This window comes from Bradyrhizobium sp. WSM1253, assembly GCF_000244935.1.
In the GTDB taxonomy this organism is placed as follows: Bacteria; Pseudomonadota; Alphaproteobacteria; order Rhizobiales; family Xanthobacteraceae; genus Bradyrhizobium; species Bradyrhizobium canariense.
The window spans coordinates 8,080,160-8,134,741 of sequence record NZ_JH600073.1 but is presented as its reverse complement, the minus strand read 5'-3'; the positions used below and the strand labels follow the sequence as shown (position 1 = coordinate 8,134,741).

Genomic DNA, 54,582 nt, shown 5'->3' with positions numbered 1-54,582 from the left:
GCCTATTCCGCGCGCAACCGCTCGGCCTCCTGCCGCATCCCCTACACCGCTTCGCCGAAGGCCAAGCGCGTCGAGGTGCGTTTCCCAGATCCGCTCGCCAATCCCTATCTCGGCTTCGCCGCGATGCTGATGGCCGGCCTCGACGGTATCAAGAACAAGATCGATCCGGGTCCGGCGATGGACAAGGACCTCTACGATCTGCCGAAGGAAGAGCTGAAGCAGATCCCGACGGTGTGCGGCAGCTTGCGCGAGGCACTCGAAAATCTCGACAAGGACCGCGGCTTCCTGAAGAACGGCGGCGTGTTCGACGACGACTTCATCGACGCCTATATCGAGCTGAAGATGACCGAAGTCGCCCGCTTCGAGATGACACCGCATCCGGTCGAGTTCGAAATGTACTATTCGGGCTAAGGGGCCCGAACGACCGCGACACACGAAAGGCGCCCCTCGGGGCGCCTTTTTTGTTTGTGGTCCTCGACTTTCGTTCTGTGTCTGACTCCACTTCGTTCTCAAAGAACGAATCGGAATCGAGAAAACCGGCGCGCACCATTTCTTGATAACTGGTTTATTACGCCCGAGAGATCGAGGCCGCCTTCACGCCGTCACCCGACAGCGACTGGATTTGCTTCGCTGCGCTCACGATGACGATGGTTATAGGCCTCGGCGCGCTCCGCAGCTACGCCGCCGCGCGCTGCTTCGCCACCATCGCCTCACCGAACGCCTCGAACAGTTTTCGGTTGATCGGATTGTGCTGCGGGTCGTATTCGGCGTGCCATTGCACCCCGAGTGCAAAGGCCTTGGCTTCCGCGATGCGGATTGCCTCGATGGTGCCGTCCTCGGCGATGCCCTCGATCAGCACGCGCTTGCCGGGATCGAGGATGCCCTGGCCGTGCAGCGAATTGACCCTGATCTTGTTACAGCCGAGCAATTCTGCGAACGCGCCGCCCGGCGTCAGATCGACGTCGTGACGATCGGCGAACACCACGGTCGGATCGGGATGGATCTCGCCGTTCTCGAGCCTCGGCATGCGGTGGTTCATGCGGCCCGGGATTTCGCGGATCTCGGGATGCAGCGAGCCGCCGAAGGCGACGTTCATCTCCTGGAGGCCCCGGCAGATGCCGAACAGCGGGATGCCGCGGGCAACGCATGCGACCGAGAGCGCCAGCGCCACCTCGTCGCGGTGGATGTCGTAGGGCTCGTGCGCCTCACACGGATCGACGTTGAAACGGGTTGGGTGGACATTGGCGCGAGCACCGGTGAGCACGATGCCGTCGACAGTGTCGAGCAGCGCGCCGATATCGGTGATATCGGGCGAGCCCGCGAACATCACCGGCAGGCCGCCGGACACCTCGGCCACGGCGCGCAGATTACGCTCGCCGACCATCTGGACCTGAAATCGATTTTCAACGCGATGGGCGTTCCCGATCACGCCGACGACCGGCTTTCTCATCTCCCGTTCAGACCTTTCGCCGAAGACGATTCTCCAAACATGCCCCTGGGATGGAACAAATTCAACAGAAGGGTACGCGGGACGGCAATGCTATTTTCGCGCAAATGGCCGGGCGGAGGACGGGCATGGCCCCCTCTCTCGCCGGCGTCCGTGGCCCGCAGGGCCAAGGACGCGTCAATCGCGCCAGAGCCTGGCTTGATCCGAGGCGGGATTTCGCGAAAGAGTACCCGCCTGCCGCCTTCGCATAGGAGCCGATGTGACCATTCCCGCAGATGAACGGCCCCGGACCCGCACCGATCTGGCCTGGGCGATCTCGGTCGGGGGCATCGGAATCGTGCTGTTCGCGGCAATGCTGGTCTTCACCTGGTATTTTGCAGCTACCCTGCTCCTGATCTTCACCGGCATGCTGCTGGGCGTCGGCCTCAACGCGCTGACCAACGCGCTTGGCCGCCGCGTGCACCTGCCCCACGCGGTCCGGCTCGCGATCGTCTGTGCCGCGCTGGCGGTAATGCTCGCAGGCGTTGCTTATCTCGGCGGCGCCACCATTGCCGAGCAGGCCTCGCTGCTGAGCAAGACAATCAAGTCGCAGATCACCAACGTCCGGTCCTTCCTCGAAAACCATGGGATCGACACCAGCTTCTTCGATCTCGGCAACGCCGCGCCCGCCGCCTCCACGGATGCGACGCCGGCGCCCGCGCCGAACTCGGGCTCGCACGGCGGATTGCCGGGCGCAGGCGCGCTGGCCTCGAGCGGCGGCGCGATCGTGAGCCAGACTTTCAAGCTGCTGCTCGGCACCATCAGCGCGGTCGGCAACATCTTCATCGTGCTGTTCCTGGGGCTCGCCTTCGCCGCCCAGCCCGCGGTCTATCATGACGGCCTGTTGTTTCTCGCGCCGGCCAGGCATCGCGCCCGCATCACCCTGATCATCGACGGTATCGGCGAGACGCTGGAGCGCTGGCTGATCGCGCAGATCATCGTGATGCTTGCGGTCGGCGTGGTGACCTGGATCGGGCTCGTCCTCATCGGCATTCCCGGCTCGTTCATCCTGGGGATTCAGGCAGGCCTGCTCGCCTTCATTCCGACGGTGGGCGCCATCATAGCCGGCGTCGTGGTCGTGCTGGCGAGCCTCGCCTCAGGATGGATTCCGGCGCTGTCGGCCTTTCTCCTCTTCATGGGCGTGCACGCCATGGAGAGCTATGTGCTGACGCCGATCCTTCAGCGGCAGGCACTGGACATTCCGCCGGCCACGCTGTTCGCGTTCCAGATCCTGCTCGGCGTCGTGTTCGGAATCTGGGGCCTGGCGCTGGCGCTGCCGCTGGTCGCCATCGCCAAGGTGATGATCGACCATTTCAAGACGTATGAAGCGCCGCCTCTGGCGGAGGCGGCCTGAGCCGCCTCAGGTGGTGAGCACGGTTTCGGTGTGCTCGACCTCGGGGGGTGCCGCAAAATACTGGCCGACGAGGCCGCGCCATTCGGTGAAATTCTCGGAGCCGCGGAAATCGACGGTATGACTCTCGAGCGTCTCCCACTTCACCATCAGACGATAGCGCTGCGGCTTCTCGATCGACTTGTGCAGCTCGAAACCGTGAAAACCCTTGGAGCGGCCGAAAGCGGCCTTGGCCTTGGCGACGGCGGCCTCAAAGTCCTTCTCGCTGCCCGGCTTGACGTCGATTTGCGCGATCTCGGTGATCATCTGTTTCCACCCATTTTGTTTGATGGGCGTGTCTACCGCAGCCCGCGACAAAGAAAAAGGCGCCGAAACGGCGCCTGCCCGGTCCAGAAATGCAGATCACTCAGGCAAGCAGCAGAACGGTGCCCGCCACTGTCAGCGCACAACCGGCGAACAGCGCGAGCGGCCAGTAATTGCGGCCTTGCGTGTAACGCCCCTGGGCGCGGCGCTCGGTGATCAGCGCGCTCTCGTATTCGTCCGCGGTCGAAAACAGGCAGGCGAAGCCGCCGCGTGCCGAAGTCGCCGCGGCTTCGAGCGACATCAGGGCGGTCTGCGGATTCTGTCGACGGATCGATTCCATGACCGCAATGGTAGGGATCGAATGGTAAACAGGGGATTACCGCGAGGCCTCCTTTGCCTAGGCCGTCGCCGGTTGTGTCTTGGATTGCGTGTTGTGCACGCCGATCCGAGCGGCGCTCTGGCGGCGCCAGTTCTCCAGCGACAGGGGCAGCTCCTCCGCCGATTCGACGCGGTTTCGGCCGCCGCGCTTGGCTTGGTAGAGCGCGGTGTCGGCCGAGGCCAGCAGCACTTCGAGCTCGGTGCCGGCCGGACCGCCGGCGACGCCGATGCTGACGGTGGTGTCGACCGGGCCCTCGTCGACGACGACGCCGGAGGTCTCGAAGGCCTCACGCACGCGCTCGGCGACCAGCACGCCCTCCTCCAGCGAGCAGGGCAGCAGAGCGGCGAACTCCTCGCCGCCGATGCGACCCGACATGTCGCTGATGCGCAGATTGCTGACGACGACGGTCGAGAACAGTTTCAGCATCTCGTCGCCGGCGGGATGGCCGAAGCGGTCGTTGATCGACTTGAAATGATCGATGTCGAAGATCATCACGGTCACGGGACGGCCGGCCTTGGCCTCGCGCTCGATCACGCGTCCGCAGGCTTCCGAGAAGCCGCGGCGGTTGAGCATGCCGGTCAGGGGATCAGTGGAGGCGGCGGTCCGGTGCGCGGTGACCGTGCGCTCGGACACCAGCATGAAGATCACGAACACGGTGCCGACGGCATAGAGCACGAGCTCGACCGCGAACACGGTGACCCAGATGCTGGTGGAGAAGCCCGCATCGTTCGGGCGCAGGAAGCTGCCGAGCACGATCGGCAGCATCAAGACGCAGCCGTGCATCACCGGGACCACGAAGGCCGGCCAGCGCCGTTGCAGGCTCTTGCGCCGCTCGACCCAGAGTTCGCTCGCGGTCAGCGCCGCATAGACCGAGACGATGCCGGCGCCGACGATCATGCGCAGCATGGACGCGGTGGGATCGAGCAGCGTGGCGGCAGCGGCCCAGGCGAGCGCGCCGACCAGGAGTCCCGGCCAGTTCGGCTTGCGGCCGTGGAAGACGCGCGCCGCATTCCACACCATTCCGCAGGCGACGAAGCCGACCGCGTTCAGCGCAAGGTAAAGATGCGGCCCCAATCTGTCCCCGGCCGCCGTCCAGAGCGCGACCGATGCGGCGCCGAGCAGATACGCGGTGCCCCACCATTTCAGCGCAGGGCTGTTCTCCTGCCTTCCGAAAAATACCATCATGGCGCCGAGCAGTGCGGCGACCATGGTGGCGACCAAATAGAGCGTGATGCTATCGAGCGACATCATGTCGGCCCCCTCTTAGACATAGCAGTTACGCGATCGGCTCAGCCGATTTGCGCGCCCTTCCAAATGCGACGCTATGTCCAGCGGGTTCCATTCAGGTTTTCATGCGGGCCCAAGTTTTCAGGAAACACGCCATCAATTTGCATACAAACGAACAGCAAAAAGGGCGCTGAAATCAGCGCCCTTTTGCATCTCATTGAAGCCGCTTTCGCGGCGAATGCGACCGAAGCGATTAACGCTTCGAGAACTGGAAGGACCGGCGGGCCTTGGCCTTGCCGTACTTCTTGCGCTCGACCACGCGGGAGTCGCGGGTGAGGAAGCCGCCCTTCTTGAGCACGGTGCGCAGCTCCGGCTCGAAATAGGTCAGCGCCTTCGAGATGCCGTGACGGACGGCACCGGCCTGGCCGGACAGACCGCCGCCGGCGACGGTGCAGATCACGTCATACTGGCCGGACCGCGCGGCCACGGAGAACGGCTGCTCGATCATCATGCGCAGCACGGGACGGGCGAAATAGACCTCGACCTCGCGCGCGTTGACCGTGACCTTGCCGGCGCCCGGCTTGATCCAGACGCGGGCGACCGCGTCCTTGCGCTTGCCGGTGGCGTAGGCGCGGTTGAACTTGTCGACCTTCTTCTCGTGCTTGGGCGCGTCGGGCGCGGCCGCCGTCTTGAGCTGCGAGAGCTGGTCGAGCGACTGAATGGATTCGGCCATGTTATGCGGCCCTCGTGTTCTTGCGGTTCAACTTGGCGATGTCGATCTTCTCGGGCGTCTGGGCCTCGTGCGGATGATCGGCGCCGCCATAGACGCGGAGGTTGCCCATCTGGACCCGACCGAGCGGACCACGCGGGATCATGCGCTCGACGGCCTTCTCGAGCACGCGCTCGGGATGCTTGCCCTCGAGGATCTGGCGCGCGGTGCGCTCCTTGATGTGGCCGACGTAACCGGTGTGCTTGTAATAGGTCTTCTGCTCGCGCTTGCGGCCGGTGAGAACCGCATACTGCGCGTTGATGATGATGATGTTGTCGCCGCAATCAACGTGCGGGGTGTAGGTCGGGAGGTGCTTGCCGCGCAGGCGCATGGCGACGATGGTGGCGAGACGGCCGACGACCAGACCCTTGGCGTCGATCAGTACCCACTTCTTCGTCACCTCAGCCGGCTTTGCCGAAAAGGTTTTCATGTCAGAGTTTCCGTGGACGGGGAGCATCGGCGCGAACACCGCACCGGACTGGCGGTTTTCTAGAGAACAGGGGCGCCGCGGTCAATGCCCAAAGCTGTAATTTACATGTGCAATATCAATTGCTTATAATTAAGGTATCAGGATACCCGCAAAAAGCTCAAACGTTTGGAATGGAATAAGTCGAGGTGACATGCGCAATCGGATCGGGCGAGGTACCGGACAACAGCTTCACCTCGCCGACCGCGAGGCGCTTGCCGAGCTTGAGCAGCCGCGCCTCCGCCAGCACGTCCTGCCCGGGCTGCCCCTTGCGCAGGAAGTTGATGTTGAGATTGGTGGTCACGGCGAGCCCGATCGGCCCGATCGCGGACAACAGCACCACGTACATCGCGAAGTCGGCGAGCGCCATCAATGTCGGGCCGGACACGGTTCCGCCTGGCCGCAGCATCTTTTCGCTATAGCGCTGACGCAAAAGGCAGGCCTGACCGTCCGCGCTCTCGATCGTGATGTCGTCGCCGCTGAAGGCCTGGGGAAACTCGTTGCGGAGGAACTGCTCGAGCTCCGCCACGCTCATTTTCGCTAACGCCATGCTACCCCTCACCCTCGCTTCACGTCCCCTGTTACATTAAGTTATCTGCGTCATCCAACCGGAAACGCTTTGATGTCCGTCCAGGCCGCCCGCGCCCCTTCCCCGCAACCACCTATCCTGCTGCGCGAGACCGTGGGCCCCATCGCGGTCCTGACCCTCAACCGCCCGGCCGCCCGCAACAGCCTGTCGGCGACGATGATCGCAAGCCTGCACGCCGCGCTCAACGAGATCCGCGACGACAAGGCCATCCGCGGCGTCGTAATCGCGGCCAACGGTCCCGCCTTCTCCGCCGGCCACGACATGAAGGAGCTGACCGCGCGCCGCGCCGACCCGGATCGCGGCCGTGCCTTCTTCGCCGAGATGATGACCGCCTGCAGCGCGATGATGCAGGCGATCGTGCACCTGCCCAAGCCCGTGGTCGCATCCGTCCAGGGCATCGCGACCGCCGCGGGCTGTCAGCTCGTGGCAAGCTGCGATCTCGCGATCGCCTCGGAAGCAGCACACTTCGCTACCCCCGGCGTCGACATCGGCCTGTTCTGCTCGACGCCGATGGTGGCGCTGTCGCGCAACGTGCCGCGCAAGCAGGCGATGGAGATGTTGCTGACGGGCGAGCCGATCCCGGCCGTACGCGCCCGCGAGATCGGCCTCGTCAATCGTGTCGTCGCCGCCGGCACCGAGCGCGCCGCCGCCATTGCGCTCGCCGAACAGGTCGCGCTGAAATCCGCCTATACCGTCAAGCTCGGCAAGGAGGCGTTCTACCGCCAGGCCGAGATGAGCCTTGCAGACGCCTATCGCTATGCGGCAGAGGTGATGACCGAGAACATGATGGCGCGAGACGCCGAGGAAGGCATCGGCGCCTTCATCGAGAAGCGTACGCCGACATGGCGGGATGAATAGTCAACTCCTCATCCTGAGGAGCCGCGGAACGCGGCGTCTCGAAGGATAGAGGCCCGACTGCGGCTTCATGGTTCGAGACGCGCGTGCCGCGCTCCTCACCATGAGGTCAGAGAAAGAAGAAGATGAACCACGACGCCTATCCCGACAATTACATCCGGGGCATCCTCAACAACGTGAAATCGATCGCGATGGTCGGTGCCTCACCGGCCAACGTGCGGCCGAGCTATTTCGCGTTCAAATATCTGGCCCAGCGCGGCTACGACATGATTCCGGTTAATCCCGGCCATGTCGGAAAGGAGCTGCTCGGAAAACCCTTCGTCGCCTCGCTGTCCGACATTGGCCGTCCCGTCGATATGATCGACATTTTCCGCAACTCCAGTCACATCATGCCGGTGGTCGAGGAAGCCCTCACGCTTGATCCGCTGCCGATGGTGATCTGGATGCAGTTGGGGGCGCGCGACGATGCGGCGGCGCTGAAGGCGGAATCGGTTGGTATCAAGGTGGTGATGAACCGCTGCCCCAAGATCGAATATGGCCGCCTGTCCTCGGAGATCTCCTGGATGGGCGTCAATTCGCGCACGCTGAGCTCCAAGCGCGCGCCGGCGCCGACGCAGGGCATGCGGCTATCCCTCAATCGGATGAGTGTTGGCGGCGGCGAAACCGCGGCCTCGGACCGCGCCGCCAAAAACAAGACTGAGCAAAGCTGACGCAGTTGCGAAGGTTTCATTTCGCGAACGCGACAATGCGTAGCACGATCGTTCCGATGTGAAGCCCCGCCTTGACGGCAGCCGCGGCGCCAATCAGCATGCCGCGCGATTTCAGACCACGAGAACAGGACGCCCTCAATGAGCGATCGCCTTCCGGGATTTTCGACCCTCGCCGTGCATGCCGGTGCACAGCCCGATCCCACCACCGGTGCGCGCGCGACTCCGATCTATCAAACGACGTCATTCGTCTTCAACGACGCCGACCATGCCGCTTCGCTGTTCGGCCTGCAGGCGTTCGGCAACATCTATACCCGCATCGGCAATCCCACCAATGCGGTGCTGGAAGAGCGCGTCGCGGCCCTCGAAGGCGGCACTGCCGCGCTTGCGGTGGCCTCGGGCCATGCCGCGCAGGTCGTGGTGCTGCAGCAATTGCTCCAGCCCGGCGACGAGTTCATCGCCGCGCGAAAGCTCTATGGCGGCTCGATCAACCAGTTCACGCACGCGTTCAAGAGCTTCGGCTGGAACGTGGTGTGGGCCGATCCCGACGACATCACGAGCTTCGAGCGCGCGGTCACGCCGCGCACGAAAGCAATCTTCATCGAGTCCATCGCCAATCCCGCCGGCAGCATCACCGACATCGAGGCGATCTCGACGGTGGCGCGCAAGGCAGGCGTCCCGCTGATCGTCGACAACACGCTGGCCTCGCCCTATCTGATCCGTCCCATCGATCATGGTGCCGACATCGTCGTGCACTCGCTGACGAAGTTTCTCGGCGGCCACGGCAATTCGATCGGCGGCATCATCGTCGATGCCGGCACCTTCGACTGGTCGACCGGCGGCAAATATCCGATGCTCTCCGAGCCGCGGCCCGAATATCACGGCATCCGGCTGCAGGAGACGTTTGGCAATTTCGCCTTCGCGATCGCCTGCCGCGTACTCGGCCTGCGCGACCTCGGACCCGCGCTGTCGCCGTTCAACGCCTTCATGATCCTCACCGGCATCGAGACATTGCCGCTGCGCATGCAGAAGCACTGCGACAATGCCAAAGCGGTCGCCGAATTCCTCGCCGGCCATCCGGCGGTGGCCGCGGTGAACTATGCGGGGCTTGCAAGCGACAAGTACAACCAGCTCGCGCGCAAATACGCACCGAAGGGCGCCGGCGCCGTGTTCACCTTCAGCCTGAAGGGCGGCTACGATGCCGGCGTCAGCCTGGTGTCGAAGTTGCAGCTGTTCTCGCATCTGGCCAATGTCGGTGACACCCGCTCGCTCGTCATCCATCCGGCCTCGACCACGCACAGCCAGCTCGACGACGCTGCCAAGATCAAGTCCGGCGCCGGCCCCGACGTGGTGCGGCTTTCGATCGGCATCGAGGACAAGGAAGACTTGATCGCCGATCTGGAACAGGCGCTGGGCGCGTAGCATCACCGTCATTCCGGGGCGCGCGCGCGAACCCGGAATCTCGACGTCGCATCATAAGCTCTGGATTCGGGGTTCGGTGCTTCGCACCGCCCCGGAATGACGATCGCCGTTAACAGTCATTAACCATATCTGCCGCATACATCGTCACTGGATCGCCCCTTTTGATTCGGAGCCGACGATGCTGCGCTGGATGGTGCCTGCCCTTGCGGCGATGCTGACGGTCTCAGCTGCGATTGCCGCCGATTTGCCGGCCACGCCGAGGCGACGGGCTGCCGCTCCGCCGCAGGAGCCGCCGCAGGTCTATGTCGAGACCGATCCGGATGCGCTGATCTCGCCGGCCTACGGCATCGGCAGCTACATCCGCAATTTGCCGGGTACACCACTGCTGCCGGGCTCGCACACGCTGCCGGGCTATTACGGACGCCCCTGGGACTACGATTACCAAGGCTCGTATTACGGCGGGAAGCAGGTCGATTATTTCTGGCGCCTGCCCTACTCGTGCGGCATCTACGGCTATTGCTGAAGAGCAGATCCGATCAGCCGGCCTGACCGACGGGAACCGCGCGCGGCTGCGCTTCGGTTGAATGCCGTGGAGCGAGCCGCTCCATCTGCGTCACCGCAAGCGTCAGCACCACGATCGCGACCGCCTGATGTGCGAGCGCGAGATCAATCGGCACCTGGTTGAGCAGCGTGAGGATGCCGAGCAATGCTTGCAGGCTTATCGCGCCCAGCAGCAAGAGCGCGCCGCGCGCCGCGGATCCCGCGCGTGAACGCACCGCATCGAACGCGTGCAACGCCGCCAGCGCCAACAGCGCATAGGCCGTCATGCGGTGCTCGAACTGCACCGTCAGCACATTGTCGAACATGTTGCGCCACCACGGCGTCTCGAACCACAGCCGCTCGCCTGAGGGAATGAACGCGCCGTCGATCTGCGGCCAGGTGTTGTAGGCGCGACCGGCGCGCAGGCCCGCAACCAGCGCACCGAAATAGATCTGGATAAAGGTCACGACGAGGAGCAAGCCGCTCGTGAAGCGCAGCCGCGACGATGCCGCGATCTGCGGCCGTTCTGCGAGCCGCCGCACCGTCCAGACGATGCCGGCGAAGATGATGAGCGCGAGCACAAGATGCGTCGCCAGCCGATATTGCGACACCTCGACGCGTTCAGACAGCCCCGAGGCCACCATCCACCAGCCGACCGCGCCCTGGAGCCCGCCGAGCCCGAACAACAGCCACAGCCGCCGCTTCAAATCACCGGACAGGCCGCCGCGCCAGAGGAAGAACAGGAACGGCAACAGATAGGCGACGCCGATGAAACGGCCGAGCAACCGGTGGCTCCATTCCCACCAGAAGATCTCCTTGAACTCGGACAGGCTCATGCCGGCGTTGAGTTCGCGATATTGCGGGATCGTCTTGTAGGCCTCGAAGGCCGCCGTCCACTGCGTTTCCGAGAGTGGCGGCACGCTGCCCGTGACCGGCTTCCATTCGACGATCGAGAGCCCGGATTCCGTCAGCCGCGTCGCACCGCCGACCAGCACCATCAGCGCAATCAGCGCAGCCACTGAGATCAGCCACCAGCGCACGGCGCGATGCGGCTCGGACGGGGCGGAAATCGTCGTCATTCGAGGCAAAACCAGAGCTTGAACGGGACTGCGTGCCCCTTATAGTCCCCCGCTCCCGCAGCGCAAGTTACGCGAAAGCCGCGACATTCCGTCATGACGATCCGCACCCGCAAGTTCCTCGGCACCATCCTGCTCCTGGTGCTCGCCACCGTCTGGGCGCTGCTCGGCATGGCGCTGGCGCAGATGCCGTGGATCGCCGAGTCCGGCTGGCGGCAGGCAATCTACTACGTGGTGGTCGGCATGGGCTGGGTGCTGCCGGCGATGCCGATCGTGAGCTGGATGCAGCGGCCCGACCGGGCCAAGTCGAGCTCGTAGCGCTTCCAGTTCGTAGCGCTTTTAGGGTGTCGCAGTGCCCGTCGGCTTCACCGGCACAAAGGCCGTGCCCGACACCAGCACCCGCATCATGCGCAGCGAGCGCACCCGGCCATCCCAGCAAATGCGCGGCAACGCGCGCAGATTGGTGCGGCCCTCCGCGTCCACGACGCCCGGGATCGTCGTCACAGCACTGGCAAAGCCGGCCTCCTCCGCCATGATGACATGGCTGCGCCGGAACGAGGCGCGATCGCCGAACGGAAAGGCGAGATGCCGGATGTCGCGAGCGAAGGCCGCCTCCGCCACCGCCTTGCCCATCGTCATCTCGCGCAGCGCGGCCGCATCCTTCATGTTGGCGAGAACGGGATAGTTCACGGTCGCGCTGCCGATCGTCACCAGCGGATCGGCCGCAAGCCTCGCCAGATCCTCCCAATTCATCGATGCCTCGCGTGAGAGCGCGGCAAGGTCGACCCGGTAGCGCGTGCAGAGATCTGCGATCGCAGCCGACACATCCGCCGGCGGCAGCGAGTGCAGCCAGGCCTCGACGAACGAAAACAGCGCCTGCTTCCCGGCGTTATCAGCGACAGTGAAGCGCTGCTCCTTCTCGCCCATCATCAGGCTGACACGGCTCTCGCGCGCGATCACCTGTTCGAGGCCGAGCCACCAGGCCCCGCCGACGCCATCGGGAAACGCCGTGGGCACGTAGATCGTGAAGGGCACGGCGTGGCGCGCCAGCACCGGATAGGCAAAGTCGATCAGATCCTTGCCGGCGCCGTCGAAAGTGAGCGCCACGAAGCGGCGGTGTTCCGACAGCGTCACCGCGCGCCGGCAGACCTCGTCCATGCCGATAAAATCATACTTCCACCGCTTCAGCGCGCGAATGGCGCGATCGAGGAAATGCGGCGTGATCTCGTTCTCGCGCGACGGCTGAAAGCCGCCGCGCCGCCGCGGCCGCACATGCGCAAAGCGCAGGATGGCGCCGGCACCACGACTGCGCAGCGCAGCCTGGCCTGTGAACCAGGTCAGCTCAAGGCGCAGCCGTTCCAGCCATCTGTCGTCGGATGCCAATGTCCCACCTCGCGCCCGTCGGCGACCGTTCCCCCTCTTATAGTCATTACCCTTTGTTGACATTTCTTTGCAAAGGTCGGCCACAGGCCGAATTACGCATATTTTTTCTCGACAGGTTCGCGAATGACCATGGCTGCGGCGATGCAAAGCCGGACGGCGGAATTGCCAGCGCGGTCGAAAGCGGGCCGTATCGCGCATGTCGATATCGTGACCGATCTCGGCGCGGCCGAGGCCGTCTGGCGCGCCTTCGAGCAACCCGGTCACCTCTTCACGCCCTATCAGCGGTTTGATCTGCTCAGTCCCTGGCAGCGTCTGGTCGGGGAGCACGAACGCGCCCGCCCTTTCATCGTCATTGCCCGCGACGCCGAGCATCAGCCGCTGCTGCTGCTGCCGCTCTCGCTGCGCCAGAACCACGGCGTGCGCACGGCCTGCTTCATGGGCGGCAAGCATACGACCTTCAACATGGGCCTGTGGAACGCCGAATTTGCAGCGCAGGTCGGCATCGGCGATCTCGACGCGCTGTTTGCGCCGCTTGGCGAGCATGCCGACGTGCTCGCATTGACGCAGCAGCCTCTGCGCTGGAACGACCAGCAGAACCCGTTCGCGCATTTGCCGCGCCAGAGCGCGATCAACGGCTGCCCACTGCTCACGATGGAACCGGGCGGCCCCCCGGCATCGCGGATCAGCAACTCCTTCCGCCGCCGCCTCAAGAGCAAGGAGAAGAAGCTCCAGGCGCTCGCCGGCTATCGCTATCATTTGGCGACCACCGACGCGGACATCACCCGCCTGCTCGACTGGTTCTTCCGCGTCAAGCCGGCGCGGATGGCCGAGCAGAAGCTTCCCAATGTCTTCGCCGAACCCGGCGTCGAGCAATTCGTCCGCAGCGCCTGCCTTGCGTCACGCGGTGACGGCCGCGTCATCGACATCCATGCGCTCGAATGCGACGACGAGGTGATTGCGATCTTCGCCGGCGTCGCCGACGGCCAGCGCTTCTCGATGATGTTCAACACCTACACGATGTCCGAGCACGCCCGCTACAGCCCCGGGCTGATCCTGATGCGCTACATCATCGACCGCTGCGCCGAGCGCGGCCACCGCTCGCTCGACCTCGGCATCGGCTCGGACGAGTACAAGCGGATGTTCTGCAAGGACGACCAGGACATCTTCGACAGTTTTGTTCCGCTAACGTCACGTGGAAAACTCGCGGCAATGGCGATGTCCTCGCTGAGCCACGGCAAGCGGCTGGTGAAACAGAACCAGATGCTGTTCGACCTGGCGCAGCGGCTGCGGCGAGCGTTCGGGTAAGAAATTCTGCGGTTGGGAAACGCTCCCCTGCGGCCCATCCTTCGAGACGCCCGCCTCTGGCGGGCCCTCAGGACGAGGACAGAGTTCGCGGCAGCAGCTTCAACGGATTCCGATTTAGCCAAGCCTCATCCTGAGGAGACCGCGAAGCGGTCGTCTCGAAGGACGAGGCGCTCGCTCGGTCCCCACGGAGAGGCAAGGACATCACGCCGCCACGACCCGCGGCGCATCCCTCGCATCCGACGGCTGCACCGGCCTGCTCAGCATCGTCACTTCGCTGAAGCCGACGGCGCTGAGCTGCTCGCGCATCAGCGCGCGCGCATCCGGCGCCATCGACGCGTCGGGCACCACGACGGCGCGGGCATTCGCCGTCAGGAGCTCAGCCGGAAGGTCGGAGGCACTGCCGGCATCGAGCAGCACGTGGTCGTAGGCGCGCAGCAGCGCGTCGATCGCGAGCGTCACGCGCGGCGACTGCAACAGGCTGCGATCGAAGCCGGGACGGCCGGCCATGACCAGATGCAGCCGCGAAAGCTTGTCCCGGGTGATGATCTGCGCGAACGACGCCTCGCCCTGCATCAGTTCGGCAAGACCGGGGGCCGAGGCATCGACGGACACGGCGGCCATGGTCGGCGAGGACGCGGCAAGATCGACCACGACGACCCGCGCATCGCGCGCCAGGTGCCGGGCCAAGGTCAGCGTCGACAGCGTGATGGCTTCGCCGCTGGCAGTGCCGAGTACCGTAACCTTCTTCGCCATGGCTCCGGCGGCGCGGAGGCTGTCGGCCAGATGCTCGATCTCCGCGAATGCGGTGACATCGGCATCGGCCGTCATCTCCGGCTGGAGCGGCGCGGGTTCTGCCATGACTGGATCGACGACCGGCTCGACGAAGGGCTCGACGACCGCCGGCTGGACGATTTGTTCCTGGCGAGCCGACGCCCGCGTCAGCGTTGGCGCGAACACCGCGACCGCCCGGGGCGCAGTCTGGCGCAACAACTCTCCGGTGACGACGACGCCGGACGAAAGCAGCAGTGTCGCGATCGTCGCGATCAGCACGATCGGCAGCTTCTTCGGATAGGCCGGCGTGTTCGAGACGATGGCGCGCGAGATGATGCGGCCATCTGTCGGCGCGGTGTCGATGGTCTCGCGGGTGTTGGCTTCACGGTACTTCGCCAGATAGGTTTCGAGCAGGTCGCGCTGGGCCTTCGCCTCACGCTCGAGGGCGCGGAGCTGCACGTCCTGGCCGTTGGTGGCCGTCGCCTGCTTCTTGAGCTGCTCCAGGCTTGCGGATAATTCCTGGACGCGCCCGCTGGCGGCCCGCGCATCGTTTTCGAGCGTGCGGGCGAGCTTGGCGGCCTCGTCGCGGATCTGGGTGTCGAGGTCGGCGAGCTGCGCCTTCAATTCCTTGATGCGCGGATGGTTGCCGAGCAGCGTCGAGGATTGCTCGGCCAGCTGGGCCCGCAACGCCACGCGCTGCTGGGAGGGCGTGCGCATCGATTCCGAGTTCAGCACTTCCGACGATTCGATCGGCTTGCCGCTCTGGATCATCTCGCGGATCAGGCGCGCCTTGGACTCGGCATCGGCCTTGAGCGCGCGCGCATTGTTGAGCTGGGTGTTGACCTCGCCCATCTGCTGGTTCGACAGAGTCGTGTTGTTGGTGCCGACGAACAGGCTCGACTTGGAGCGGAAGTCCTCGGCCTTCGCTTCGGCCTCGGAGACGTTCCTTCGCAGCTCGTCGATCCTGCCGGCATACCACTGGCTGGCGTTTCGGGCCTGATCCTGGCGCGCATCCTGCTGGAGCACGAGATAGCCGTCGGCGATCGAATTGGCGACGCGCACGGCGAGATCGGGATCGGCAGACTGGAATTCGATCACGATCACGCGCGACTTGTCGACGGCGTAGGCCTGGAGGCGCTCGTAATAGGCGTCCAGCACGCGCTCTTCCGGCGTCATCGAGAACGGATCGCGGCCGATGCCGATCAGCGCCGCAAGCGACTTCAGTGGCGAAATGCCTTGCAGCACCGGATCGAACTCGGGCCGCTCCGCAAGCTTGTTCTTCTTGATGATCTCGCGCGCGAGATCGCGCGACAGCACGAGCTGCACCTGGCTGGTGACGGCTTCGGCGTCGAGCGCCTGCCGTTCCTCGGCGCGATCGCTGTTGGGGCGCAGAAACACGTTCTCGCGGCCGTCGATCAGGATACGGGATTCCGACTTGTAGCGCGGCGTGATGAGATTGACGATCGCGACGGACGTGACGAGTGCCAGCACCGTCGGCACGATGATCCAGCCGCGCTTGCGCGCCAATGCCGCGCCGAGCGCGTGCAGGTCGATGTCGCCGGACTCGACTGGCGCCGGCCTCGGTGCGATGGGCGCAGGCTTTGCTTCAATCCGGGGCTCGAGCTCGGCCCGCTTGGCTGCGGCCTTCGCGACAGCCCGCTCGACCACCGCCTTGTCCTTGCCGGCACGCCAGAACGCTAAACGCATCGAACACTCCCGCAGGCGCAACGCCACGAACCTACCTCAACCAGGGCGATTACACTCCATTAAGGTTGCCGCTGGGTTAATCGTGGCGTGCGGCAGCTCGCGCGTGCACGTCCGTCACCGTTTGTTAACCACGAGGGCTCTTAATTCGTCTCGATATTTCGTCAGATTGTTCGAGCATTCGCCGTCGAGCGCTGGTTTTGATCATGCCCCCCTCTCCCGACCAGCCGCTTCGCATCCTGCACGCTGTGCGCGCTCCGGTCGGCGGCATCTTCCGCCACATCCTCGACGTCGCCAACGGCCAGGTCGATCGTGGCCATCATGTCGGCATCCTCGCCGACAGTCTCACCGGCGGTGAACGCGCCGAGAAGGCCCTTGCCGAGCTCGCACCGCGGCTGAAACTCGGTGTGCACCGGATGGCGATCCGCCGCGAACCCTCGCCCGACGATGTCCTGGTCTGGTTCCGCTTGCGGCGCCTGATCGCCACGCTCAAGCCCGACGTGATGCATGGCCACGGCGCCAAGGCCGGCGCTTTCATCCGCATGCGGAGGCGATCCGACGACACCATCCGCATCTACACCCCGCATGGCGGCTCACTGCATTATCCCCTCAACACTTTCAAGGGCGAGTTTTACGCGCGGCTCGAGCGTGCGCTGATGGACGCGACCGACCTGTTCCTGTTCGAAAGCGCGTTTGCCCGCGACACCTATCAGCGCATCGTCGGCAAGCCGAAGGGCGTGGTGCATTGCGTCTTCAATGGCGTGACGCCGGAGGAATTCGAACCTGTCGTCATGGCCGACGACGCCACCGACCTCGCTTATGTCGGTGAGTTCAGGCACATCAAGGGCGCCGATCTGCTGGTCGAAGCGGTGGCGCGCCTGCACGAGGGCGGCAAGAAGGTCACACTGACGCTCGGCGGCGATGGTGAGGAGACCGCGGCGCTGAAAGCGCAAGTCGAGCGGCTCGGCCTCTCCAGCGCCATCCGCTTCATCGGTCACGTCAAGGCACGCTACGGCTTCTCCAAGGGGCGGCTGCTGGTCGTTCCCTCGCGTGGCGATTCCATGCCCTATGTCGTGATCGAGGCCGGTGCCGCCGGCATTCCGATGATCGCGTCCAAGATCGGCGGCATTCCCGAGATTTTCGGCGCGGAGAACCCGGCGCTGTTTGCGCCGAGCAACGCGGAGGCCATGGCGGAAGCGATTGCCGCCGCGCTCGATAATCCGCTGGGAACAGCGCAGCGCGCCTCGTCGCTTCGCGAGCGCATCTCCGCGCATTTCTCCCAGCAGGCGATGGTCGAGGGCGTGCTCGCGGGCTATCGCGACGCATTTACCAATCACTAACCATTCTTAAGACCCGCTTTAGAGAATCTTCCGATTTGTCCGATAATCCAAGGCCCAGGGGATGCTCGCCCGGGGCGCAAGGACGCGGCCCGCGGGTTTTTGGAATGGACGTGGACTCCCGTGGAACCGCTCAACGCACGCTCGATGCTCGATGCCGCGACCAGCGCCGCGGCGAAGCCGGCTGACCAGCCCTTTGTGGAGCGCCGCCAGCGGCTCTCGCTCGCCGCGCTTGACGTCGTCAACCAGAAGGTCGCCCGCGCCTATTCGCCGATCGTGATCACCGGCTTCGTACGCCTCGCCGATTTCGCGCTGCTGAGCCTCGTCGGCATCGTACTCTATCTCGGCTATGTCATGCCGCACGCCGGCTCCTTCAGTTGGATCTATCCCGCGCAGATCATCGCCGTCGCGATCTCCGCCGTGGTCTGCTTCCAGGCCGCCGACATCTATCAGGTGCAGCTGTTCCGTGGTCAGCTCCGGCAGATGACGCGGATGATCTCGTCCTGGTCGTTCGTCTTCCTGCTGTTCATCGGCATCTCCTTCTTCGCCAAGTTCGGCAGCGAAATATCGCGGCTGTGGCTTGCCGCCTTTTACGTCCTCGGGCTTGCCGCGCTCCTCTGCGAGCGTCTGGTGCTGCGCTCGCTGGTGCGCGCCTGGGGGCGCGAGGGCCGGCTCGACCGACGCACTATCATCGTCGGCTCCGACCGCAACGGCGAACAATTGGTCGAGGCCCTGAAAGGGCAGGAGGATTCCGACATCCACGTGCTCGGCGTGTTCGACGACCGCAACGACAGCCGCGCGCTCGACACCTGTGCCGGCGCGCGCAAGCTCGGCAAGGTCGACGACATCGTCGAGTTCGCCCGCCGCACCCGCGTCGATCTCGTGCTGTTCGCGCTGCCGATCTCCGCCGAGACGCGCATCCTGGAGATGCTGAAGAAACTCTGGGTGCTGCCGGTGGATATCCGCCTCTCCGCACACACCAACAAGCTGCGCTTCCGCCCCCGCTCCTATTCCTATATCGGCGAGGTGCCGACGCTGGACGTGTTCGAGGCGCCGATCACCGACTGGGACCTGGTGATGAAATGGCTGTTCGACCGCGTGGTCGGCACCCTCGCGCTGCTCGTGGCCTTGCCGGTGATGGGATTGGTGGCGCTGGCCGTGAAGCTCGACAGCCCCGGCCCCGTGCTGTTCCGACAAAAGCGCTTCGGCTTCAACAACGAGCGCATCGACGTCTACAAGTTTCGCTCGATGTACCATCACCAGGCTGATCCGACGGCCTCGAAGGTCGTGACCAAGAACGACTCGCGCGTCACCCGCGTCGGCCGCTTCATCCGCAAGACCAGCCTCGACGAGTTGCCGCAGCTCTTCAACGTGGTCTTCTCCGGCGATCTCTCTTTGGTCGGCCCGCGTCCACATGCGGTGCAGGGCAAGCTGCAGAGCCGCCTGTTCGACGAAGCCGTCGACGGCTATTTCGCCCGGCACCGGGTCAAGCCCGGCATCACCGGCTGGGCCCAGATCAACGGCTGGCGCGGCGAGATCGACAATGAAGAGAAGATCCAGAAACGCGTCGAGTTCGATCTCTATTACATCGAGAACTGGTCGGTGCTGTTCGATCTTGTCATTCTGCTAAAGACGCCGATCTCGCTGCTGACCAAGAACGAGAACGCGTATTGAGTTTGTCGTGCCCGAGCTACGCTGTCATCGCCCGGCTTGACCGGGCGATCCAGTAATCACCGGCAGCGGAAACTGCCACCAACGGCTCGGAGTACTGGATGCCCCGCCTTCGCGGGGCATGACGGCGGAAGTTGTGTGGTAAGAATAGCGTGAGCATGTGATGGCGTATGCGGCAACAGCCGGGGAGATGAATGCAGCCGTTCGCGCTGCGCCCGGCGTGCTGGCGCTCCAGCGCGCGCTGGTATGGCTGGTCGGCGCCTCCGGCGCGATCGTCTTCATCGAGCCGAGCCCCTACGAGATCGTGACGCTGCTGGCCACCGTCACCTTCTTCGCCACCGGCCTGCGTCTGCGGCTCGCTTTGATGCCGCTGGTGCTGATGCTGATCCTGCTCAATGTCGGCTACACGATCAGCGCGATCCCGCTGTTCGAGCAGTCCGAGGTGGTGAGCTGGATTGCGACCTCCTGGTACATGGCGGTGACAGTCGTGTTCTTCGCCATGGTCACGTCGGAGGACACCGCGGCCCGGCTTGACATGCTCCGCCGCGGGCTCGTGGTCGGCGCGATGGTCGCCTCGCTCTCGGCCGTCGCCGGCTACTTCCACCTGGTTCCCGGCGGCGACGATCTCCTCACGCTGTATGGACGCGCGCGCGGCACCTTCAAGGATCCGAACGTGCTCGGCGCCTTCCTGATCCTGCCGGCACTGTTCTCGCTGCAGAGCGTGGTTTCCGACAAGGCCGGCAAGGCGTTTCGCAACGTCATCGCCTTCGGCATCATGTCGCTGGCGATCCTGCTCGCGTTCTCCCGCGCCGCCTGGGGCGGGCTGGTGCTGACATCCGCCTTCATGCTGGCGCTGATGGTGCTGACCAGCCGCACCAACGCGCAGCGCTCGCGCATCATCGTCATGGCGATCCTCGCCGCGGTGCTGGGCCTCGCGCTGATCGCGGTGTTGATGTCGTTCGATTCCACCGCCGAGATGTTCAAGCAGCGCGCGAGCTTCGACCAGAGCTATGACGAAGGCAGGTTCGGCCGGTTCGGCCGGCACATCCTGGGAGCGGAGATGGCGCTCGACCTGCCGTTCGGGATCGGCCCTCTGCAATTTCACCGCTTCTTCCCCGAGGACACCCACAACTCCTATCTCAACGCCTTCATGTCCGGCGGCTGGCTGTCCGGCATCTGCTATCCCGCGCTGGTCTTCACGACTGTCATCATGGGTGTCAGGCACATCTTCGTGCCTGTGCCGTGGCAGCGCGCTTATCTTGCGGTGTTCTCGGCCTTCGTCGGCACCGTCGGCGAAAGCTTCGTGATCGACACCGACCACTGGCGGCACTTCTGGATGATGCTGGGCGCGATGTGGGGCATGATCGCGGCCGCGCAGATCTACAAGGCTAGGGCTGGCGACGAAGCTTCTTCAGCTTGAGATCGGGGCGTTTCTCCGGCGGCGTATCGAGCAGGCCCTTCAGCGCCGCAGTCGCCGCCAGCACGCCCTTGTAGCCCTCATTGGCGAAGCGCAGCAGCAGGCGCAATTCCTGGTCGGAATAGCCGCCAAAAACCCTCTCCATCGCCTGCTGCATCGGCACGTAGAACTGGCCGAGCCTTTCTATCGCCTCCGGCACGACGGCAATGAAGACCTTGCGACGGTCGGCATCGTCGCGCTCACGACGGACCAGGCCTGCCTTTTCGAGCCGGTCGACCACGCCGGTAATGGCCCCCGTCGTCAGGCCCGTGACTTCGGCGAGCCGGCCGGCGGTGACACGGCCTTCCAGATACAGGATGTCCATGCATTCGAGGTCGGAATTGGCAATTCCGGCAACGTTCGCAACGGTCTGGCCATAGAGCACGCCCTGCGCGGACGATCTGCGCATCGCCTCCTCGAGTTCCTGCAGCAGCGCAGCGCGCGCCTTCGTCCTTGACAAGGCAGACCTCGTATCTTAGTCAATATATATCTTAGTCACTAAGATATTTAGCGACCATAATTCTCCTAGCACCACGGAAACGTCGGGAGCAAGCCATGTCCTATCCTCCCCGCAAGGCCCTGATCATCGGCGCCGGCATCGCCGGGCCAGTGGCAGCCATCCTGCTGCGCCGCGCCGGCATCGAGTCCGCGATCTACGAGGCCTGGCCCTATTCGAAAGGCATCGGCGGCGGCCTTCAGATCGCACCGAACGGCATGCAGATCATGGACGAGATCGGCCTTTCGAACGAGCTGATCAGCCGCGGCTCGATCGCGGAATCGTTCGACTTCTATTCGCAAGCCGGAGAGAGGCTCGGCTCGATCAATCGCGACATGGCGCGGCGTTTCGGCCAGCCCGCGGTCAATGTCTGCCGCGCCACGCTGAACGAGATGCTGATCGACAAGGCCTGGTGCGCCTGCGTTTCACTCTATTTCGAGAAGCGCCTGATCAAGATCGAGGATCGCGGCGACCAGCCGATCATCGCCTACTTCGCCGACGGCACCACGGCCGAAGGCGACTTCCTGATCGGCGCCGACGGCGTGCACTCAGTGACGCGCCGCCAAGTGGTGCCGGACGGGCCGCAACCGTTCGACACCGGGCTGATCGGCTTCGGCGGCTTCGTGCCGCACGCCGTCCTCGGTGGCCGACCGATCGGTCGGCACGTCGAGACCACGTTCGGGCAGAGCGGCTTCTTCGGCTATGGCTATTGCAGTCCCGATCCGAACGACGGCGTGATGTGGTGGAGCACGCAGCCGGCGCACGGCATGGACGCGGCGATGTTTCGCGCGCTCGACGATGCAACGCTGAAGCAGCACCTGCGCGGCTTCCACCACGGCTGGCACGACCCGATCCCTGGCATCATCGATGCAGCCGAGAACATCGTGGTCACCGACACGCTCGACGTCGCCACCCTGCCGACCTGGTCGCGCAAGCGCTCGCTGCTGATCGGCGATGCCGCCCATGCGACCAGCCCGCACGCCGGCCAGGGCGCCTCGCTCGCGCTGGAAGATGCGATGCGCCTCGCCCGGTTGATGCAGCAAGGCCAGGAGCTCGGCGTCACCTTCCAGGCCTTCGAGGCCGAACGACGCCCTCGCACGGAAAAGATCGTCGCCATGGCCCGCCGCAACGGCAACAGCAAGCGCGAGTTCAGCGCCACCGGCGCGTGGATGCGAAATCAAGTGATGAAGTGGCTGCTGCCCCTGGGCGCAAAGAGCATGGAGTTCATGTACGCGTACGACGCGCGGGCGGTGTAAGCGCATCAGGTCGAACCGTACTCGGCCGCGTCATGGACGGCGCAAGAAGAACCAGTCGCAGAGCGTTGAAACATAGTCATTATAACCAATGTCACATCCATAAGCTGCATAACCATATTGGAAAGACCATCCCATGATTGCAGTGACCGGTGCCACTGGCCAACTCGGCCGGCTTGTCATCCCTTCCTTGTTGAAGGCTGTGCCAGCACAGCAGATTACAGCCGTCGTCCGAGATCCAGCCAAAGCAGAGGCCTTCAAGGCTGAAGGTGCTGCCGTCCGCCCAGGCGACTACGACGATCCCACGGGCCTGGAACGTGCTTTCGCCGGCGTAAGGAAGCTGTTGCTGATCTCGGCCGGCGAGCCCGGCAAGCGGGTTCGCCAGCATGAGAACGCGATCACCGCGGCGAAGGAATCTGGGGTTGAGCTAATCGCCTATACCAGCTTGCTGCATGCAGACATTTCGACACTGGAGCTTGCCGCCGATCATCGGGCGACCGAGACGCTGCTGAAGGCGAGCGGCGTGCCATATGTGTTGCTGCGCAACGGCTGGTACACCGAAAACTATCTCGGCGCGTTGCCAATGGCGCTTGCGCATGGTGCGTTTGTCGGCTGCGCCGGCGAAGCGCGCATCGCGTCGGCGAGCCGCCTCGACTACGCGGATGCCGCCGCCGCAGTCCTGACGTCGCGGGAGGATCAATCGGGCAAGGTTTACGAATTGGCGGGCGACGAGCCCTACACGCTTGCCGAACTGGCGGCCGAAGTTGCGCGCCAGACAGGCAAACCAATCGTCTACAGGAACATGTCGGAAGCAGGGTTTGGTGAGGCGCTCATTGGCGCGGACCTTCCCGAGCCGGTGGCGCGCATGCTCGTCGGGTTCGACATCGCAGCGGCAAAGGGCGATCTGTTCGACGATCGGCGCGACTTGAGCGACCTTATTGGTCGTCCGACGACGCCGTTGCGTGCGGCGGTCTCCGATGCACTTGCAGCGGTGGCCCTCCAAGCGCCACCGCCTGTCGCCGTGAAGGGATAGTCAATGCGAGCTGCAATTGTTCATTCGTTTGGTTCTTCACCGACCTTTGGCGAGTTTGCAGAGCCTTGCGCGGAGGCTGGCGAAACGGTCATCGACGTTCTCGCCGCGCCGCTGAGCCCGATCGTGAAAAGTCTCGCCGCGGGCAAGCACTACACGAGCAATACCAGTTCGGGCAGCGCTGGCTTCGTGCCTGGTGTCGATGGGGTTGGGATGAATTCCACCGGTGAACGGGTGTATTTCATATTTCCCAAGTCCCCGTTCGGCTCCATGGCGGAGAAGTCGCTGGTCGCATCGAGCGCGACCGTGCCTGTGCCCGATGGTATTGACGACGCGCGGGCGGCTGCCGTCGTAACCAGCGGGCTCTCTTCGTGGGTTGCTCTCACGCGCCGTGCGAAGTTCGTGCGGAGCGAGGCCGTGCTGATTAACGGTGCGACCGGGTCGGCGGGAAGCCTGGCGGTTCAGATCGCCTCCTATCTGGGCGCCAGCAGGATCATCGTGACCGGGCGAAATGCAACCAAGCTCGCCGCGTTCCCCAAGACGGTCGAGACAATCCGACTGGACGAAAATGTGGACGCTTCGCTGCAACGCGCGTTCTCCGGAAAGATCGATGTAGTTCTCGACTATCTCTGGGGGGAGCCCGCAACCAGAGTCATCGCTGCGGCAACGGACGGACGCGGATCTCGCAGTGGAGAACCTGCCATTCGTTACGTCCAGCTCGGCTCAATCGCTGGAGAAACAATCCCACTTTCGGCGCATGCGCTGCGCAGCTCTGGCCTGGAGATTCTTGGCAGCGGGATCGGCAGTCTCTCGATTTCGGAACTGATCTCGGGGGCCGGAGAACTTTTGGCGGCTCTGCCAGCCGGCGGTTTTGACACCCCGGTGAAGACGTTGCCCCTCACGGCGATAGCCGAGGCCTGGAACGACGCTGCGGATGACCACCGGATTGTCTTCCGACCATAGACCTGCTCAATCTTCGAATCCCCGATCATTCGGCTCCACGTGAGCGGACGTCGGCACGAGGATTCGCTCAGGCGCCTGTAGCACTCTCCTCGTCTTCAAGCTTCTTGCGCAGCGCCTTCATGAGGCGACCGGCGATCCTGAGGTCTTCCATCGGGAGACCTTGCACCAGGGAGTTGACTCTGGGGTCATACAGGCGGATGGCAGCGTCGTAAGTCTTCCGTCCCTTGTCCGTCAGCACCACAAGGTGCGCGCGACGGTGATGTGGATTGGGCTCGAACGTAACGAGCCCTTCCTGGGCCAGGTCATTGACGATGCGCTGAACGTTCTGGCGGTTCGCTCCGAGGTCGCGGGCGAGCCAGGCGACCGGCTGGGCGCGGTCCGCGGCTACGATTGCCCCCAGAATTTGCCAGCGCGCGCTGGTCAGGCCGAGCGGAGCGACCAGCCGGTCGCCCCACGTCACGGTCAGGTTGTTGACCCTGAACAGATCGAGAATGAGCTCAGTCAAAGCATCACCGGCCGGGGATCGCTTGGTAGCGCGCATATTGTTACCATGACCTTAGTTGACATCATAATGTCAATATGGCTCTCTGTAGCATAAATATCGACATCATCATGTCACATTGAACAGGCTGGCCGTCTTCGGTCAAGGGAACCCAATCATGATCAAGGTGATCCATCCCATTGCTGGCGCAATCGCGCTTCTGACCATCTCGACATTTTGGTTGTCGACCGCACTCAGCGAGCTTTTCGCATCCCAAGCCGTCATCACCGCCGTCAAGACCGCCATACCATGGGGCTTTCTTTTGCTGGTCCCGGCGCTGGCGGCGGCGGGGGGCACGGGCCTTACGCTGGCACGGGGTCGGCGAGCCGGCCTGGTCGGCGCCAAGATCAAGCGAATGCCGCTGATCGCCGGCAATGGCGTCCTGGTCCTCGTCCCCGCCGCACTGTTCCTCGCACATAAGGCGAGCGCCGCCGAGTTTGATGCAGTCTTCTATGCGGTGCAGGCTGTCGAGCTTGCCGCAGGGGCTGTGAACATCACCTTGCTCGTGCTCAACACGCGAGACGGCTTGAGGATGAAAGGTCGGTTTCGCCGCCTGGGAGAAGGGAAGGTGACAGCTACTTCTCCACCGTGAACGTCAGCCCTGCATTCTCCTGCAGCCGCTTGATCAGCCTGTGCTGCATCGCTGCTCCCGGAGTCCAGAGGCCGGCCTCTACGTTCGGCGTGTCGCGCAACAGGCAGATTGCGCATTCGGAGATGATCTTCGCCGTCGACGCATAACCCGGATCGAGATCGCCCTTGACTGCCGCGCGAACCTGACGGCCATCGGAAGCAATCGCGACATAGAGCAGGTCGTAATGACCGTTGTCGCGCTCCTCCTTTGAGGGGCCCTCGCCGGGCTTGAGCGCTTCAGGACCGGTCTTTTCGCTGTTAGCGGCCATGACGCGCTTGGCGTTGGCCTGCCCTTCCTCCCCCGCCCCCGTCAGCACCATTTCGTCGTAGACAAAATCCCGGCCATACGGGAATCCCATCAGCAAGTTGGAGCGATGGACATTGCGCGTGTTGAGGATCGCCATCGCGAACGGTGCGGACCAGGATTGCAGGTCCTCCTCGAAGATGGGCCTGTTGCCGCGCGGCTGTTTCGGTCCCTCGAAGCCCGGCGTGAAGGCAAATGGGTCTTTGAGGATCGACACCAGGCTGAGGTCCTGCGCCACCGCCTCAAAGGTGACCCTTGCACTTGCCGAAGTGCCGCCGGAGAATTTCCAGCTGAGGTCGCGGACGCGGCCCTTGACGCGCGGTGCCGGTGCGCCGAACGCGCGCTTGGCCTGCTCTTGCACGAAGAACGCACCGAGCTCGAACGGCACCGAGTCGAATCCGCAGGAGAACAGGATCCGGGCGGCGCTCGCTTTCGCTGCGGCTTCATGCTTGTCGATCATCTGCTTCAGCCAGATCGGCTCGCCGCAGAGATCCATGTAGTCGGTGCCCGACGCGACGCAGGCGGCAAGCAGATCGGAGCCATAGAGCTGGTATGGACCGACCGTGGTGACGACCAGCTTCGCCTGATCGACCATCGCCCGCAATGACGTAGAATCGGCTGCGTCCGCAACGATGAGCGGCGTGTCGGCAGGCGCGCCGATCGCATCGCGGACCAATGCGAGCTTGTCACTGCTGCGACCCGCCATCGCCCATGTCGGCGCGCCGTCACCGACGTAATGCGCGGCCAGGTACTCGGCGACGAGCTGGCCAGTATATCCGGTTGCGCCGTAGACGACGATGTCGAATTTTGCGGACACGGATCGGCTTCCTGGGATCGTGGGCTTTAAGCTTCCACAGCGAAGGTCAGCCCAGCATTCTCCTGCAGCCGCTTGATCAGCTTGTGCTGCATCGCCGCGCCCGGGGTCCAGAAGCCGGCTGCGACGTCGGTCGTGTCACGCAGCATGCAGATCGCGCATTCGGAGATCATCTTCGAGGTCGACCCGTAGCCGGGATCGCGGTCGCCGGTGACGCCGGCGCGAACCATGCGGCCATCGGGCGCGATCGCGATATAGAGCAGATCGAACAGACCGTTGTCGCGCTCTTCTTTCGACGGCCCCTCGCCGGGCTTCGGTGCGTCGGGGCCGGTCTTGCCCGCATTGGCAGCCATCACGAGCTTGGCGTTGGCCTCGCCCTTCTCGCCGGGACCGGTCAGGACCATCTCGTCGTAGACGAAGTCCTGGCCGTAGGGAAATCCCATCAGCATGTTGGAGCGGTGAACGTTGCGCGTGTTGATCAGCGCCATCATGAACGGCGCCGCCCAGGATTGCAGGTCCTCCTCGAAGGCGGCCCTGTTGCCTTTCGGCTGCTTCGGGCCGGTGAAGCCGGGCGTCAGCGCAAAATGATCGTTGAGAATGGCGACAAGGCTGAGATCCTTGGCCACCGCATCGAAGGTCGCCTTCGCGCTCGCGGCGGTGCCGCCCGAGAGCGTGCCGCGCATGTCGCGCACACGCCCTTTCACCCGCGAGGCCGGCGCGCCGAACACACGTTTGGCTTCTTCCTGGACGAAGAACGTGCCGAGCTCGAACGGCACGGAATCGTAGCCGCAGGAAAACACGATCCGCGCGCCGCTCTCTTTTGCAGCCGCCTCGTACTTGTCGATCATCTGGCGCATCCAGATCGGCTCGCCGCAGAGATCGAAATAATCCGTGCCCGTGGCCACGCAGGCCGCGAGCAGTTCCTCACCGTAGAGCTGATACGGCCCGACGGTGGTGATCACCGACATCGTCCGTTCCGCCATCGCCTTCAGCGAGGCCGCATCCGACGCATCCGCGACAATAAGCTCTGTATTCCCGGGCGCGCCGATCGCATCGCGGACCGATTTCAGCTTGCCGAGGCTGCGGCCCGCCATCGCCCATTTGAGCGAATGGTCGCTCTTGTAATGCTGGGTCAGGTATTCGGCGACGAGCTGGCCGGTAAAACCGGTCGCGCCATAGACGACGATGTCGAATTTCGCAGAGCTCATGGTCGGCCTTTACTTTACTTCTTCGCGTAGCTCACGCCCATGCCGGCACGGACGTCGCTTTGGATACCATAGGGCGGGATCGGATAACGCAGTCCGTTCTTGGCCAACGCCTTCATGCCCACAACCGCCTTGGCGAGATGTTCCGGCTTCAAGGCCATCAGCATCTCCTCGTCCGGCACGCCGCCATAGCGCCGTTCGGCATAGCATGGCAAGGACAGGCTGGGCTCACCGCTCTTGAGCGCCCTGCCCCAGGAATCGGCGCAGGCGGTCTCGCCAACCACGCCCCATTCGAACTTCTTGTAGCCGGTATATTGCAGCCCGTTGATCAGGATGATCATCTGCCCCGGCGTCGCATAGACGAGACAGATGTCCGGCGGATCGAGCCGGCCGCTCGCCAGCGGACTGACCGCGAGCGCCTGATATTGCCCGAACGGAACCACGTCCAGCGCCTCCTGGCGCTTGCGCGCGTCCTCGGCCGTGCCGTGCCAGACCCCGACATAGTTTTCGCCGGCGAGCCATTTCTCATCCTGCGGTGCAAGACCGATCACGGCGCGGCATTGCGCGCCGACGAGATCGTCGGCGGTGATGCCGACGGTCCAGCCCAGACGCGCCGCCATGCTGACGATCTGGTCGGTGGTGTGGACCGCGTTCGGCCGCCGGATTTTCGGGATTGCCTCCATGTCCGCTGTCCGCGCGAACAGCTTCATGCCGATCACCGTAGTCTTCAGCCGCAACAGGCTGTTGAGATCGGTGACGAGGCCGGCAAGATCGATGCTGTCTGCACTCTGCTGTTGCATGGCGTCCTCCCGGCCGGCCGTCGCGCGCCGGCGCTGTTATTGCTTGTTGAACGGTTCTAGTCCTTCGCCGGTCCCGGGAGCAACTCGCCAGTCCGGCCCATCAGGCGGTAGGCGACGAGCCCGATCCATTCGCGCACGGCGACCTCGGTTCGGCCGAGCCCGTCCGTGCCGACATTGGTGAAAGAGAAGAGATCGTCACGGCCGCCCATTCGCCAGTCCACGGGATAGGCTTCGACGTCAAATCCCGCCTTGCGAAAGATCCCCATCGAACGCGGCATGTGAAAAGCCGAGGTGACCAGGAGCCAGCGTTCGCCCGGTTTCGGTGATACCAATTGCCTGGTGAAGATCGCATTCTCGTAGGTGTTGCGAGAGTCCCGCTCGAGGATCAGGCGCTGCTTCGCGATGCCCAGATTCTCCAGGATCGGCGCGGAGTAGTCGGCCTCCCGGGAGTCCGTCGAAACCAGGTTCGCGGTGCCCCCGGTGAAAACAACGCGCGTGTTCGGATAGCGGCGCGCGAGCTCGGCCGGCGCAAACAGGCGATCGGCCGCGTGCGCCACGACCGGCGTGCGGTGTGCCGCCGACAGATCGGTGTCGACCGAGCCGCCGAGCACGATGATGCCGTCGGGCGCACCGCGCGACGGATCCCACGGCGGAAAACGCGACTCCAGCGGATAGAGCAAGAGGTTGCCGAGCGGCGAAAACGCGGCGAGCGCCAGCATGATCAGCGTGGCCGCGGCGAGCTTGCGGCCGAAGGCGGCAAAGCGCGTCGCCATCAGGACGACCGAGACGATTCCGAGCTCGATCATCAAGTTGATCGGCAGCACCGCGGCGCCGAGGGTCTTGGACAGGACAAAAAGCAGGGGAGCCTCGCTGGAATGGTCGTGCCTGTTGCGCGCGGGCTTGACCCGCCCGTCGATCTTCAGAAAGCTTCTTGGAAGAGGATCGATTGCCTGGTCAAGCCCGGGCCTGTGAAACGGACGGACGCCACATGACCCATCACCACCTGCATTCCAGCCCCGAGACCTGTCATTGGGGCTTCTTCGAGGCTGCGCTCAAGCCCGTCCTCACCATCGCGAGCGGCGACGAGGTCACGGTCGACACCATCAGCGGCGGTCCGGATATGCTGCCCGACCGCAGCAAGTTTCACATTCCGCCCGAGATGCACGAGGTTCATGCCGAAAACGAGCGCATGCTCCCCGGCCATATCCTCACCGGCCCGATCGCGGTCGAGGGGGCCGAGCCTGGCGACGTGCTCGCGGTCGAGATCCTCGACGTTCAGCTCCGGCAGGATTGGGGCTGGAACACGATCAAGCCGCTGTCCGGCACCCTGCCCGACGATTTCCACGAGACGCGCATCCTGAACATCCCGCTCGACCGGTCGCGGATGGTCGCCCGCATGCCGTGGGGACTCGACCTGCCGCTCAAGCCGTTCTTCGGCGTCATGGGCGTTTCACCGCCTCCCGCCTGGGGCCGCATCTCCTCGCTGGTCCCGCGCGCCATGGGCGGCAATCTCGACAACAAGGAGCTTGGCGCCGGGGCGACGCTGTACCTGCCGGTGTTCGTCCCGGGCGCGCTGTTCTCCTGCGGCGACGGCCATGGCGTGCAGGGCGACGGCGAGGTCTGCGTCACCGCGATCGAGACCGCGCTCCAGGGCCGCTTCCGTCTGACGCTGCGCAAGGACCTCAGGCTCGACTATCCCCGTGGCGAGACGGCGACGCATTACATGACCATGGCCATGGACCCCGACCTCGACCAGTGCGTGGTGCGGGCGCTGCGCGACATGATCGTGCTGCTCGGCGAAAGGCGCAATTTGTCGCGCGAGGACGCCTATACGCTGTGCAGCCTGGCGGCCGATCTGCGGGTGACCCAAACCGTCAACGGCTCCAAAGGCATCCATTGCATGATCGAAAAGACGATCGTGCACGGCTGAGCCGACCCGCCCACGCCTGACCGGTCGAAGCTACGCCGCCGCCTGCCTGCCGCGCGGCGTGCCTTGTCATGCCTAATTTCCCTCGCGATTCCAACAGGCTGAACACGGGCCGCAGCCTGCATTTGACTTCTGCCTCTAAACCTAAATAGAGTCTTAATCGTAACTTTTATGTACCCGCGTATGAGGCTAGCGTTCGTCCATGGCCACCGAAAAAGCCGAGACTGACCGCATTCCCGTAACCTTGGCGCTCTCGACCATCACCTATCTGGAGAAGCTGGTGAGACAGGGCACCCACGGCACCAGCGTTCCCGGCGTCGCACGTACCTTGATCGAGGAAGGCATCCGTCTCGCCATCAAGGACGGGCTTTTGTCGATCCGCGACAATGGCAGGACGTGAGCGCGCGCCGAACGTGAGGCGGACGGATCTCGAGAGGCGGATGGCCGACATCTGCAACCTGGGACCGCACCAATGCCTGTTCTCTCACCAACCTGGACCGACGAACGACTTGAACTTTTGAAGCAGCATTTCGAGGCCGGCCTCTCCTGCCGCGAGATCGCCGCCGACATCGGCGTCAGCCGCAATGCCGTGATCGGCAAGCTGTCTCGCCTCAATCTGACGCGCGGCCGGACCATCGACGACCGCAAGGTTCAGGACAGGGGCTTGGCGCCTTCGCGCACGCCGCGGACCGTGCCGCGGCTGCAATACGAGATGCTCGCCACGATCTATGGCGAGACCAGCGCGCCGATGGTCGCCGCTCCGATCGACGACGCCAATCGCTGCTCGCTACTCGAACTTGCCGAGAACCGCTGCCGTTGGCCGATCTCGACGCCCGGCGCCGACGATTTCTGCTTCTGCGGCAACTCCGCGCCCGACGGCCAGTCCTATTGCGCCGGCCACAGCCGCCTCGCCTACCGGCCGAATTCCCGCGCGCGCGTCATGCGCGCTTAGAACCATATCCTAGAGCCGTGTCCTCAAACGAAAAACCTCCGGCAGGGCATTGCCGGAGGTTTCTGGAGGTTTAGCATCAAGTCAGAGCCGCAACTTTCGTCATCGGCTTCGAGTTATATAGCTTAGTAACTCAGGTAAGTAAATAAATTTGGGGCCGATCGAATCGCATGGCTCGTCTTCGTCGCCCGCACAGGCTGCCGGATTTCCGAAAGCCATCTTCGTAAAGAAGCTCATCTCATAAAAAAAGCCCCGGCGGTGTCCCGCCGGGGCTGCGTCATATCCGAAGATCAAGGCTTACCAGTTGCGCTGGGCGCGAACCAACAGGCTGTAGGTGTCCTGGTCCTTCAGCTCATAGGTCGCTGCAGGCTTGGCAACGCTGGTGAGCGCCGGCGTCGTGATCACGCCCGAGTACTTCTGGTCAAGATGGCTGTAGGTGAAGTCAGCCGAGAAGGTCAGGTTCTTGACCGGAGTCCAGCGGGTGATGACACCGATCTGGCCGATGTTGAAGTCCGGGTTGCAGGTGCCGGTCAGGGTCGCGAACGCGGCGCTGCCGCAGATCATGCCCTTGGCCGTGCCGCTGTAGTTGACGGCAGCCCACGCACCATACAGCGCCGAGTTCCAGTACGGGCTCCAGTTGTGGGTGTAGGCACCACGGAAGCCGTAGGTCTTGGTCAGCTCGAGGCCGCTGCCGGGTGCGAACACCGCGTCAGACACGCCGGCGAAGCCGATGCTCTGATACGCGCCGCCCGAACCGCCGAACATCGAGTAGCTGGTCGCCGCCAGCTCCTGGAAGTTGTAGCGGCTCGCGCCGTCGGTGTAGACGCCCGAGATATTGATCACGTCGCCTGCACCGGTCGGGATGTTCTTGATCGACAGAGCCAGCTGGACGGCCCAGCCCCACTTGTCTTCGGGATGACCGGTGGCTTCGCTCGCGCCGTAATAGGCGACGTGGTTGTCGTGCGCCGCGACCGAGGCCTGGAACAGGCCCCAGGCCTGGTCGACGCGGAGCGTGCCGACGAGATCGGGGGCGCGGGTGCCGCCGAGATCGTTGGAGCCGTACGCACCGCCGAGGACGCCGGCGGTGGACATGCCGGCCGTGTTCCAGAGGGCGGTCTGGAAGACCTGCGTCTGGTCCTGCGCCGAGACGATCGCCGTCACGCCCTGGCCGAGATCGGCGGTGTAGGTGAACTGGGCAACACCGTTGGTGGTGCCGCTGCCGCCCACGAGCTGGTCGAAGTTGTTGCCGGGATAGTTGATCCAGGGCGCGTCGAACTGCGACACGGCCTTACCCATGGTGAAGCCGGCGAACTGGATGAAGGCGTAGTAGACACCGAGCGCGCCGCCCGAAATGCCGCCGTCGGTGCCGTTGATGGCGCCGCCGCTGGACCCGATCAGGCCCGTGCCCGCGGCATTGAGGCCGAGCGTACTGCTGTACTGGGTGGCACCCGTTCCCGAGCCGGCGCCGACATAGTTGCCGGTCGTCCAGGTGAAGACCGCATCGAAATAGGTGCGGACAACGCCGTACTCGGTCGCGGTGCGCGTGTCGATGTTGAGATCTTCACGAGCGCGCATCGAATAATAGTTCGTCAGGCGGTTGTTGGCCGCGAAAACGTTGTTGTACTGGGCGCTGTAATTGCCGCCGGCATTGAGCGCCACTTCGGCACGCAGATAGCCGCCCAGCTTGATGCAGGTGTCGCTGCCCGGGATGTAGTAGAAACCCGCGCCGTAGAGCGAGCAGACCTTCACGTACTCGACCGCCTTGGCCTTGACCGGAAGATCAGCCGCCTGAGCTCCACCGACGGCGATCAGACCCGCCGCAGTGCCGAGCAAAAGGCTCTTCACCACTTTCATATTAAAACCTCCAAGTTGCTCATGTTACGAAGACCGGACCGTGAGGCCCCCCAGATCCCCGTCTTTCAAAATCCGCTCGGCCGCTTTGCGCTTCGGACACACCCTCTTTCGAAGCGAGGGACGTGAGCAAACCACCTGGCAACGGGACGATCGAGTACCCCCCACCGTCACGACGCAATATGCCTGCGCCGTTCACTAATCAAAATACCTTATTTAATAAAGTTTGTTATTTCGCTAAAACTGTGCCCTGTACGCAACACCGCAGTGAGGCGATTCCATGAGCTGATCATCTTTGTAGTTTTAGTGACGAAATTACCCTGCCCTGCACTTGCGTCAGAGCAGGCTTGCGTGGACTATGGCTTGCACGACACCGGCCGCATACAAATCAGATCACGGGAGTGACGCTGTGTCAGCGACGAGGAAAGAAGGGGCGCGCCTCCGCTCCATCGGCAATCTGGATATCATCAGGCGCTTCACCTGGGAGATATCGTCGATCAACATGTATCTGGAGGAGCTGCGTCAGTTCTGGGCGAGAACGCTTGGCATCAGCGGTCCGCAATGGCTGATCCTGATGGCGATCTCCGACCTCGACAAGGACGACGGCATTCCGGTCAACGTCGTCTCGAAACTCCTCCACGTCGATCCGTCGTTCGTCACCACCCAGTCCAAGCTGCTCGAGAAGAAGGGCTTGTTGCGCCGTCGCCCCTCGCCGACCGACGCAAGGGTGGTCCGGCTGTCCCTGACCGAGAAGACGCAGAAGCACCTGGCGAGCCTCAACGAGCAGTACAAGACGATCAAGGAATTCGTCTTCCAGGAGTTCGACGAGAAGGAACTGACGGAATTCACGACCAAGCTCGCGATGCTCAAGACCCGCCTCGAAAAGGCCTGCGTCCGCCTGACCCTCGACTTCTGAGGTAACGTCCCTAGATGCGCCCCGCGGCGCCGAGCCGCGATTCGAGCCAATCGAAGATGTATTCATTGGCAAGGCTCGGATTGTCCGCATGGGCCTGTGCCGCGCCGGTTTCGGCCGCGGTGAACACCTTCAACATGACATCCGAACTGCCGAGCCGGGACGTCTGGACGATCTGACGGGCCCGATCGGCCTTGAGCCAGCCGTCCTCGCCGAGCGTGATCAGCACCGGACAATCGGCGCTGGAGGCCATCAGCGGCGCATGCGGCACCGGAACGATGCTGACGTCGCTCATCGCGAATCGGCTGGCAAAGAAGGCCCGCTCGTGCAGATCCCACAGGCCGCCATCGCAGACGGCGGCCGCAAGCCGCGGCTCCTGCAACACCGCGCGGGCCACGAAGGAAGAGCCCCAGCCATCGGCGACGATCGCGACGCGCTCGAAATCAACCTCGCTGCACGTCTCCAGATAGTCCATGACGCACGGAATCGCACTCTCGAGATCCCGGCGCCGCAACAGCGCGTCGAGATAGTCGTCGCGCTGGTCGCCGAGCAGGTCCAGCGCCAGCAGCGAGAAGCCGCGCTCGCGCGCATGCGGCACGAGCTTGAACAGAAATTCCTCCTTGCGGTGGCCGGGCTCGCCGATGCAGATCACGGTCGGGGCTCGCACGCGTCCCGACGGCGCGGGCAGGAAATAGCCCTGCAACGAATGTCCGTCGAGCCAAGGGATCGTCACGACCTCCCCGGCAGGCTCGCGCGCGACGAGGAAGCGGCGGGCGCAATCCTGCATCGCGAGGACCGCGACCCAGCGGCGCTCGTCCGCCTGATCGAGCGGCATTGCGGCCGCGCTGTAGTAATTCATGGCGCGGAGCCAGTTGCGCTGCGCGGTCGCCCTGTGACCTTCCGCGAATGCGGCCTCGGCACGATGCCGATTGGCCTGCGCCAGTTTCTTCCACTCGCGATGCCAGGACTGGTCGTCGCCCCGCTTCAGCTGCCGCGCGATCATCAGGCATTCCGCGATCGTGGCGCCGCCCTCCTGGGCCGCGGTGAGGAGCCGCGTGAACTCAGCGGAGATGTCCTCTCGCTCCGGGCAAAGAATCCAGTCGTCGGAGAGGCATGCGGGTATCATCGGGAGCTACGCTCTGGTCATCGCCTTACACATGATTGAATAAACTATTTTGGTTCCCTGACCAAGCTGCCGTGCGCCCAATGGGAGCCGTTAGCGATCACCATCGCTTGAACGCAGGGACGTGTCGCATGCGTGACATTCCAATGCGTCATGAGTGGCCGAACGCTTGCAAGAAACGCCGGCAGCACACTGGCAAAAGGTGGCACATGAAATTGCCTGCGCGCCTCTTGCCATGATGCACATCATACCTATATCGGCGCGCGCTCGTCGCCTGCCTCAGCCGAGCCGCCAGCCGACCTCCTGCGTAAAACTTTCGTAGAAGGCGCGGTCGTAGGCCTGCTCCGGCGTAGCACGAACGCGCTCGTCAAGGCGCTTTGCATCCTCGCCCACGAGAATGCGCCATTGCTCCGCCTTGACCCCGTCGAGGATGATCCTGGCGGCCTGTGCCGCCGTCGTCGGCGCATCCTCGAGGAAGCTGCGGGCGCGCTCGGCGAACGCCGCCTGGATGTCCTCGTCCGACATCTTGTCGGCATCCGGCACGCCGGCCGCGACCATGCGCTTGCGGGTCAGCGCGACCTCGTCGCCGTTGAGCCGCTCCGAACCGTCGGCGCTCTGCACCTTGCGCGAATTGGAGACGATCGAGGTGCCGATATGGCCGGGCATCACCACCGAGCATTTGACGTGCGGCGCGTGCAGGCGGAGGTCGGTGATCAGCGCTTCGGTAAATCCCTTCACGGCGAACTTCGCCGAGCTGTAGGCGGTGTGTGACTGGGTCATGCCGATCGAGGCCCAGAAGCCGTTGACGCTCGCGGTGTTGACGATGTGGGCCTCGTCGGCCGCGACCAGCATCGGCAGGAAGGTGCGAACGCCGAGATAGACCCCGCCCCAGCAGATGTTGAAGGTGCGCTCCCACTGCTCGCGCGTGTTGGTGAACAGGCTGCCGCCGCCGCCGATGCCGGCGTTGTTGAACAGAAGGTGGATCCGGTCGGTCTTCTGCTGCTCGGCGAGCTCGTCGCGGAATCGCTTGAGATGATCCTCGATCGAGACGTCGGCGACATGGGTCGTGATGCGCAAGCCCTGCGGCAGCTTCTCGACTTCGCACAGCCGCTTGGTCTCGGCCATCGCGGCTTCCGAGACGTCGCACATCGCGACATTGCAGCCCTCGGCGACGAGCTGCCGCGCGAGCTCGCGTCCCATTCCCGTGCCGCCGCCGGTGATGACGGCGGTCTTTCCTGCAAAATCCTTCATGGGACTTTCGGCCCTCCCTTGTCGGTATGTTTCTTCATCGCTACGCCGCGCATCGGAGCGCGCGCAAAATGTAGCAGCGCCGCATCCGCAGGTAAAAGCGGATCGGCGCTGCCATCGTCACCACTAATTTCGGGGCGTGGACTATTCGGCCGCCTCGACGCGCCGCTCGTTCAACGCGCCGAGCCCGTCGAGCGCCTTGCGGATTGCCGCCTGCTGCGCGCTTGAGGGCTCCGGCATCGGCGCGCGCGGATAAGTCCTGGGCAGGCCCTGCAGCGTCTGCGCATAGCGCGTGCAGGCCGGCAGATTGTCGGCAATGACGGCGTTCCACAGCGTCAGCAGCTTCTTGTGCAGGTCGAGCGCGCGCGGATGGTCACCCGCCTTCACGGCATCCCACAGCGCGACGGAGGCATGCGGCGCCGCGGTGAGGATCGCGGCGATCGAGCCCTGGGCCCCCAATGTGTAGGACGGATACATCAGGGCATCGACCGCGCTGTAGATCAGCTTGTCCGGGGCCATCATCATGAGGTCCGCGAACAGCTTCAGATCCCCCGCGCTCTGCTTGACGCCGACCACCAGCGGCACCTCGGTCATGATCCGCGTCAGCAGCGCCGGCGAAAGATACGACCACGGCACCACGTTGTAGATGATGATGGGCATGCCGGTCTCGTCCGCCATGGCGCGGAAATGCGCCACCATCGCCTCGTCGTCCGGCCTGAACAGATAATGCACCGGCGTGACCTGGAGCGCCGCGACATTCATGTCGCGCACGAGCTTGCCGCGGCGGATCGCATCGCGCGTGGAATCGACGATAATGCCTGCGATCACGGGAATGCGCCCCTTCACCGCCGCAACCGTCGCCTCCATCAGGTCGCGATATTCCTCGTGATCGAGCGTGTGCCCCTCGCCGGTCGAACCGCCGGCCGCGACACCATGCGCGCCAGCGCCGATCATCCAGTCGACCTGGGCTGCCACAAGGGTGTAGTCGATTTCGCCATCCTTCCTGAACGGCGTCGTCATCGGCGGAATCACGCCGGTCGGTCGTGTCTTCATGGTGTGCCCTCGCGTTTCATATCCCTTGTGGCAGCCCCGCTCTTTTGGCGGGTGGCCACGGTCCTGAAAGCCTAGCGGCTGCGCGCGGCCTGTGAAGCGCCGCCGGCGCGGCGCTGCCCCCACAATCGATCATCGCTGCGACTCAGCCCGGCCGGTTCCCCCGTATTTGCCCGGCTTCGGTTTACGAGCAATTTTTTTACAATCCGAATCGCTAAATGGAGTCCGGACGCTGGGTCGAGTCGGCCAGGCCAGCGTGTTGTTTGCGTCACAGGCTCTGGCACTCCGCTTGCATCCTCTTCGTGGTCAGAAACTACCGATGAGGTGACTGGAATGTTCGTGACCGTCGTTGCCGTGCTCTGCCGGCTAAGTGCAGCCAGCTCAGGCAGTTGCATCGAGGAAATCGTGACCGACAGCAACATGACGCCCGAGATGTCGATGATGCAGTGTGCGATCGGCGCACAGGCCCCCTTGGCGAAATGGATGGGCGAGCATCCGATCTACCACGCCAACTGGCGGCTCGATCGCTACAAATGCGTTCCGGGTCGCTACGAGATCAAGGGCCACGCCTGAGGCCCCGCAAAACTACTGATACCAAGACGACGACGAGGAAACGCCCCGGGCGCCGCATGGCCTGTCCGCGCGGGCATCGACAGCGCCAGCCCCATTGCGGCGGCGAGCTTTGTGACAACGATCACACCTTCCTTTCAGGCCACCGCACACAAAATGATCGCACAGGCCTGTCGCCCCTTCGGCGTCGGCATCAGCGCATAGTGGTGCGGCTGTCCACAGAGTAGATGCAGCTCGACCGGCTCGCCCAATGAGCAAGCTCGACACTGTCCAAATATGCTATGTAACCGGCGCCGAAGTGTGCTGTCGTGCCCACCTCACTAGGCTAAAAGACTGGCGATCATCACCGCTGAGATTGGAATGCAGCGGTCACGCGCGAATCTCAGCGCAGCTCCTCTGCGTATCGACTAACTTTCCCTTATAGGGATGTAGCTTTTGACGATTGGAATGACCACGAGCGCCTCAGCGAAGCAAAGGCGCTGCCGGAGAAGCCAGATAGCCATGAGTGCGACAGACCGACTTGTGTATATCTGCGAGCGGGCGATGCCACACTACGGAAAAGATTTTATCAGCGCACGTCTGCGCTGAAGATAATCAAGTTTTGGTTTTCCGATTTTAGGAGCCTGAATTTTTTTTCCATTGTATGGCTCAAGATTGCTTCTTAGCACATCGTCATCGCCCACCCGATCCCCATCGATGCGAACAATAAGATCGTCATCAATTAGGAGGTGACCATTTTCAAACGCGCGATCCACAAGAAGCGAAAGACAAATACCATTGGACGGGTCTATCGCCACGAACCCATCAGACTTGGTCGTCGATTTGTTTGGCGGAAGCGGAACCACTGCGGCCGTTGCCCATAAGATGCGGCGTCGTTGGCTAATAACGGAACGAAATTTTCAAACAGTTCGAGACTTCTTGCTGCCACGACTCCAACATGTAGTTAGTGGCACGGACCCGGGCGGGATTACCGAGATGCTCTCGTGGGCGGGGGGCGGCGGCTTTGAGGTCGCGCAAGTGTCCCCCAGATTCGGCACGGGATACAGCTCGGCCGGCTTTGGGGGTATCCGACGGAGTTTAAAGAAAACGGCAATCCGCGAGGATATATTAGCAGCCTAGCAGCGAGGCAGGAAGTACAAGACCCCATTGCGGGGCGCGTTTTGTGACAATCACACCTTCTCCTTAAGCCACTGCTCGCAAGATGATCGCACGCGTACGCCGTCCATCCGGCGTCAGCGCGCGAAGGCGAATAGCGGTTGCCCGAGGCCGGAGCCGAGGCCATACTTCGCGCCTCGATTGTCGTCGATCGCGAGCCCCGTGTCGAAGCGCCCTGTTCCTCCCCCCAGCCGCGGACCTCATCAAACCGATTTGCGCGAGCGCGCCACGCTCGCGCTGCGAATGCAGAATTTCGCCGAGGCGGAGCGGCTTGCAGCCGAAGCCTTGAGGACGAGCCGGAACGATATCGTCGCGACATGGGTTCTCGGCCGCGCCTTGCTCGCTCAGAACCGCGCAGCGGAGGCCATCCTGCCCTTGGACAAGGCGGCGCGCCGCACGAGCGATCCGGGCATTGAAACTCTGCTTGGCGCGGCCTTGGGCGAATCCGGACGTCGCACGGAAGCCGTCGAACAATTGCGCCGGACCGCGGCGCGTCGCCCACCTTTCCTGCCGGCGTTCCAGGAACTCGCCGGCCAGCTTGCCAAGGATCGGCGCCTCGATGAGGCCATCGCGGTGATCGGCACCGCTCTCGCGCTCGCGCCGGAAAGCATCGACCTACAACTGGATCTTGCGCGCCTGCATCTCGAGCGCAATACGCGCGGTGAGGCGCGCGCGATTCTCGTCAAGGCCAACGAGGCCGCGCCCGGGCGTCCCGATATCTCGACCCTACTTGCACGCGTGCTGCGCCAGGATGGTGATTATGCCACGGCCGCAGAAATGTACCGGCTCGCGCTGGCGCTGCGCCCTGACGATGCCATGGCACGAGCCAACCTCGCAGCCTGCCTGTTCGAGTTGGGTCAGCGCGAAGAGGGCGAGGCGAGCCTTCGTTCGGCGGTACGCGGCCGGCCCCGGATGCTGGCACAAGCCGCCTACACGCTCGTCCATTCATCGCGCGGCCGCTTCTTCTTCCGCCCGAGCGCGCTCAAGAAGTTTCTGCAAAATGACATCCCGTGATGCGGCTCACGCACGGAACTGCCGTCGATAAGTGCCAGGCTCCTGCGCGACCGACTTCGTTACCTCGAACACCCGCCGCATCTCCTCTGCAGTCAGTGGCGCGGTCTGAGCGACCCAGGTTTCCCGCTTCACCGCCATGCATTGCGCGATCGGTGTCCCCTTCTGCAGCACGCCGTTGAAATTCACGTCGTGCCAATGCACCGGGAAATGGATCCAGCTGTCACGATATCGATCGCAATCGACGAGGCCAGTCAGCGTCGTGAAGGGCAAATCAAACCGATTGATCGGATGCATGAACAGAACCGAATAGCCTTCCGGCGCTTCGATCAGCCATGGGTTACGAAACTTGATGAGAAGCCGGTCCGGCTCGAACAACGGCGATCCCGTGACCTGACTGGAGTCGTGAAATCCAACGGGAGAGCGCGGGAAATCAAGCTCACCACCGGCTGGCAGGTCATTGTCCCAGGAAATTTCCCCATTCTCAAACCTGACATCGCACATCAATGGGATCAGGAAGCCGCTCGTCATGGCGTCGACGACCGGAGGGCATCGCTTGACCGTATCCTCCTCGCGCTGATTGATCGCGTTGAAGGCCTGCGTCGGCATCGCCTTCAGCCAGGCAGGCAGGCCTAAACTCGCAGGGACCGGCGGCGGCAATTTGTCTTCAAGACCCGGCGGACAGCGGAACTTGAGGGTCATCGGCTCGTCGGGCACTTCTGATGCTCTCATTGTCGCCGGGCGAGCCCTAGGCCTGATCGCGAACAGACAATGCATCCGTTGCGATGCTTTTCGCGCGTGTGCTCAGCCAAGCCTACGAACAATTGGTCGGAGCGAGAGGATTTGAACCTCCGACCCCTAGTCTCCCAGACTAGTGCGCTAACCGGGCTGCGCCACGCTCCGAACGTCGTTCCATTAGCTAGGATCGCCGGTTTGCGCAAGGCGAGGTCACACCATTTTGCTGCCTCTGCCGAAAGGCACCGGAACTGGCCCAAAGCCGAGGGTGTCCGGCGTCAGGCGTCCTTGAGCGCCTGATCCAGCATTTCGCGGCAGGCGATCAGCTCGGCGAGCACCCGTCCGAGGCGCTCCCGGTCGATGGCGCTGGGGCCTGCGGGCGCGGCGGGGGTGCCGCCTTTGCGGAAGGTGGTGAGGATTTCCTCGTCGTCGGTCTCGGAGAAGCGGAAGTCGATGCCCTCCTCCTCCTCGCCCTGGTAGTCGTCATCGTCGCTGTCGCGGGCGCCGCGGACGCCGGTCTCCTCCTCGGGCTCCATCAGGCTCGCGCCGACGGCGTCTTCGATGGCGCCGAACGAGACCGCGGCCGCACCGTCGGCGAGGCCCTGCACCGATTTGATGCCGTGTTCTTTCAGGATCCGCTGCACGCCGCGGATGGTGTAGCCCTCGCCGTAGAGCAGACGGCGGATGCCCTTGAGCAGGTCGACGTCGTCAGGGCGGTAATAGCGGCGGCCGCCGCTGCGCTTCATCGGCTTGATCTGGGAGAAACGCGTCTCCCAGAACCGCAGCACGTGCTGCGGAATGTCGAGTTCCTGCGCTACTTCGCTGATGGTTCGGAACGCATCCGGCGCCTTGTCCAAATGCCAAATCCTTATCCGGAAGGCGGATTACGCCTCGGGTTGCGCCTTGCTGGCGTCGCCATTGGTGCGGTGCTGGGCGTTGATCCGCTGCTTCAGGATCGCCGACGGCTTGAACACCATGACCCGGCGGGGCGAGATCGGCACCTCGGTGCCGGTCTTGGGGTTGCGACCGATGCGCTGACCCTTCTTGCGGACCATGAAGGAGCCGAACGAGGACAGCTTCACCGTCTCGCCTTTCTCAAGGCAATCGGTGATCTCCTTCAGCACGAGTTCCACGAAGGCGGACGATTCCGTGCGCGACAGCCCTACCTTCTGGTAGACGGCTTCGCACAGATCGACACGCGTTACGGTTTTACTTTGATCGGTCATCGCCCTGCCCCACATCACGGCGAACAATTGTTGTCTGAAATTATGAGCTTACGATACGGCGGTCAACAGCCCTCATCAATGCAGGCGCATCGATAATCCGATCTGATTCGGGCAAAATTTTATCGACTGTGGCTTACCAGCGCACCAGCGCGGAGCCCCAGGTGAAGCCGCCGCCCATGGCTTCCAGCAGAACCAGGTCGCCGCGCTTGATGCGGCCGTCCTTGCGCGCCACCGACAGCGCCAGCGGGATCGAAGCCGCCGAGGTGTTGCCGTGAAGGTCCACCGTCAGCACCACCTTCTCCGGCGCGATATGAAGCTTATGCGCGGACGCGTCGATGATTCGCTTGTTGGCCTGGTGCGGCACGAACCAGTCGATGCTGTCGGCATTGAGCCCGGTCGCCTCGAAGGCGTCGACGATCACGTCGGTGATCATGCCCACCGCGTGCTTGAAGACCTCGCGGCCCTCCATGCGCAGATGGCCGACAGTCTGGGTCGAGGACGGGCCGCCGTCGACGAACAGCTTGGCCTTGTGGCGACCGTCGGAGCGCAGATGCGTCGTCACGATCCCGCGGTCGGTGGCGGCATTGCCCGGCTGCTCCTGCGCCTCCAGCACTACCGCGCCGGCGCCGTCGCCGAACAGCACGCAGGTACCGCGATCGGTCCAGTCGAGGATGCGCGAGAAGGTTTCCGCTCCGATCACCAGCGCGCGCTTGAAGGCGCCCGTGCGCAGGAAATTATCGGCGGTGGCGAGCCCGAACACGAAGCCCGAGCACACCGCCTGAAGGTCGAAGGCGGCGCCATGGTTGATGCCGAGCCCGTGCTGCACGGCGACCGCGCTGGCGGGGAAGGTGTTGTCAGGCGTCGAGGTCGCGAGCACGATCAGGTCGATCGACTGCGCGTCCAGGCCGGCATCGGCGAGCGCGGCCTGTGCCGCCTTCAGCGCCAGATGCGAGGTGAACTCGCCCTCGGCCGCGATATGCCGCTCGCGAATGCCGGTGCGCTGCACGATCCACTCGTCGGACGTGTCGATGCGCGCCGCCAATTGGGCGTTGGTCACCACCTGCTCCGGCAAATAAGAGCCGCAGCCCAGCACGACCGAACGAATTTGAGTCACGAAACAGCCTCCTGCGCGGCCTGCACGGAATTGAGTGCACCACCTTCGCGGTTGAGCATCTGATTGATCTTGTTGAGGAGATCGAATTTGACCATCTCATAGCCAACATCAATCGCATAGGCAAAGCCTTCGGCAGCGATTCCGCCATGGCTCTTGACCACGATCCCGTTCAATCCCAGCAACACGCCGCCGTTGGATTTGTTCGGATCCATCTTGTTGCGCAGGGCCTGGAAGGCGTTGCGCGCAAAGAGATAGCCGAGCTTTGACAGCCAGTTCCGCTTCATCTCGTCCCTGAGCAATTCCGCCATCTGCCGTGCGGTTCCCTCCGCAGCCTTCAGCGCGATGTTGCCGCTGTAGCCCTCGGTGACGATGACGTCCGCCACCCCCTTGCCGATGCCGTCACCCTCGACGAAGCCGAGATAGTCGAGCTCAGGCAGGTTCCTGGCGCGCAAGATTTCGCCGGCCTCGCGGATCTCCTCGTGCCCCTTGATCTCCTCCACCCCGATATTGAGCAGGCCGACCGTGGGTCGTTTCTTGTTGAACAACACGCTGGCCATCGCCGCGCCCATGATGGCGAGCGACACCAGATGGTGGGTATCGCCGCCGATGCTGGCGCCGAGGTCGAGGACCACGGAATCGCCGCGCCTGGTCGGCCACATGCCGGCGATGGCCGGACGGTCGACGCCGGGCAGCGTGCGCAGGTGGAAGCGCGACATCGCCATCAGCGCGCCGGTATTCCCGGCCGAGACCGCAACATCCGCCTCGCCCTTTTTCACCGCATCGATGGCAAGCCACATGGAGGAAGTCCGGCGGCCGCGCCGCAGCGCCTGGCTCGGCTTGTCCGACCCGCTGACCGCGACATCGGTGTGGATAATCTTCGACGCCGCCTTCAGCGCGGGGTGGCGCTCGAGCTCGGGCTCGATCTTGGCGCGGTCCCCGATCAGCAGGAATTCGATCTCGCGATGCCTATCAAGCGAGATGGCGGCGCCTGGAATGACCACGGCGGCGCCGGCGTCGCCCCCCATGGCGTCAAGCGCGATGCGAACCTTGCTTGGCATAAAAGTCCTGGAAACCTGGTCTGGTGCGGTCTTGAACGAGCGGGGCCGCAAATGGGTCCGCCACGAACATGGCGGTCGGTCAAGCGCCACGCTGCACCCCGACCGGGGCGCGACAATAGCGTTTTGTTATCCCGAAACAACCTCTTGCCCCCAGCCTTTTGGATTCGGGAGCATCGGGCCGCGGACGGACTAATTCACAAGAAACGCATCAAAATCAAACAGATAATTCGACCTTTCAAACCACCATCGCAAACACCTCGCGCCCCGTAGCAAAGCGGTCCTCTGGGGGAGACGGCACCTATTGGTCTTTCTTCTTGTCCTGGAGTGCCTTCAGGACCGCAAAGGGATGGTCCTCCGGATCGGGGGCGATGACCTCGGGCTCAAACACCACCCCCGGTTTCCGCGGATAGGGATCGACCGCCAGAAACAGGGCGTCGGTGGCGAGCCGGCCGAGGTCGATGATGCCATTGACGATCGCCTCCGGGGGGTCGGCGACCTGCTCCTGATCGTCCTGCCCCTCCTCCATCAGGTCGGCCAGGCGGCGGACCTCGGCCTCGGGGGCAAATATCAGGTCCACCTCCTCGTCGATCTCGCTCTCCATCGGGTCAAGCGTGACCACACAGGTCTGGCCGATCCGAGCACGAACGTGGCCCGTAACCTGGATCCGGTTGCCGCTTTTCGGCACGACATCGAAGTCGGCCTGGACCGAGACAACCTCGCGCAAGCCTGCCGTCTCGGCCATGGCCTGCCGCTCGGCGGCCGAGGCCTCGAGCTTGCGATGCAGGCCGGTATCCGGGATCTGGGCAACGATGACGGGCACCCGCCAGGGATCGGGCCCGGATGCTGGTATCGGTCGGGTCATGGCGTGACATCCTCAGGAAGCGCTGGAGGAAACTTGAAGGACGCACCCAGCAGTGCGGCCTCGCCGGTCCGGCCGAGCTCGGCCTCGGCAGCCCTGGCATAGGCCGCGAGCCGCTGCGCCTGGTCCATGCCGGCCCCATTCAAGATATTCTTGCAGATCGCCGATGCCAGCGCCTCGCCGCCGCTTTCCATGGCCTGATCGTAGGCCTGGACCCGGCCGTAAAATGCCTCGCCGAAGGCCCGCATCCGCTTCGGCACGGTCTGGTCGCCTATCCCCATCTCGCGCAGATTGTCGTCCATGTCCTCGCAGAAGCGGTCGAACAGCGCCTGCGACAGCTCGGTGGCGCCCTGAACCGTGCGCAGACGGCGCAGCAGCAGCCAGAGGTGCAGCAGCAACAGATCGAAACGCCCGTTAACGCTATCCGGCACGCCCAAGTCTCGGTAAAATATGGGTTCTCGCGCCTGCGTCACGATCATGCCATAGATGGCTTCAATGGTGCCCGGCGAGGCTAGGCGGGGTTTCCTGAAGTGATTGAACGGCCAAAGCATTGTGGTTTCCGCAAGCGGGCGCGCGCGTGTTGCATTCAGAGCCTCCGCCCGGTACTTCAGCGCCTCGCGCGACGCAAGGGGACGGAATCAGTTCCGCTATGACGATAACGAACCAGACCAGCCTGCGTGCAGACAAGCGGCGCGGCCTTCAAGCACGTTGGCGCGGCTTGCGCCTGTTCGCGGCCGCGGCCCTGGTGGGCGCTGCGCTTGCGGGCTGCACCGGCGAGCAGTTCCAGAAGGGTTACATCCTGCCGCCCAACGCGCTGGAGCAGATCCCGATCGGCGCGAGCCAGGATCAGGTGCTGATCGTGATGGGCACCCCCTCCACCGTCGCAACCCTCGACGGCGAGGTGTTCTATTACATCTCGCAGCGCTCCGAGCGCATGGTCGCCTTCATGAACCAGAAGGTGGTCGATCAGCGCGTCATCGCGGTCTATTTCGACAAGAACCGGCGCGTGCGCCGGCTTGCGAATTACGGCCTGCAGGACGGCAAGATCTTCGACTTCGTCAGCCGCACAACGCCGACGTCGGGCCAGGAGATGAGCTACCTTACGCCGATCTTCAAACTGCTCAGCTTTAACTGAGCCTTCAGCCTGCGGCCTCGTGCGGCTTGCCGTTGCGCGTCCGGTTCCATACGCTCCCCGCAAAACAAGACCCAGGGAGTGGATTCGTGCCCAATCAATTGCTGTCCCGCCGTCGTGTGCTCACCGGTGCTGCCGCCCTCTCGGCCGCAGCGATCCTGCCGCGATCGAGCCTGGCGGACTGGAAGCCCACCGAAAACGTCCGCCTCGTCGTGCCGGCGGCCGCCGGCGGCTCGACCGACGTGATGGGTCGGCTTCTGGCCGCGCATCTGCAGACCGCCTGGGGCCAATCGGCCGTGGTGGAAAACCGCTCCGGCGGCGGCGGGACGATCGGCACGGCCGAGGTGGTCCGCGCCAAGCCGGACGGCCACACCATCCTGATCGGCAATCCCGGCCCGAACGCGATCGCCTACAGCATCTTCAAGAACCTCACCTACAAGCCGGACCAGCTCCAGCCGGTCTCCAATATGATCCGGATCCCGAACATCGTCTCGGCGCATCCCAAGACCGGCATCAAGTCGATCGCCGAGCTGGTCGCCTATCTCAAGGCCAATCCGGACAAGCTCAGCTACGCCTCCTCCGGTGTCGGCCAGAGCCCTCATCTCACCGGCGCCTGGTTCCTGCAGCTCACCGGCCTGAAGATGACGCACATCCCGTTCCGCGGCGCCGGTCCCGCGCTCCAGGCGGCGCTCGCCGGCGACATCCAGATCCTGTTCGACAACCTCTATCCGAGCCTGCCGCAGGTGCAGAACGGCACCCTCACCGGCCTCTGCGTCACCACGACCGAGCGCAGCGACCTCGCGCCGAACCTGCCGACCATGCGCGAGAGCGCGCCGGAGCTTGCGGCTTTCGACGTCTCGTCGTGGTTCTCGGTGTTCCTGCCGAAAGGTGTGCAGCCTGCCGTTGTCGAAGCGCTCAACCTTCAAGTGAAGGCGATGCTCGAGCGCGACGACATCAAGAAGAACATCGTCGCCATGGGCGCCCGCGCCGACTACGGCACGCCCGACCAGTTTGCCGCCTTCGTGGACGCCGAGACGAAGAAGTTCGCCGGCATCATCCAGAAGGAAGGGCTGCAGATGGACGTGCAGTAGCCTTCGCATCCGCGGACACGGCCCAACATGCATCGCCGGCCCGTGTTTTCGGGTTGAGCGCGTGGCGACACATCGGTTGCTATGCAAGCTCGGCCGACGGCTGTCCCACCAAAGCAGCAATCGCCGAAATCGAGTCCAGGCGCGTCAAATCGAAGCCGATGTCGGAGAAGTTGATCCCGTGGTCGGTCTCAATGCTCATGATCAGCTCGACCGCGTCGAGCGAATCGAGGCGGCCGCTGGTGAACAGCAGATCGTCGTCACCTAGCGGCGCGCTGTCGCCCTTCATCAGCAGCCGCTGCACGATGTAGCGTCGCATCTGCGATCTGACTTCAGGGCCGGCTTTCGTGGTCATGTCGAGACTCCCAGGAGATAGAACAGGAATTCGGCGCGTTGCCCGAGCGAATGCTCGCGGTCGAGCGGCGCATCGAAGATGTGAATGAGACAAAAGAAGCTCGACACCCACAGGCAAGGCAGCAAGCGGCCACGCAGCCATCCTCGCGGCGCCTGTTGTGGGGCGCGGCGCATCTGCGAGAGCCCGACGCTGACGGCCAGGACAAACGTGTAGAACGCGTGGGATTGCTGACCGACCACGGCCCGCCAAAGGCCCATTTCGCCGACGAAATGAATATCGCGAATGAAGTGAAACAGCAGGTTGCCGACACAGGCCGCGGCAAAGGTGGCGAAGAACATGCGAAGCCGGCGATGGCCGCGGAGGCAGCGAACAAAGGTGGGGTAGAAGAAATGATCGACGAGCAGTTCCTTGTAGTAGAAGTAGTAGCGGTTCCAGAATTCCGCGAGCGTCGTTGACTCCAGAGGCCGGTAGGTGTTGCGCAGCAGGCGAAAGCCGGCAAGCCGCGCCGTGGCGATGATGACGCCGCCGAACACGGTCATGCTCAGCAGGTCCTCGACGAAGAAGCTGACGAGGCTCGCCCATCCGACGAAACGCGACCAGGGATGGCCCGCGAGATATTGCGGCAGGTTGTCGTCGAACATTGGAAGCTGCAAACGCCCGTGGACGAGCTCGACGAGACAGATCCTGATGATGGCGAGCACAAGGATCCAGACCGCAAGCTTGAAGCCCTTGAGCTGCGTCACCGCAAGCTCTTCGGGTGTCTTGGCCTCGAAGCGGTCGAGATACGACAGCCCCTTCCCGAACGGCGTCAGCGACGATCCCCAGAAGGGGTGGAAAACGCTCAGATGCCGCCACACCGGAGATCGCTTCCTGCCCGCATCGGCCAGACCATAGGCAAGAAACCACAAATAGGGCTGGAACGTCATCAGAAATGACCACAGCAGAACGCGCGGCAGGCCGGCCATCATCGTGGCCTGTGTCAGCGCGACGAGTGCCAGGAACGCCAGCAACAGGCTGAGCGTCGGGCGGCGGAAGACCACCGTCCCTGCGCCCTGCATGATCAGCAACCCCGCGAACAGCGCAAACACGACGGCCACCATGACCGCTTCCAGCAGCGGCTGATGGATCCGGTCGCCAACGCCTTCGTCGATCGCCAGCCGTTCGAGAAAACCTCGGTCGATCAGGAAGCCGCTGCGATAGAGCAGCAGCAAGGTTGCGAGCAGGATCAGGACGCGCCGGTACCGGCCGGCATAGGCGCACACCAGCGCGAATCCCGCCGCTGAAAAATCGATACCTATCTGCCGAAACAAAACCACGAGCAGTCCGACCGCGCAGCAGAGCAGCACGCGGCCACCGATGTCCTGGACCCCCGCCACGAGCCTCGGGTTCCGATCGATCTTCGGGATCAACCGCCACGACGGCTTCCCATGAGGACCCGACGGCGCGTAGCCGTAGGACTGGCTTTCAACACTCATCGGACAACGCGCGCGATCACGACGAGCTGTTGCATCTAAGAGGCCCTTGCAACAGCTTCGCCAAGCAGTGACACCACGGAGCGCCGGTCCGCCTTGCCATTGGCGTTGATGGGAATGTCTTCCATCCAGATGAATCGGCCCGGCACCATGTAGGCGGGAAGGTGCGCCGCGCAGTGCTGGCGCAGATCGCTTTCCGCCATTCTTGCACCCGAATACGCGGCCAGCAGCCGACTGGCACCACTGGCGTCGCGCTGCACCACGGCAAGCGCACGGGTTATTCCCCTGCACGCCATCAGCGCGTGGTCGATCTCCTCCAGCTCGACCCGATACCCCCGAAGCTTGACCTGATTATCCGCGCGACCGCGGAAGCGCAGGACGCCGGTTTCAACGTCGGCCTCCACGAGGTCGCCGCTCCGATAGAGGATCGACCGATAGCCGTCGATTAGAGGGTCCTGACAGAAACGGCGGGCCGTCTCTTGCGGGTTGTTGATGTAGCCGAGCCCTACCCCAGGGCCTCCCAGCCACAACTCGCCGGCGGTGCCCCCGGGCACCGGCTTCATCTCTTCGTCCAGAATCCGGTAGCTGAAATTGGGATTGAGCCGTCCCAGAGGAGCCAGCCCGTCCGTGGTCTCGAAAACGGATTCGACGATCTCGAAACCACTGCAAATACAGCTCGTCTCGGTCGGCCCGTAGCAATTGATCAGCTTCGCCTTGCCGGCAAACGCGTCGTGGAACCGACGAAGCCGGGCCAGCGGAAACCCCTCACCGCCGAACATGAACCGGCTGATGCTCGGCAGCCAATCCGGGCTCAGAAGGTGCATGGAGTCCAGGAACATGAAGAGGGTCGGCACGGCGAAGAAGAACGTGCACTGATGCTTGGTGATCTCCGACACCAGCTCTGCGGGGGGCCGCCCCTTCAGCGCGTCCAGCGCGACAACCGCCGCTCCGTTCAGCAAGCCGGCATAGATGTCGAAGACCGAATTGTCGAAATAGATCGGGTTGACATTCGTCAGCCGGTCACCGGGTCCAATTCCAAGATCGTTCTTCGCCCAGGCGACCAGGTGAAGCACCCCTTGATGGGGGATGACCGCGCCCTTCGGTTCGCCCGTCGATCCCGAGGTGAACATGACATAGGCCGGATCGGCCCCGGTGATCAAGGACGTCAGCGACAGATTGTCGTCTTCAAGCTGCGACAGGGCATGATGCAAGGCAGCCCGGGCACTTGCATCGCCGATCAATGTCCGCGGTCCAGCACCCTCGCGCACGCTGACGATCAGCGCGGGCCGGCATCGCTCCAGCATCAGCCGGGCACGTTCCTCCGGGGCCGCGGGATCGAGGAACGCATAGGGTGCTCCGATCTTGATGCAGGCGATCGCGAGCGCATAGGCCTCGGCGATTTTCGGCAATTCAAGGCACACCACGGCGCCCTTGTTGACGCCCCGCGATGTCAACCAGCGCGCCGACCGGTTTGCCAACTGGTTGAGCTCCGAAAAGGCAAAGCTATCGCCTTCGCAGTACAGGGCGACGGCGTCCGGCGAGGACGCAACGACCTCTTCGAAATGCAGCGCCAGATTATGGGCGGTCATACCGACGCCTCGATCATTTCATTGTCGCCGGGATCGCCCGGCGCGTTCGACGAGGCCTGCACGATCTCGGCAAAATCTCGCTGGTTGAGCGCGATCACGGCCGCGGGCAATTTCGCCTCCGTAAACTGGGCCTGCAACACGCCCCCGAACTCCATGCCGAGATGCTGAAGGAACGCGGCGGCCATCGGATCGGTCGCCAGCGGCCTGCCCTCACTTGCTCCCTGGTTCATATCGGGCACGAGGCTGCTGTTCTCGCTGCCAGCTGAAGCAGCTTCGCGATCGACACGCAGCACCACGTCATAGCGATAGCGGGTCAGCTCGTAGCTTGATCCGCGCTTGAGCAGGATTTCCGTACCCGATATCCGCGGGATGGATCGGGAAATGCCCTGAAAATAGTGGGGATGGATCACCAACTCGCGCTCCTGGGCGATCGACAGGAAGATCTTTCGCGCGAGTGCGGCATCGGTGGCACTCGAAACTTTCGCGGATTGAACTTCGCGATGGAACACCGGCAGGAGCTCGAGGTTACGAACGTCGCCGACGAAGATGTGCCCCCCAGGAGCCACCAGGCCCGCGGCTTGCTCCAAGACTGCGTGCAGGTATTCGATGCCGGGAAAGTATTGCACGACCGAGTTGAGCACCACTGCATCGAACGAATTCAGCGACAAGCCGCTCAAATCGGTGGCTTCCCGCTCGAGAAATTCGACATGCCGAAGCTCGGGCTTCGACTGTGCGAACGCACGCAGCCGCTGAACCGCTACCGGCGAGAGGTCGGTGCCGCAATATACGTCACAGCCGGGCGCGAGCTTTTCGACGAGCAAGCCGACGCCGCATCCGATCTCCAATACCCGCCTTGCACCAAGAGCACGAATTTGCAGGACCGTATGATCCAGCCAATCGACCATGTCGGGTTCGGGAATGGGCCTGTTGGTGAAGTTGCTGGTCCAACCGACGAATGACGGCACAACACCATCGGCATCATGGCGATACGCTTGATCGAAAGCGCGACGCCATTGCGCAACTCTGCGATCTGTCTCGGCCTGAAGACGCTTCGCCTTGCCGGCGCTCAGATGATCGGGGTCAATTGCGATGAAAGCGACCTCGGACTGGCCGCCGTGGCCAGGCTCGGCGCTGAAGAAAGCATCCGCCACGCCCGGATGCGCCATCAATGCCCGTTCAATCTCGTTCACAGGCCGTGCAGGCAATGGAAACCTCCCTCGTGCGGGCGGCAAGCAGCGAACCCCTGAACATACCGAGAGCGCGCCTCGCGCGGAGCATCTCCACGCGTGCTGCGGAACTCGCTAAAATGCCGCCGACAATCTCGCGTATTTCTAGAGCTCGGCCGGTTAAGCAACCTTAAATGTGGCGCACGCGTAGGATGCACATTTTCGGGCGGCTTACGCTCTCGGCATCGATGGATGGCTCTGATGACCGGATTGTTGCAGTTCCACGTCTCGTTGGCCCTTCAGATGATGCGGCGGCCCCGGCACGCACGCAAAGAAAGACCCCGCAGGCCTGCGCCGCGGGGTCTTTGTTCAGCAATGTGTACCTCAGTGCGCCAGGATCGCCAGCAGCAGCAAGGCAACGATGTTCGTGATCTTGATCATCGGGTTCACCGCCGGGCCGGCCGTGTCCTTGTAGGGATCGCCGACGGTGTCGCCGGTCACGGCCGCCTTGTGGGCGTCACTGCCCTTGCCGCCGAAATGACCGTCCTCGATGTACTTCTTGGCGTTGTCCCAGGCGCCGCCGCCCGAGGTCATGGAGATCGCGACGAACAGGCCCGTCACGATCACGCCGAGCAGCATCGCGCCCACGGCCGAGAACGCCGCCGACTTGCCGGCCGCCCCGCCCCCCGCGATCGCATAGATCACGAAGTAGACGAAGATCGGTGACAGCACCGGAAGCAGCGAGGGGATGATCATTTCCTTGATCGCCGCCTTGGTCAAAAGGTCGACCGCCTTGCCGTAATCCGGCTTGTCGGTGCCTTGCATAATGCCCGGCTTCTCGCGGAATTGTCGGCGGACCTCCTCGACGATCGCGCTCGCCGCGCGGCCCACGGCGGTCATGCCCATCGCGCCGAACAGATACGGCAAGAGCCCGCCGAACAACAGGCCCACCACGACGTAGGGGTTGTTGAGCGAGAAGTCCGGTTTGACGCCGGCGAAGTAGGCGTGGTGCGCGGAGTCCGCAATGAAGAACTTGAGATCCTCGTTGTAGGCCGCGAACAGCACCAGGGCGCCGAGACCGGCGGAGCCGATCGCGTAGCCCTTGGTCACCGCCTTGGTGGTGTTGCCGACCGCGTCGAGCGCGTCGGTCGATTTGCGAACCTCCTTCGGCAGGCCTGCCATCTCGGCAATGCCGCCGGCGTTGTCGGTGACCGGACCGAACGCGTCGAGCGCGACGACCATGCCGGCGAGCGCCAGCATCGTGGCGGTCGCGATCGCGATGCCGAACAGGCCGGCGAGGCTGTGGGTGACCAGGATGCCGGCGATGATCACGAGCGCGGGTAGCGCGGTCGATTCCATCGAGATGGCGAGGCCCTGGATCACGTTGGTGCCGTGGCCGGTCACGGAGGCCTGGGCGATCGACTTCACCGGACGATAGTCGGTGCCGGTGTAGTATTCGGTGATCCAGATGATCAGCGCGGTGACGGCGAGGCCGACCACGCCGCACTCGAACAGCGCCATGCCGGTATAGTCGACGCCGGCGAGCTTGCCGAAGCCGATCAGGTAATAGATCACGCCGGCAATGCCGACCAGCGACAGGACGCCGGTTGCGATCAGGCTCTTGTAAAGCGCGCCCATGATCGACTGGCTCGGCCCGAGCTTCACGAAGAAGGTGCCGATGATCGAGGTGATGATGCAGATGCCGCCGATGGCGAGCGGCAGCGTCATCATGTCGGCGAGGATCGGCGTCTTGGCGAAGAAGATCGCCGCCAGGACCATGGTGGCGACCGCGGTCACCGCATAGGTTTCGAACAGGTCGGCGGCCATGCCGGCGCAGTCGCCGACATTGTCGCCGACGTTGTCGGCGATGGTGGCCGGGTTGCGCGGATCGTCCTCGGGAATGCCGGCCTCGACCTTTCCGACGAGGTCGCCGCCGACGTCCGCACCCTTGGTGAAGATGCCGCCGCCGAGACGGGCGAAGATCGAGATCAGCGAGGCGCCGAAGCCGAGCGCCACCATGGCGTCGATGACGACGCGGCTGTCAGGCGCAAGCTTCAGCGAATGGACCAGGAAGCCGAAATAGAGGGTCACGCCGAGCAGCGCGAGACCCGCCACCAGCATGCCGGTGATGGCGCCCGCCTTGAAGGCAAGCTCGAGA

The 54,582-nt window shown here is 63.8% G+C and carries 57 protein-coding genes and 1 tRNA gene (2 of these 58 only partly in view); 24 read left to right on the top strand and 34 right to left on the bottom strand.

Annotated elements, in window-relative coordinates; all coding sequences use genetic code 11:
• On the top strand, positions 1 to 411 hold the 3' portion of the coding sequence (gene glnA, locus BRA1253DRAFT_RS39475; RefSeq protein ID WP_007603494.1) for a type I glutamate--ammonia ligase. 999 nt of this gene lie to the left of the window's left edge; the window shows 411 of its 1,410 coding nt (coding positions 1,000–1,410); its start codon lies beyond the left edge, outside the window; its stop codon occupies positions 409 to 411.
• Between the two features lie 265 nt (positions 412 to 676).
• Here the strand turns inward: glnA and BRA1253DRAFT_RS39470 are convergent, their stop codons facing one another.
• On the bottom strand, positions 677 to 1,450 hold the full coding sequence (locus BRA1253DRAFT_RS39470; protein WP_007603493.1) for a gamma-glutamyl-gamma-aminobutyrate hydrolase family protein: 774 nt from the start codon (positions 1,448 to 1,450) through the stop codon (positions 677 to 679).
• A 256-nt stretch (positions 1,451 to 1,706) separates the two neighbouring features.
• Here BRA1253DRAFT_RS39470 and BRA1253DRAFT_RS39460 point away from each other — a divergent pair, with 256 nt between their 5' ends.
• Entirely contained in the window at positions 1,707 to 2,840 is a 1,134-nt protein-coding gene (locus BRA1253DRAFT_RS39460) for an AI-2E family transporter (protein WP_007603489.1), read from the top strand.
• 6 nt (positions 2,841 to 2,846) lie between these two features.
• Here the strand turns inward: BRA1253DRAFT_RS39460 and BRA1253DRAFT_RS39455 are convergent, their stop codons facing one another.
• The 6 genes from BRA1253DRAFT_RS39455 to BRA1253DRAFT_RS39430 form a co-directional block, all read right to left on the bottom strand.
• The gene (locus tag BRA1253DRAFT_RS39455) at positions 2,847 to 3,143 is read right to left on the bottom strand and encodes an antibiotic biosynthesis monooxygenase (protein ID WP_007603488.1); all 297 of its coding nucleotides are present in this window, start codon (positions 3,141 to 3,143) and stop codon (positions 2,847 to 2,849) included.
• 100 nt (positions 3,144 to 3,243) lie between these two features.
• The gene (locus BRA1253DRAFT_RS39450) at positions 3,244 to 3,480 is read right to left on the bottom strand and encodes a hypothetical protein (protein ID WP_007603487.1); all 237 of its coding nucleotides are present in this window, start codon (positions 3,478 to 3,480) and stop codon (positions 3,244 to 3,246) included.
• 57 nt (positions 3,481 to 3,537) lie between these two features.
• Complete coding sequence (locus tag BRA1253DRAFT_RS39445) at positions 3,538 to 4,770, bottom strand: GGDEF domain-containing protein (RefSeq protein WP_007603486.1); 1,233 nt, start codon at positions 4,768 to 4,770, stop codon at positions 3,538 to 3,540.
• Between the two features lie 229 nt (positions 4,771 to 4,999).
• A complete protein-coding gene (gene rpsI / locus BRA1253DRAFT_RS39440; protein WP_007603485.1) occupies positions 5,000 to 5,479 on the bottom strand; it encodes a 30S ribosomal protein S9 in 480 nt (159 codons plus the stop codon).
• A gap of 1 nt (position 5,480) precedes the next feature.
• Complete coding sequence (rplM, locus tag BRA1253DRAFT_RS39435) at positions 5,481 to 5,945, bottom strand: 50S ribosomal protein L13 (protein ID WP_007603484.1); 465 nt, start codon at positions 5,943 to 5,945, stop codon at positions 5,481 to 5,483.
• A 157-nt stretch (positions 5,946 to 6,102) separates the two neighbouring features.
• Positions 6,103 to 6,531, bottom strand: a complete 429-nt coding sequence (locus BRA1253DRAFT_RS39430; RefSeq protein ID WP_007603483.1) for a PaaI family thioesterase — start codon at positions 6,529 to 6,531, stop codon at positions 6,103 to 6,105.
• A gap of 72 nt (positions 6,532 to 6,603) precedes the next feature.
• Here BRA1253DRAFT_RS39430 and BRA1253DRAFT_RS39425 point away from each other — a divergent pair, with 72 nt between their 5' ends.
• The 4 genes from BRA1253DRAFT_RS39425 (at position 6,604) to BRA1253DRAFT_RS39410 (ending at position 10,077) form a co-directional block, all read left to right on the top strand.
• Positions 6,604 to 7,428: an enoyl-CoA hydratase gene (locus BRA1253DRAFT_RS39425; RefSeq protein WP_007603482.1), complete on the top strand. Its 825-nt coding sequence runs from the start codon at positions 6,604 to 6,606 to the stop codon at positions 7,426 to 7,428.
• A 122-nt stretch (positions 7,429 to 7,550) separates the two neighbouring features.
• Complete coding sequence (locus tag BRA1253DRAFT_RS39420) at positions 7,551 to 8,135, top strand: CoA-binding protein (protein WP_007603481.1); 585 nt, start codon at positions 7,551 to 7,553, stop codon at positions 8,133 to 8,135.
• Positions 8,136 to 8,273: 138 nt separating this feature from the next.
• Positions 8,274 to 9,554 (top strand): O-acetylhomoserine aminocarboxypropyltransferase, encoded by a 1,281-nt coding sequence (locus BRA1253DRAFT_RS39415; RefSeq protein ID WP_007603480.1) that lies wholly within the window; start codon positions 8,274 to 8,276, stop codon positions 9,552 to 9,554.
• A 178-nt stretch (positions 9,555 to 9,732) separates the two neighbouring features.
• Positions 9,733 to 10,077: a hypothetical protein gene (locus tag BRA1253DRAFT_RS39410; protein WP_007603479.1), complete on the top strand. Its 345-nt coding sequence runs from the start codon at positions 9,733 to 9,735 to the stop codon at positions 10,075 to 10,077.
• Positions 10,078 to 10,090: 13 nt separating this feature from the next.
• On the opposite strand, the gene BRA1253DRAFT_RS39405 is transcribed toward BRA1253DRAFT_RS39410, so the two are convergent.
• Complete coding sequence (locus BRA1253DRAFT_RS39405) at positions 10,091 to 11,173, bottom strand: COX15/CtaA family protein (RefSeq protein WP_007603478.1); 1,083 nt, start codon at positions 11,171 to 11,173, stop codon at positions 10,091 to 10,093.
• A 93-nt stretch (positions 11,174 to 11,266) separates the two neighbouring features.
• On the opposite strand from BRA1253DRAFT_RS39405, the gene BRA1253DRAFT_RS39400 reads away from it, so the two are divergent.
• Complete coding sequence (locus BRA1253DRAFT_RS39400; protein WP_007603477.1) at positions 11,267 to 11,488, top strand: DUF2842 domain-containing protein; 222 nt, start codon at positions 11,267 to 11,269, stop codon at positions 11,486 to 11,488.
• Between the two features lie 21 nt (positions 11,489 to 11,509).
• On the opposite strand, the gene BRA1253DRAFT_RS39395 is transcribed toward BRA1253DRAFT_RS39400, so the two are convergent.
• Complete coding sequence (locus BRA1253DRAFT_RS39395) at positions 11,510 to 12,553, bottom strand: polysaccharide deacetylase family protein (protein WP_007603476.1); 1,044 nt, start codon at positions 12,551 to 12,553, stop codon at positions 11,510 to 11,512.
• A 123-nt stretch (positions 12,554 to 12,676) separates the two neighbouring features.
• Here BRA1253DRAFT_RS39395 and BRA1253DRAFT_RS39390 point away from each other — a divergent pair, with 123 nt between their 5' ends.
• Complete coding sequence (locus tag BRA1253DRAFT_RS39390) at positions 12,677 to 13,858, top strand: GNAT family N-acetyltransferase (RefSeq protein ID WP_007603475.1); 1,182 nt, start codon at positions 12,677 to 12,679, stop codon at positions 13,856 to 13,858.
• Between the two features lie 201 nt (positions 13,859 to 14,059).
• Here BRA1253DRAFT_RS39390 and BRA1253DRAFT_RS39385 read toward each other — a convergent pair whose 3' ends face one another.
• Complete coding sequence (locus BRA1253DRAFT_RS39385) at positions 14,060 to 16,336, bottom strand: exopolysaccharide transport family protein (protein ID WP_007603474.1); 2,277 nt, start codon at positions 16,334 to 16,336, stop codon at positions 14,060 to 14,062.
• Between the two features lie 203 nt (positions 16,337 to 16,539).
• Here BRA1253DRAFT_RS39385 and BRA1253DRAFT_RS39380 point away from each other — a divergent pair, with 203 nt between their 5' ends.
• The 3 genes from BRA1253DRAFT_RS39380 (at position 16,540) to BRA1253DRAFT_RS39370 (ending at position 20,761) form a co-directional block, all read left to right on the top strand.
• A complete protein-coding gene (locus BRA1253DRAFT_RS39380; protein WP_007603473.1) occupies positions 16,540 to 17,673 on the top strand; it encodes a glycosyltransferase family 4 protein in 1,134 nt (377 codons plus the stop codon).
• Between the two features lie 120 nt (positions 17,674 to 17,793).
• Positions 17,794 to 19,344 carry an undecaprenyl-phosphate glucose phosphotransferase gene (locus BRA1253DRAFT_RS39375; RefSeq protein WP_007603472.1) on the top strand — a complete coding sequence of 517 codons (1,551 nt, stop codon included), beginning with the start codon at positions 17,794 to 17,796 and terminating at the stop codon, positions 19,342 to 19,344.
• 160 nt (positions 19,345 to 19,504) lie between these two features.
• Positions 19,505 to 20,761 carry an O-antigen ligase gene (locus tag BRA1253DRAFT_RS39370; RefSeq protein ID WP_007603470.1) on the top strand — a complete coding sequence of 419 codons (1,257 nt, stop codon included), beginning with the start codon at positions 19,505 to 19,507 and terminating at the stop codon, positions 20,759 to 20,761.
• Here the strand turns inward: BRA1253DRAFT_RS39370 and BRA1253DRAFT_RS39365 are convergent.
• Positions 20,730 to 21,206, bottom strand: coding sequence for a MarR family winged helix-turn-helix transcriptional regulator (locus BRA1253DRAFT_RS39365; RefSeq protein ID WP_051058561.1), 477 nt, complete (start codon positions 21,204 to 21,206; stop codon positions 20,730 to 20,732). The genes BRA1253DRAFT_RS39370 and BRA1253DRAFT_RS39365 overlap by 32 nt on opposite strands.
• A gap of 146 nt (positions 21,207 to 21,352) precedes the next feature.
• On the opposite strand from BRA1253DRAFT_RS39365, the gene BRA1253DRAFT_RS39360 reads away from it, so the two are divergent.
• The 3 genes from BRA1253DRAFT_RS39360 (at position 21,353) to BRA1253DRAFT_RS39350 (ending at position 24,539) form a co-directional block, all read left to right on the top strand.
• Entirely contained in the window at positions 21,353 to 22,549 is a 1,197-nt protein-coding gene (locus BRA1253DRAFT_RS39360) for an FAD-dependent monooxygenase (protein WP_007603467.1), read from the top strand.
• Positions 22,550 to 22,682: 133 nt separating this feature from the next.
• A complete protein-coding gene (locus BRA1253DRAFT_RS39355) occupies positions 22,683 to 23,579 on the top strand; it encodes an SDR family oxidoreductase (RefSeq protein ID WP_007603466.1) in 897 nt (298 codons plus the stop codon).
• Positions 23,580 to 23,582: 3 nt separating this feature from the next.
• Positions 23,583 to 24,539: a zinc-binding alcohol dehydrogenase family protein gene (locus BRA1253DRAFT_RS39350; protein ID WP_007603465.1), complete on the top strand. Its 957-nt coding sequence runs from the start codon at positions 23,583 to 23,585 to the stop codon at positions 24,537 to 24,539.
• A gap of 67 nt (positions 24,540 to 24,606) precedes the next feature.
• Here BRA1253DRAFT_RS39350 and BRA1253DRAFT_RS39345 read toward each other — a convergent pair whose 3' ends face one another.
• On the bottom strand, positions 24,607 to 25,080 hold the full coding sequence (locus BRA1253DRAFT_RS39345; RefSeq protein ID WP_007603464.1) for a MarR family winged helix-turn-helix transcriptional regulator: 474 nt from the start codon (positions 25,078 to 25,080) through the stop codon (positions 24,607 to 24,609).
• Positions 25,081 to 25,198: 118 nt separating this feature from the next.
• On the opposite strand from BRA1253DRAFT_RS39345, the gene BRA1253DRAFT_RS39340 reads away from it, so the two are divergent.
• On the top strand, positions 25,199 to 25,672 hold the full coding sequence (locus tag BRA1253DRAFT_RS39340) for a hypothetical protein (protein ID WP_007603463.1): 474 nt from the start codon (positions 25,199 to 25,201) through the stop codon (positions 25,670 to 25,672).
• Here BRA1253DRAFT_RS39340 and BRA1253DRAFT_RS39335 read toward each other — a convergent pair.
• The 4 genes from BRA1253DRAFT_RS39335 to BRA1253DRAFT_RS39320 are packed head-to-tail and all read right to left on the bottom strand — an operon-like array spanning position 25,656 to position 29,639.
• The gene (locus BRA1253DRAFT_RS39335) at positions 25,656 to 26,831 is read right to left on the bottom strand and encodes a trans-acting enoyl reductase family protein (RefSeq protein ID WP_007603462.1); all 1,176 of its coding nucleotides are present in this window, start codon (positions 26,829 to 26,831) and stop codon (positions 25,656 to 25,658) included. The two genes, BRA1253DRAFT_RS39340 and BRA1253DRAFT_RS39335, sit on opposite strands and share 17 nt — an antisense overlap.
• A 26-nt stretch (positions 26,832 to 26,857) precedes the next feature.
• Positions 26,858 to 28,036, bottom strand: coding sequence for a trans-acting enoyl reductase family protein (locus BRA1253DRAFT_RS39330; protein WP_007603461.1), 1,179 nt, complete (start codon positions 28,034 to 28,036; stop codon positions 26,858 to 26,860).
• Positions 28,037 to 28,050: 14 nt separating this feature from the next.
• Positions 28,051 to 28,833, bottom strand: a complete 783-nt coding sequence (locus BRA1253DRAFT_RS39325; RefSeq protein ID WP_007603460.1) for a DUF169 domain-containing protein — start codon at positions 28,831 to 28,833, stop codon at positions 28,051 to 28,053.
• Positions 28,834 to 28,889: 56 nt separating this feature from the next.
• Entirely contained in the window at positions 28,890 to 29,639 is a 750-nt protein-coding gene (locus tag BRA1253DRAFT_RS39320) for a YdcF family protein (protein ID WP_245286059.1), read from the bottom strand.
• Between the two features lie 182 nt (positions 29,640 to 29,821).
• On the opposite strand from BRA1253DRAFT_RS39320, the gene BRA1253DRAFT_RS39315 reads away from it, so the two are divergent.
• From BRA1253DRAFT_RS39315 to BRA1253DRAFT_RS39305, 3 genes are all read left to right on the top strand, one after another.
• Positions 29,822 to 30,763, top strand: a complete 942-nt coding sequence (locus BRA1253DRAFT_RS39315; RefSeq protein ID WP_007603458.1) for an acetamidase/formamidase family protein — start codon at positions 29,822 to 29,824, stop codon at positions 30,761 to 30,763.
• A 199-nt stretch (positions 30,764 to 30,962) separates the two neighbouring features.
• Positions 30,963 to 31,160 (top strand): hypothetical protein, encoded by a 198-nt coding sequence (locus BRA1253DRAFT_RS39310; RefSeq protein ID WP_007603456.1) that lies wholly within the window; start codon positions 30,963 to 30,965, stop codon positions 31,158 to 31,160.
• Positions 31,161 to 31,232: 72 nt separating this feature from the next.
• A complete protein-coding gene (locus tag BRA1253DRAFT_RS39305; RefSeq protein ID WP_007603455.1) occupies positions 31,233 to 31,712 on the top strand; it encodes a GcrA family cell cycle regulator in 480 nt (159 codons plus the stop codon).
• Positions 31,713 to 32,006: 294 nt separating this feature from the next.
• On the opposite strand, the gene BRA1253DRAFT_RS39300 is transcribed toward BRA1253DRAFT_RS39305, so the two are convergent.
• Positions 32,007 to 33,563 carry a porin gene (locus BRA1253DRAFT_RS39300; protein WP_007603454.1) on the bottom strand — a complete coding sequence of 519 codons (1,557 nt, stop codon included), beginning with the start codon at positions 33,561 to 33,563 and terminating at the stop codon, positions 32,007 to 32,009.
• A gap of 406 nt (positions 33,564 to 33,969) precedes the next feature.
• On the opposite strand from BRA1253DRAFT_RS39300, the gene BRA1253DRAFT_RS39295 reads away from it, so the two are divergent.
• Positions 33,970 to 34,476, top strand: coding sequence for a MarR family winged helix-turn-helix transcriptional regulator (locus tag BRA1253DRAFT_RS39295; RefSeq protein WP_007603453.1), 507 nt, complete (start codon positions 33,970 to 33,972; stop codon positions 34,474 to 34,476).
• A 10-nt stretch (positions 34,477 to 34,486) separates the two neighbouring features.
• On the opposite strand, the gene BRA1253DRAFT_RS39290 is transcribed toward BRA1253DRAFT_RS39295, so the two are convergent.
• From BRA1253DRAFT_RS39290 to BRA1253DRAFT_RS39280, 3 genes are all read right to left on the bottom strand, one after another.
• On the bottom strand, positions 34,487 to 35,599 hold the full coding sequence (locus BRA1253DRAFT_RS39290) for a S9 family peptidase (RefSeq protein ID WP_007603452.1): 1,113 nt from the start codon (positions 35,597 to 35,599) through the stop codon (positions 34,487 to 34,489).
• 276 nt (positions 35,600 to 35,875) lie between these two features.
• The gene (locus BRA1253DRAFT_RS39285; protein WP_007603451.1) at positions 35,876 to 36,847 is read right to left on the bottom strand and encodes an SDR family oxidoreductase; all 972 of its coding nucleotides are present in this window, start codon (positions 36,845 to 36,847) and stop codon (positions 35,876 to 35,878) included.
• A 141-nt stretch (positions 36,848 to 36,988) separates the two neighbouring features.
• Complete coding sequence (locus tag BRA1253DRAFT_RS39280) at positions 36,989 to 37,897, bottom strand: dihydrodipicolinate synthase family protein (RefSeq protein WP_007603450.1); 909 nt, start codon at positions 37,895 to 37,897, stop codon at positions 36,989 to 36,991.
• 330 nt (positions 37,898 to 38,227) lie between these two features.
• Between BRA1253DRAFT_RS39280 and BRA1253DRAFT_RS39275 the strand changes: the two genes are divergently transcribed.
• On the top strand, positions 38,228 to 38,467 hold the full coding sequence (locus BRA1253DRAFT_RS39275) for a hypothetical protein (RefSeq protein WP_007603449.1): 240 nt from the start codon (positions 38,228 to 38,230) through the stop codon (positions 38,465 to 38,467).
• 548 nt (positions 38,468 to 39,015) lie between these two features.
• On the opposite strand, the gene BRA1253DRAFT_RS44140 is transcribed toward BRA1253DRAFT_RS39275, so the two are convergent.
• Positions 39,016 to 39,261, bottom strand: a complete 246-nt coding sequence (locus BRA1253DRAFT_RS44140; protein WP_157158691.1) for a hypothetical protein — start codon at positions 39,259 to 39,261, stop codon at positions 39,016 to 39,018.
• Between BRA1253DRAFT_RS44140 and BRA1253DRAFT_RS46410 the strand changes: the two genes are divergently transcribed.
• Entirely contained in the window at positions 39,242 to 39,583 is a 342-nt protein-coding gene (locus BRA1253DRAFT_RS46410) for a DNA methyltransferase (protein ID WP_371261361.1), read from the top strand. The genes BRA1253DRAFT_RS44140 and BRA1253DRAFT_RS46410 overlap by 20 nt on opposite strands.
• A 249-nt stretch (positions 39,584 to 39,832) precedes the next feature.
• The gene (locus BRA1253DRAFT_RS39270) at positions 39,833 to 40,633 is read left to right on the top strand and encodes a tetratricopeptide repeat protein (RefSeq protein ID WP_245286058.1); all 801 of its coding nucleotides are present in this window, start codon (positions 39,833 to 39,835) and stop codon (positions 40,631 to 40,633) included.
• Between the two features lie 6 nt (positions 40,634 to 40,639).
• Here BRA1253DRAFT_RS39270 and BRA1253DRAFT_RS39265 read toward each other — a convergent pair whose 3' ends face one another.
• The 8 genes from BRA1253DRAFT_RS39265 to BRA1253DRAFT_RS39230 form a co-directional block, all read right to left on the bottom strand.
• Positions 40,640 to 41,332 carry a hypothetical protein gene (locus tag BRA1253DRAFT_RS39265; protein WP_007603447.1) on the bottom strand — a complete coding sequence of 231 codons (693 nt, stop codon included), beginning with the start codon at positions 41,330 to 41,332 and terminating at the stop codon, positions 40,640 to 40,642.
• 123 nt (positions 41,333 to 41,455) lie between these two features.
• A tRNA-Pro gene (locus BRA1253DRAFT_RS39260) sits at positions 41,456 to 41,533 on the bottom strand.
• 110 nt (positions 41,534 to 41,643) lie between these two features.
• Complete coding sequence (locus BRA1253DRAFT_RS39255; protein ID WP_007603446.1) at positions 41,644 to 42,222, bottom strand: MerR family transcriptional regulator; 579 nt, start codon at positions 42,220 to 42,222, stop codon at positions 41,644 to 41,646.
• Between the two features lie 27 nt (positions 42,223 to 42,249).
• Entirely contained in the window at positions 42,250 to 42,591 is a 342-nt protein-coding gene (locus BRA1253DRAFT_RS39250) for an integration host factor subunit alpha (RefSeq protein ID WP_018456841.1), read from the bottom strand.
• Positions 42,592 to 42,724: 133 nt separating this feature from the next.
• Positions 42,725 to 43,705 (bottom strand): beta-ketoacyl-ACP synthase III, encoded by a 981-nt coding sequence (locus BRA1253DRAFT_RS39245; protein WP_007603444.1) that lies wholly within the window; start codon positions 43,703 to 43,705, stop codon positions 42,725 to 42,727.
• Entirely contained in the window at positions 43,702 to 44,763 is a 1,062-nt protein-coding gene (plsX, locus tag BRA1253DRAFT_RS39240) for a phosphate acyltransferase PlsX (protein ID WP_007603443.1), read from the bottom strand. Before plsX ends, BRA1253DRAFT_RS39245 begins: the two co-directional genes overlap by 4 nt.
• A 298-nt stretch (positions 44,764 to 45,061) precedes the next feature.
• A complete protein-coding gene (locus tag BRA1253DRAFT_RS39235; protein ID WP_007603442.1) occupies positions 45,062 to 45,625 on the bottom strand; it encodes a DUF177 domain-containing protein in 564 nt (187 codons plus the stop codon).
• Complete coding sequence (locus BRA1253DRAFT_RS39230) at positions 45,622 to 46,173, bottom strand: ubiquinol-cytochrome C chaperone family protein (protein ID WP_007603440.1); 552 nt, start codon at positions 46,171 to 46,173, stop codon at positions 45,622 to 45,624. Before BRA1253DRAFT_RS39230 ends, BRA1253DRAFT_RS39235 begins: the two co-directional genes overlap by 4 nt.
• A 98-nt stretch (positions 46,174 to 46,271) precedes the next feature.
• Between BRA1253DRAFT_RS39230 and BRA1253DRAFT_RS39225 the strand changes: the two genes are divergently transcribed.
• Together BRA1253DRAFT_RS39225 and BRA1253DRAFT_RS39220 are read left to right on the top strand one after the other, a co-directional pair.
• Positions 46,272 to 46,757, top strand: coding sequence for an outer membrane protein assembly factor BamE (locus tag BRA1253DRAFT_RS39225; protein WP_007603438.1), 486 nt, complete (start codon positions 46,272 to 46,274; stop codon positions 46,755 to 46,757).
• 86 nt (positions 46,758 to 46,843) lie between these two features.
• Positions 46,844 to 47,845, top strand: a complete 1,002-nt coding sequence (locus tag BRA1253DRAFT_RS39220; RefSeq protein ID WP_007603437.1) for a tripartite tricarboxylate transporter substrate binding protein — start codon at positions 46,844 to 46,846, stop codon at positions 47,843 to 47,845.
• A gap of 79 nt (positions 47,846 to 47,924) precedes the next feature.
• On the opposite strand, the gene BRA1253DRAFT_RS39215 is transcribed toward BRA1253DRAFT_RS39220, so the two are convergent.
• The 5 genes from BRA1253DRAFT_RS39215 to BRA1253DRAFT_RS39195 all read right to left on the bottom strand — a co-directional run.
• Entirely contained in the window at positions 47,925 to 48,197 is a 273-nt protein-coding gene (locus BRA1253DRAFT_RS39215; RefSeq protein WP_007603436.1) for an acyl carrier protein, read from the bottom strand.
• On the bottom strand, positions 48,194 to 49,672 hold the full coding sequence (locus BRA1253DRAFT_RS39210) for a hypothetical protein (protein ID WP_007603435.1): 1,479 nt from the start codon (positions 49,670 to 49,672) through the stop codon (positions 48,194 to 48,196). The genes BRA1253DRAFT_RS39215 and BRA1253DRAFT_RS39210 overlap by 4 nt, the downstream gene beginning before the upstream one ends.
• 35 nt (positions 49,673 to 49,707) lie before the next feature.
• Complete coding sequence (locus BRA1253DRAFT_RS39205) at positions 49,708 to 51,258, bottom strand: amino acid adenylation domain-containing protein (RefSeq protein ID WP_007603434.1); 1,551 nt, start codon at positions 51,256 to 51,258, stop codon at positions 49,708 to 49,710.
• Positions 51,255 to 52,463, bottom strand: a complete 1,209-nt coding sequence (locus BRA1253DRAFT_RS39200) for a bifunctional 2-polyprenyl-6-hydroxyphenol methylase/3-demethylubiquinol 3-O-methyltransferase UbiG (protein WP_007603433.1) — start codon at positions 52,461 to 52,463, stop codon at positions 51,255 to 51,257. Before BRA1253DRAFT_RS39200 ends, BRA1253DRAFT_RS39205 begins: the two co-directional genes overlap by 4 nt.
• 345 nt (positions 52,464 to 52,808) lie before the next feature.
• Positions 52,809 to 54,582 carry the 3' portion of a sodium-translocating pyrophosphatase gene (locus BRA1253DRAFT_RS39195; protein WP_007603432.1) on the bottom strand. Its footprint extends 347 nt past the window's final position, so only the last 1,774 of its 2,121 coding nucleotides appear in the window; its start codon lies off the right edge, out of view; it ends in the stop codon at positions 52,809 to 52,811.

Coding starts and splice junctions, on each gene's coding strand:
- BRA1253DRAFT_RS39470 (WP_007603493.1), bottom strand. CDS start 1,450: ATGAGAAAGCCGGTCGTCGGCGTGATCGGGAACGCCCATCGCGTTGAA.
- BRA1253DRAFT_RS39455 (WP_007603488.1), bottom strand. CDS start 3,143: ATGATCACCGAGATCGCGCAAATCGACGTCAAGCCGGGCAGCGAGAAG.
- BRA1253DRAFT_RS39450 (WP_007603487.1), bottom strand. CDS start 3,480: ATGGAATCGATCCGTCGACAGAATCCGCAGACCGCCCTGATGTCGCTC.
- BRA1253DRAFT_RS39445 (WP_007603486.1), bottom strand. CDS start 4,770: ATGATGTCGCTCGATAGCATCACGCTCTATTTGGTCGCCACCATGGTC.
- rpsI (WP_007603485.1), bottom strand. CDS start 5,479: ATGGCCGAATCCATTCAGTCGCTCGACCAGCTCTCGCAGCTCAAGACG.
- rplM (WP_007603484.1), bottom strand. CDS start 5,945: ATGAAAACCTTTTCGGCAAAGCCGGCTGAGGTGACGAAGAAGTGGGTA.
- BRA1253DRAFT_RS39430 (WP_007603483.1), bottom strand. CDS start 6,531: ATGGCGTTAGCGAAAATGAGCGTGGCGGAGCTCGAGCAGTTCCTCCGC.
- BRA1253DRAFT_RS39425 (WP_007603482.1), top strand. CDS start 6,604: ATGTCCGTCCAGGCCGCCCGCGCCCCTTCCCCGCAACCACCTATCCTG.
- BRA1253DRAFT_RS39420 (WP_007603481.1), top strand. CDS start 7,551: ATGAACCACGACGCCTATCCCGACAATTACATCCGGGGCATCCTCAAC.
- BRA1253DRAFT_RS39415 (WP_007603480.1), top strand. CDS start 8,274: ATGAGCGATCGCCTTCCGGGATTTTCGACCCTCGCCGTGCATGCCGGT.
- BRA1253DRAFT_RS39410 (WP_007603479.1), top strand. CDS start 9,733: ATGCTGCGCTGGATGGTGCCTGCCCTTGCGGCGATGCTGACGGTCTCA.
- BRA1253DRAFT_RS39405 (WP_007603478.1), bottom strand. CDS start 11,173: ATGACGACGATTTCCGCCCCGTCCGAGCCGCATCGCGCCGTGCGCTGG.
- BRA1253DRAFT_RS39400 (WP_007603477.1), top strand. CDS start 11,267: ATGACGATCCGCACCCGCAAGTTCCTCGGCACCATCCTGCTCCTGGTG.
- BRA1253DRAFT_RS39390 (WP_007603475.1), top strand. CDS start 12,677: ATGACCATGGCTGCGGCGATGCAAAGCCGGACGGCGGAATTGCCAGCG.
- BRA1253DRAFT_RS39385 (WP_007603474.1), bottom strand. CDS start 16,336: ATGCGTTTAGCGTTCTGGCGTGCCGGCAAGGACAAGGCGGTGGTCGAG.
- BRA1253DRAFT_RS39380 (WP_007603473.1), top strand. CDS start 16,540: ATGCCCCCCTCTCCCGACCAGCCGCTTCGCATCCTGCACGCTGTGCGC.
- BRA1253DRAFT_RS39370 (WP_007603470.1), top strand. CDS start 19,505: ATGGCGTATGCGGCAACAGCCGGGGAGATGAATGCAGCCGTTCGCGCT.
- BRA1253DRAFT_RS39365 (WP_051058561.1), bottom strand. CDS start 21,206: ATGCGCAGATCGTCCGCGCAGGGCGTGCTCTATGGCCAGACCGTTGCG.
- BRA1253DRAFT_RS39360 (WP_007603467.1), top strand. CDS start 21,353: ATGTCCTATCCTCCCCGCAAGGCCCTGATCATCGGCGCCGGCATCGCC.
- BRA1253DRAFT_RS39355 (WP_007603466.1), top strand. CDS start 22,683: ATGATTGCAGTGACCGGTGCCACTGGCCAACTCGGCCGGCTTGTCATC.
- BRA1253DRAFT_RS39350 (WP_007603465.1), top strand. CDS start 23,583: ATGCGAGCTGCAATTGTTCATTCGTTTGGTTCTTCACCGACCTTTGGC.
- BRA1253DRAFT_RS39345 (WP_007603464.1), bottom strand. CDS start 25,080: ATGCGCGCTACCAAGCGATCCCCGGCCGGTGATGCTTTGACTGAGCTC.
- BRA1253DRAFT_RS39340 (WP_007603463.1), top strand. CDS start 25,199: ATGATCAAGGTGATCCATCCCATTGCTGGCGCAATCGCGCTTCTGACC.
- BRA1253DRAFT_RS39330 (WP_007603461.1), bottom strand. CDS start 28,036: ATGAGCTCTGCGAAATTCGACATCGTCGTCTATGGCGCGACCGGTTTT.
- BRA1253DRAFT_RS39325 (WP_007603460.1), bottom strand. CDS start 28,833: ATGCAACAGCAGAGTGCAGACAGCATCGATCTTGCCGGCCTCGTCACC.
- BRA1253DRAFT_RS39320 (WP_245286059.1), bottom strand. CDS start 29,639: ATGATCGAGCTCGGAATCGTCTCGGTCGTCCTGATGGCGACGCGCTTT.
- BRA1253DRAFT_RS39315 (WP_007603458.1), top strand. CDS start 29,822: ATGACCCATCACCACCTGCATTCCAGCCCCGAGACCTGTCATTGGGGC.
- BRA1253DRAFT_RS39310 (WP_007603456.1), top strand. CDS start 30,963: ATGGCCACCGAAAAAGCCGAGACTGACCGCATTCCCGTAACCTTGGCG.
- BRA1253DRAFT_RS39305 (WP_007603455.1), top strand. CDS start 31,233: ATGCCTGTTCTCTCACCAACCTGGACCGACGAACGACTTGAACTTTTG.
- BRA1253DRAFT_RS39300 (WP_007603454.1), bottom strand. CDS start 33,563: ATGAAAGTGGTGAAGAGCCTTTTGCTCGGCACTGCGGCGGGTCTGATC.
- BRA1253DRAFT_RS39290 (WP_007603452.1), bottom strand. CDS start 35,599: ATGATACCCGCATGCCTCTCCGACGACTGGATTCTTTGCCCGGAGCGA.
- BRA1253DRAFT_RS39285 (WP_007603451.1), bottom strand. CDS start 36,847: ATGAAGGATTTTGCAGGAAAGACCGCCGTCATCACCGGCGGCGGCACG.
- BRA1253DRAFT_RS39280 (WP_007603450.1), bottom strand. CDS start 37,897: ATGAAGACACGACCGACCGGCGTGATTCCGCCGATGACGACGCCGTTC.
- BRA1253DRAFT_RS39275 (WP_007603449.1), top strand. CDS start 38,228: ATGTTCGTGACCGTCGTTGCCGTGCTCTGCCGGCTAAGTGCAGCCAGC.
- BRA1253DRAFT_RS39265 (WP_007603447.1), bottom strand. CDS start 41,332: ATGACCCTCAAGTTCCGCTGTCCGCCGGGTCTTGAAGACAAATTGCCG.
- BRA1253DRAFT_RS39250 (WP_018456841.1), bottom strand. CDS start 42,591: ATGACCGATCAAAGTAAAACCGTAACGCGTGTCGATCTGTGCGAAGCC.
- plsX (WP_007603443.1), bottom strand. CDS start 44,763: ATGCCAAGCAAGGTTCGCATCGCGCTTGACGCCATGGGGGGCGACGCC.
- BRA1253DRAFT_RS39235 (WP_007603442.1), bottom strand. CDS start 45,625: ATGACCCGACCGATACCAGCATCCGGGCCCGATCCCTGGCGGGTGCCC.
- BRA1253DRAFT_RS39230 (WP_007603440.1), bottom strand. CDS start 46,173: ATGCTTTGGCCGTTCAATCACTTCAGGAAACCCCGCCTAGCCTCGCCG.
- BRA1253DRAFT_RS39225 (WP_007603438.1), top strand. CDS start 46,272: ATGACGATAACGAACCAGACCAGCCTGCGTGCAGACAAGCGGCGCGGC.
- BRA1253DRAFT_RS39215 (WP_007603436.1), bottom strand. CDS start 48,197: ATGACCACGAAAGCCGGCCCTGAAGTCAGATCGCAGATGCGACGCTAC.
- BRA1253DRAFT_RS39210 (WP_007603435.1), bottom strand. CDS start 49,672: ATGAGTGTTGAAAGCCAGTCCTACGGCTACGCGCCGTCGGGTCCTCAT.
- BRA1253DRAFT_RS39205 (WP_007603434.1), bottom strand. CDS start 51,258: ATGACCGCCCATAATCTGGCGCTGCATTTCGAAGAGGTCGTTGCGTCC.